The organism is Psychrobacter sanguinis (genome assembly GCF_020736705.1).
Classification (GTDB): Bacteria; Pseudomonadota; Gammaproteobacteria; order Pseudomonadales; family Moraxellaceae; genus Psychrobacter; species Psychrobacter sanguinis.
This window is the reverse complement of the sequence record NZ_CP085990.1, coordinates 1-57671: the sequence shown is the minus strand read 5'-3', so window position 1 is coordinate 57671 and position 57671 is coordinate 1. Positions and strand designations below refer to the sequence as shown.

Below are 57671 nucleotides of genomic sequence, written 5' to 3'. Positions count from 1 at the left end.
GTCAAAGCAACAATGGCTTCTTTATTATCTGAAATTAAAGCTTTAGTGGCTATTTGTTCTGCTTCAGGAAGTTGTTCTAACTCAGGAAAAGCGTTTAGTTCTTCTATTAACGGAATACGACTGTTTGGCGCTGCACCGTGTTTCAGGAAATCTGAGGGTGCTATATTGTCTGTTATCGGAGTTTCTGCTGTCGGAGTGTCTGCTGTCGGTCGATTGATGCCTAGAGATTTAGGTCGAACTCTTAATTCACCATATTGATATTTCTGATGACGAATATCGAAAGACTCAGTATAAGCGTTGGTCTTAATTAAACAGTTGTCACAAGTTGACGTGGAGCATAACTCTCTTAATGCACTACTATGGATGGCAATAGCATCTTGATTGTCCAACAAATCATTTTTAAGGCATAGCGTAAACTCTAAGTCCGGAATAATTTTTCCGAAATCAGCAATTAAACGATTGAGCTCAACTATACTTACCTGACTGGTAGTGAGATATTTAGCAAAATCATAAAGCAAAGCCAGTACTTGATTGGCTTGAGTCAAATGAGCAGTCTTGGATTGTACTTCATTTTCTAGATAGAGATGGTTTTTCTCAATGGTGCTAACCATGTCATTGAAAAAAAGTCCTAGCTCTTCAAATTCACTGTAACCTTTAATAGCCACACGGGTGTCGAGCTGACCTGATTTAAAACTTTCTTTAGCCTTAACAAGGTTCTGAATAGGTGCTAAGGCTTTCTTACGAAGTTCGGCGATTACCGCTAACATAATCAAAACCATCAAGCCTAGGAAAAATAGCTGAAATAGCTGCTGTTGGCTTTGACGTCTTTCATTTCTATATTGTAGCTGCGATACCACCGCATCTACTTGCTGGACATAAGGCAGAGAAGCCTTATACCAATTCCAAAAAATAAGGTACAATATAACCAACTCAACAACATAATAGAATCACATGCCGAAAAAAACCCCTAGAAATCATAAACTCACAGACCACGATTTTCTGCAATTATCTAAAACAGAAGGCAATGCCAGAGCACGAATCAGACTACTCATGCTGCATCAACTGAGTCAAGGTCATCCTATAGCGACCGTAGCAGAGAACTTTGGCTATAACCCTAGAAGCGTCTATACCATAAGAAGGAAATACTGGTTGCATGGTATCACTAGTGTCTATGACGCAGCTGGCAGAGGCAGAAAGAGTCTTTTAGCAGAAAAAGACATAGAACCATTCAAACAAGCGATAGTAGAAGCTCAGCAGCAAAGAGGTGGTGGTAGGCTCACGGCAAAAGACATCGCACAAATCGCCAAGGAGCAATTTAACGCCAACTATACCCCTAAAGCGATCTATCCTCTCATGAAACGTATTGGTATGAGCTGGGTATCTGCGCGTAGTCGGCATCCTAAGGCAGATCCTAAAGTCATGGAGGCATATAAAAAAACTTCCTTGAGCAGATAAAGCAAGTTCTACCTGATGGTGTTGATATCAAGCAAGTTGATATATGGTTTCAGGATGAAACACGTATTGGCCAACAAGGCTCTATCACAAGGGTTTGGCACTATAAAGGACAAAGACCTCGAGTAGTCAGGCAGCAGCAGTTTGAATCAACTTATCTATTTGGTGCCTTTAATCCGGCGACAGGTGAGAGTGTTGGACTTGTTCTACCTTATGTGAATAAGCAAGCTATGGCATTGCATATGGAGGAAATCAGTAAAGCTGTTCCCGAAGGTCGGCATGCCGTGGTGGTTATGGATGGGGCGCTATGGCACCAACCAAGTTTGGATCAAGACAATGTGACCATGCTTAAATTGCCTCCCTACTCACCTGAGCTTAACCCTGCTGAACAGGTATGGCAGTACCTTAAACAGCATTGGTTATCTAATCGCTGTTTTGAGAGTTATGATGCGATTGTCGATGCGGCATGTGACGCTTGGAATGCATTGTGTAATCAGACTAACTTAATTAGGTCTATCACTCAGCGGGAGTGGTGCGACTTGAGTGTTATTTTTTAGAATTGGTATTATAAAACCCTTGAGCATCATTGTTAAGCAACAAAGGCAATAGCTCATTTTGCCACCGTTGCTCGATTCTTTTAATTTGACGGTCTATACGCTCATTTCGATTGGCAAGTTGATTCTGATATTGGTGCAGTAATTGGTGCCGACGATTCATGTCGTTAATCAGAGTATTAAGCCTTTGCTCTTTGTCTGCCGCAGTTGGACCAGTAGGGTCTGCAACGCTACCAGCTTTAGCACCAAGACTATCTTTAAAATCAAGACGGTCTTTATCACTAGGATTCGCTTGTAGACCAAGATTTGAAGGATCAAAATCTGATGCCAATAAGAAATTAAAACGGTAGGTAGCCATTCTAATCGAGCCAGCGATGTTAATTGCTTTGGCATCATTTTGGGCCGCCCATGCCAAAAAGCCGCTAGTCAATGAAGACCCTAAAAATAATAAGATCACAGTGATAGTAGCAACTTGAGCACGAACAGTCAGTTTGTTGGGAATCAGATTAGATAGCCACATAGTTATCAATTTTAACAATATAAAGGGTAGAAAAGTGATCTTTAATTTATGAGCTTAACGTAAATTATGAGAAATGCCGAGAAGGAGAGGTAAATTAGCACTTACTACCAAAGCTTTGACATACCTCTAAAGTAGTAGTCACTTAGCTCTACAGCAAGTTACCCACATAAGCCACCGTATTAAACCCTTATAGCCATACTAAATTATAAATAGGTGCAGTAACTTTACTTATGCAATAAATATAGGTGAGTGTTACTAACTAACATCACTATTAAGTGAGGTGAGTATGAGTGTTAAAAAAGAGGAATTAAAAGGTGGCAAGGTTATTACCGATTGGCGTCCAGAAATGGAAGACTTTTGGGAAAACGGTGGTAAACAAGTCGCCAGTCGTAACTTATGGGTCTCTATTCCTGCCTTGCTATTGGCATTTTCGGTATGGATGGTATGGAGTGCGGTCATCGTCAACCTGCCTGAGATTGGCTTTGATTTTGACGATGGTCAGTTATTTTGGTTAGCGGCTCTTCCTGGATTGTCTGGGGCTACGCTACGTATTTTTTACTCATTTATGGTCCCTATATTTGGGGGCAGACGTTGGACAGCCATCTCTACAGCGTCTTTATTAATCCCAGCAGTATGGATGGGTTTAGCAGTTCAAGATCCCAGTACGCCCTTTAGTGTATTTATTATAATCGCACTGCTTTGTGGTCTCGGCGGTGGTAACTTTGCGTCTTCGATGTCAAACATCTCATTCTTTTATCCCGCAAATAAACAGGGCACAGCATTGGGTTTAAATGCAGGTTTGGGCAACTTGGGCGTCTCTGTCATGCAGTTTGTGGTGCCTTTAGTGATTGGTGCTGGTATCTTTGGTGCCTTGGGGGGCGCTCCGCAAATTACGGCTAGCGGCAAAGCGTTGTACTTGCAAAACGCGGGCTTTATTTGGGTACCTTTTATTGCCTTAATCTCGATTGCCGCTTGGTTTTTGATGAATGATATCGCTTCTGCTAAAGCATCTTTTAAAGAGCAGTCAGTTATTTTTAAACGCAAACATAACTGGATTATGTGTGTGCTTTATATGGCTACTTTCGGCTCTTTTATCGGCTTCTCAGCTGCATTCCCTATGTTGATTAAGAATGCATTTCCTGATGTTAATGCACTACAATTTGCCTTTTTAGGTCCTTTAGTCGGTGCTTTATTCCGTCCAGCGGGCGGTTGGATTGCCGATAAGCTAGGCGGTGCAAGGGTTACTTTCTGGAACTATATCATCATGATATTGGCGGTGGGTGCTGTCATATACTTTTTACCCAGTGAAACCCGTGAAGGTAGTTTTATCGGTTATTTAATCTCCTTTATGGTGTTATTTATTACCACAGGTATTGGTAATGGCTCAACTTTCCGCATGATTCCAATAATCTTTAAGACTGTTTTAGAACGTCAACATCCAGATAGGGTAGGCACAGAACCTCTATTTGCTGAAATACGTAAAGAGTCAGCGGCAGTGGTGGGCTTTACCTCAGCGATTGCTGCTTATGGTGCTTTCTTTATTCCAAAAATGTTTGGCTCAGGGCTGGGTGTCTATGGAACATTCATTGCGCTGATAGTTTATTACCTAGTCTGTATTGTACTAACTTGGTGGTACTACAGCCGAGGGAATGCTGAGTATCCTTGCTAGATTTACTGACTGCTAAAAACTAAAATTGATCGTTACCAAAACACCGCCCTAAAAAGCGGTGTTTTTTTATGAGAAAAACTAAATTGGTTACAAAAAAGTAGGCTGTGCTAAATCGTAAGGCAATCAAATCACGGTGTATTTTCTCTTTTTCTGACTACTCCCAAAGTAGTAGAGCACTGCCTATCTAAGATTATATTCGAATGGTTTGTTACATCCTAGAATAGCAATCATCTAATGATATCTATTGCTCACGTACTGACAGCACAAGCCTAGACGCTGCTGTTTTGAGCTTTTTGTACATCGAAGTTATAACCTAGAGGATAGCAATATGAGCCATTTACTCGACCAGTTCCGTTTTTTTAAACGCAAAAAAGCTGAGTTCGCCGACGGCCATGGTGAAGTACGGGACGAGTCCCGTGGGTGGGAAGACGGTTATCGCAATCGTTGGCAATATGACAAGATAGTGCGCTCTACGCATGGTGTGAACTGTACTGGATCGTGCTCTTGGAAAATTTATGTCAAAAATGGCTTGGTGACTTGGGAAACTCAGCAAACGGATTATCCGCGTACCCGTCCAGATCTTCCCAATCACGAGCCTCGCGGCTGTCCTCGTGGGGCAAGCTATAGCTGGTATATGTACTCTGCCAACCGCGTGAAATATCCTAAAGTACGTAAGCCGCTTTTGAAGTTATGGCGTGCGGCCAAAGCGCAACATCCTGACCCTGTCGATGCTTGGGCAAGTATCGTTGAAGACCCGACCAAAACCGTGGAATACAAATCTAAGCGTGGTTTGGGTGGTTTTATTCGTTCGACCTGGGCTGAAGTCAATGAAATCATTGCAGCCAGTAACGTTTATACCGCCAAGACTTACGGCCCAGATCGTATTATCGGTTTCTCTCCAATCCCTGCCATGTCTATGGTCAGCTATGCGGCCGGTAGCCGTTACTTATCACTAATAGGCGGTGCTTGCTTGTCATTTTATGACTGGTATTGCGACTTGCCTCCTGCTTCGCCCATGACTTGGGGTGAGCAGACAGACGTCCCTGAATCAGCTGATTGGTATAACTCTGACTATATCATCGCTTGGGGGTCGAACGTACCGCAGACCCGTACCCCAGATGCTCACTTTTTTACTGAAGTACGCTACAAAGGCACTAAAACCGTTTCAATTACCCCTGACTATGCAGAAATCTCTAAATTAACAGACCTCTGGTTGAATCCAAAGCAGGGTACTGATGCCGCTGTGGCTCAAGCTTTCTGTCACGTGATTATCAAGGAGTTTTACTTAAAGCAGCCCAGTGATTATTTCTTGGATTACGCCAAGCGCTACACTGATATGCCTATATTGGTCATGTTGGAAGAAGATGAGCCGGGCCGCCGTCGTCCAGGCCGTTATCTACGCGCCTCTGACCTAGTCGATGGCTTGGGTGAAGAGAATAATCCTGAGTGGAAAACCATTGGCTTAAACAATAATGGTGAGTTGGTCTCTCCGCTAGGATCTATCGGCTATCGTTGGGGCGAGAAGGGCAAATGGAATCTTGAGCAAAAAAGTGGCTCTACCGGTGAAGATATCGACTTAACCTTGTCGTTAAAATCTGATTCAGCGGAGCAAGAAGTATGTGAGGTGGCGTTCGATTATTTCGGTCACACTGAGCACCCTTATTTTACCGCGGTACCTGGTGATGCATTACCAGTGAAACGAGTCCCTTGCAAAACCATTACTTTAGCCGATGGTAGCATCGCCAAAGTGGCGACTGTGTTTGATTTAACCGTGGCCAACTTAGGCGTCGATAATGGCCTTGGCGGCGACCACGTCACAGATGACTACAACGATGCTAGTGTTCCAGGCACGCCAGCTTGGCAGGAAATAATCACTGGATTGTCTCGTGAAAAAGTAATTCAGGTGGGCCGCGAGTTTGCTGAAAATGCTCATAAAACCCATGGCAAATCGATGATTATCATCGGGGCAGGCATGAACCACTGGTATCACTTAGATATGAACTACCGCGGCGTGATTAACATGTTGATGTTGTGTGGTTGTATTGGTAAGTCAGGTGGTGGTTGGGCGCACTATGTGGGTCAGGAAAAACTACGTCCACAGACCGGTTGGTTGCCTCTAGCATTTGCGCTTGATTGGCACCGTCCGCCGCGTCATATGAACGGCACCAGTTTCTTTTATAACCACAGTTCACAGTGGCGCCATGAGACGATATCAGCACACGAAATCTTATCACCTCGTGTGAACAAGAAATTCTTCCCTGAGCACATGCTTGATTACAACATTCAGGCTGAACGTGCAGGTTGGTTACCTTCCGCACCACAGCTAAACCGTAACCCGTTAACTATTGCGGCAGCGGCAAGGGCTCAGGGTAAAGACATTGAACAGTATGTAGTAGATTCACTTCATGAGGGGAGCTTACGTTTTGCTTGTGAGTCCCCTGATAACCCTCAAAACTTTCCACGCAATATGTTTATTTGGCGCTCAAACTTATTGGGCTCCTCCGGTAAAGGCCATGAATACATGCTTGAGTACTTCTTAGGCACCAAAAACGGCCTAATGAGTGAAGAGAACTTACCAGATGGTCTGCGTCCAAAAGAAGTCGATTATGTGGAGGATGGTCCCAAAGGGAAACTGGATTTAGTCGTTACTCTAGACTTCCGTATGTCTTCGACCTGCCTATATTCAGATATCGTATTGCCTACGGCTACTTGGTATGAAAAAGACGATATGAATACTTCGGATATGCATCCGTTTATTCACCCCTTAACCGCAGCTACCGATCCTGCGTGGGAGTCTAAAACAGACTGGGAAATCTATAAAGATATTGCCAAGTACTTTTCAGAGATTTCTAAAGGCCATCTAGGGGTGGAAACCGATGTGGTAACACTACCCATGCAACATGATAGCCCAGGCGAATTGGCACAGCCCTTTGGCGGAACCGACTGGAAAACGGCTGGCGAGAAACCCGTACCCGGTAAAAACTGCCCGATGATTAAAATTGTTGAGCGTGATTATCCCAATACGTATGCCAAGTTTACCTCACTAGGTCCTGCGCTAGAGAAGCTAGGCAATGGCTCTAAAGGCTTGAACTGGGATATGACCAAAGCGGTAAAAGATTTGGGTGATTTAAATCACCGAGTGACTACTCCTGGTGTCTCTGAAGGTCGTCCACAGATTTTCACAGCGATTGATGCCTCAGAAACCATCTTAATGTTAGCCCCTGAAACCAATGGCGAAGTAGCTGTCAAAGGTTGGAAGGCATTGGAAGAATTTACGGGTCGTGAACATGCTCATTTAGCAGCGTCAAGCGAACATGAAAAGATTCGCTTTAGAGACATTGTGGCTCAGCCGCGTAAGATTATCTCAAGTCCCACTTGGTCAGGTCTAGAATCAGATTCAGTCAGTTATAACGCTGGCTATACCAACGTTCATGAGCTAATCCCTTGGCGTACCATTACTGGCCGTCAGCAGTTTTATCAAGATCATCCTTGGATGCAAGCCTTTGGTGAACAAATGCAGCAGTATCGTCCACCCGTCGATACTAAGACCACTGACATAATGAAAGATGCTAAGCCCAACGGTAATAAAGAAATTGTTCTGAACTTTTTAACACCGCACCAAAAGTGGGGTATCCACAGTACTTATTCCGAAAACTTACTGATGTTAACGCTTAACCGTGGTGGTCCAGTGGTTTGGATATCTGAAAATGACGCTAAGTCGGCGGGTATTGAAGACAACGACTGGATTGAAGTTTTTAACGTTAACGGTGCTATTACCGCCCGTGCGGTCGTCAGTCAACGTGTGAAAGATGGTATGACCATGATGTACCACGCTCAAGAAAAGCTGGTCAATATTCCAGGCTCTGAGCAGACAGGAACCCGAGGAGGTATCCATAACTCAGTGACCCGCACCATCTTGAAGCCCACACACATGATTGGGAGCTATGCGCAGCAATCTTATGGCTTTAACTACTATGGAACGGTCGGATGTAACCGTGATGAATTTGTCGTGGTTCGTAAGATGTCGAACATAGATTGGTTGGAGGACAAACCAGATGATTCACTGCCTCAGGCTTTACCTACCACTTTAGAAGGTTAAGACAACCTTAAAAAATTTAATTTGGAGCACACACCCATGAAAATTAGATCGCAAGTAGGCATGGTGCTTAACCTCGATAAATGTATCGGTTGTCACACCTGCTCAATCACCTGTAAAAATGTTTGGACCAGTCGCGAAGGTATGGAGTATGCATGGTTTAACAACGTAGAGTCTAAACCTGGTATTGGTTATCCCAAAGAATGGGAAAATCAAAATAAATGGAATGGCGGCTGGATTCGCAATGCAAATGGGACTATCAATCCTCGTATTGGCGGTAAATTCAGAGTGTTGGCTAATATCTTTGCCAACCCAGATTTACCAGAGATTGATGATTACTATGAGCCTTATGATTTTGATTACCAACACCTACATACTGCACCGATTAGTAATCATCAGCCGATTGCCCGTCCTCGCTCAGCAATTACTGGCAAGCGTATGCAAAAAATAGAATGGGGTCCTAACTGGGAAGAGATCTTAGGGTCAGAGTTTGAAAAGCGTCGCCGTGATAAAAACTTCGACAACGTACAGGCTGATATCTATGGTGAGTATGAAAACACCTTCATGATGTATCTGCCACGTTTGTGCGAACATTGCTTAAACCCAACTTGTGTGGCTTCTTGCCCGAGTGGCGCGATTTATAAGCGTGAAGAAGACGGTATTGTCTTAATTGACCAGGACAAATGCCGCGGCTGGCGTATGTGTATCTCAGGATGCCCTTATAAGAAGATTTACTATAACTGGAAGTCGGGTAAATCTGAAAAATGTATCTTCTGTTATCCGCGCATTGAAGCGGGCATGCCAACCGTTTGTTCTGAAACTTGTGTGGGCCGTATTCGCTACCTTGGTGTGCTTTTATATGATGCCGACAAGATTGCTGAGGCGGCTTCTACACCAAACGAGCAAGACTTATACCAAGCGCAATTGGATGTGTTTTTAGACCCTAATGACCCAGAAGTTATTGCGCAAGCCTTAAAAGATGGTGTACCTCAGTCTGTTATCGATGCGGCACAGAAATCTCCAGTTTATAAGCTGGCAATGGATTGGAAACTAGCACTACCTCTACATCCAGAATATCGCACATTACCAATGGTTTGGTATGTACCGCCTTTATCACCCATTCAAAATGCAGCAGAGGCGGGCAAGGTAGGTATGGACGGTCTTATTCCAGATGTGGACAGTTTACGTATTCCATTACGTTATCTTGCCAATATGCTAACGGCGGGTGATGAAGAGCCGGTACGGTTAGCACTCAAACGCCTATTAGCCATGCGTAGCTACAAGCGTATGCAGCTAGTTGAGAAGCAAGAGGTACAAAGTATTTTAGACGATGTCGGTTTAACCAAATTGCAAGTCGAAGAAATGTACCGCTATTTAGCCATCGCTAACTATGAGGACCGCTTCGTGATTCCAACGGCACATCGCGAGGAAGCCATGAGCGATGCGTTTGCTGAACGTAATGGTTGTGGGTTCACCTTCGGTGAAGGTTGTTCTGGTAGTAATGACGTCAGTATGTTTGGTCAGAAGAAAGCCACTCGCCGCGACTTTATCGATACTGTTCAAAAGTGGGAGGTATAGGATGACAACACTAACTCAAGCAGAGATGTCACAACACACCGCAGAAATGCCGACAAGTGGCAACTCAGACATGAAAATTTTAAAAGTATTGAGCTTGTTAATTGACTATCCCACCAATGAGCTATTTGAAGGTGAGACTCTAACACTATCTAAACAGATTGTTAGCAAATCACCGTTAATCAGTCCTGAAGTGCGTCAGCAGATTATAGACTTAATCGATGACATGATTGAGATTGGCTCTTTAGAAGCTCAAGCAAGATATGATGGTCTGTTTGAACGAGGCCGTTCTTTATCGCTATGGCTATTCGAGCATGTACACGGGGAGTCTCGTGACCGTGGTCAAGCCATGGTCGACCTGATGGATCAATATCAGCAAGCAGGCTTTGAGATTGGTCTAAAAGAGCTGCCTGATTATCTACCCATGTATTTGGAATTTTTAGCATATCAATCGGCCGTAACAGGCGATGATATTCAAATTCGTATAGATATTGCCGATGTCAGTCACATTATTGCGTTATTGGCCGCCCGTTTAAAGGATAGAGGTAGTCTGTATGAAGGCTGCTTCAATGCACTACTGCAGATAGCGGGTAAGCCGCTTGTGGTAGTAGAAGAACTCCAACAGCAAGTCAAAAAAGAGCAACGTGATGATACTAAAGAGGCATTAGACGAAGAGTGGGAGGAAGAGGTTGTCGATTTCTTAGGGGCTCAGCAAGAAGAACGCTGTCCCTCGAGCACTCAACAGCTTGCCAAAGGGATCGCTATTGATAGATCAGTAATGCCCCCAAAACAAGTCGATGCCCCTGTGCATTGGGTGGATTTCGATCAGTCGAAATCTGTTAAACAGTCTTAAGGAGAGAGGACATGAATATTGCAGATCCTAGTGTACAGTCTTTAGCCAACTTAAGCTGGCTACAAATATTTCTATTTGGTATTTACCCTTATATTGCACTGGTAGTGGCTATCTTAGGCACTTGGGCTCGTTTTGATTTATCACAGTATTCTTGGAAAGCACATTCTTCACAAATGCTGCGTAAGAAGAACATGCGTTTGGCCAGTAATTTATTCCATGTCGGGATTATTGTGGTATTGCTCGGTCACCTTTTTGGAATGCTAACGCCACATTTTATTTACGAAACCTTTATCAGCGCTGCCCATAAACAGATATTGGCGGTGGTTGTTGGGGGTATCGCTGGGATGGTGTGTTGGGTGGGTATGGTCATGCTGATGTGGCGCCGCTTTACCGATGATCGTATCTCTAACACCTCCTCTTTTTCCGATAAATTGGTGTTGGTTCTATTATTTATTCAGCTTAATTTAGGTCTTATCTCAATCTTTACTTCAATGAAGCATCTTGACGGTTTGACTATGATGAATCTAGCCGGTTGGGCTCAGGACATCACCATCTTAAGACCTTGGCAAGCGGCGGCTCGTATTGAACAGGCTAGCCTGATATATCAGCTGCATATGGCGTTAGGTATTACCTTAATTATGATCTTCCCATTCACTCGTTTGATTCACATTATTAGTGCCCCAGTCTGGTATTTAGGACGTCGCTATCAGATTGTTAGACAGAAACAGTCTCAATAGAATACGTCACAATTGTGATACAGCATTTGGAAAAATACAGCGTTACCATAGCCATAAGATTCATTTCAAATGAATCTTATAGTAAAATAACCTCCTTCAGTTCATCCATGCATTCACACTCTAAGGAAATACTATGGTCTCACCAGAAACATTAGCAATCGTTAAATCAACCGTTCCTGTTCTTGAAAAACATGGCACCGACATTACCACGGTTTTCTATAAAAATATGTTTGCAGAACATCCTGAGCTGTTGGATATTTTTAATGAAACCAACCAAAAACTCGGACGTCAGCAGACTGCTTTGGCGACGACGGTGCTTGCGGCTGCTAAGCATCTAGAAAACTTAGCGGTATTGCTACCTCAAGTGACCCAAATTAGCCATAAGCATCGTGCCCTAGAGATTCATCCTGAGCATTACCCAATCGTTGGTAAACATTTATTAGGCGGTATTAAAGAAGTACTGGGTGATGCTGCCACAGATGAAATTATCGAAGCGTGGGCAGAGGCTTATAATGAAATAGCCAATGTGTTTATAAGTATTGAAAAAGACATGTACCAAAAGGCAATGTGGTCAGGTTTCGTAGAATTTAAAGTGGTCAAAAAAGAAATTACTGGGACCGATATTGCTGCATTTACCGTACAACCGGTAGACAGTAATGCGGTAAATTTAAATGAGATAACGCTAACACCCGGTCAGTACATTACGGTCAAAACAGATCCTGAAGACAGTGATCATATTGCTTTAAGACACTATTCATTATGTTCGACAGAAACTGAAAGTGGTATTCAGTTTGCAGTACGACGTGATAATCGTAATGCGCACCGTGGTCTAGTATCCAATCATTTGCACGACAATGTTGAAGTTGGAGACACTATTTTATTGTCAGCACCGGCAGGCGATTTCGCGTTACAGCAAGATTTGATAGATCAAAACCAAGTGCCTTTAGTATTAATCAGTGCTGGTGTGGGTGTGACGCCTATACTGTCTATGTTTGAAGCCCAAGTAAAACAGAATCCTGAACGTCCTATCATCTGGATGTATGCGTGTCAGAACCAGGCACATCATGCATTTAAATTTAGAGTAGATGCCTTACTTGAGCGTGCCAATAACGTAGAAAAACATATTTTCTACTTTGAAGACGGTCAGCTATTAAATGATTCTGTGTTACGAACTTTACCAAATCCTGCGGATGTTTATGTCTGTGGCTCAATGGCATTTATGGACAGCATGATTAATGGTCTTATCGCTTTAGAGCATAGTGGGGATAGCATCCATTACGAACCATTTGGTCCAAAAATGAGTTTAGTTATCGAATAACTTTTATAATATTTAATCAATTAAAGGATTGCTTGCTATTCTCTTTTATTTAGCCGTTGATGACTTTTATTGATTCATCACTGAATAGTAGGCAGCCTTTAATGTGGAGCAATTTATGACGGCAACAACTTATGATCCCAGACAAGCTGCTGAAGATAATATTCGTATTATGCCAACGTCGGATGATCTGAAAAAACCACATTCTGACCAAGAATTTATCGAAAAAGCATTGGCCGAAGAGCGTAGTAATCATAAGAACTTGATTGCTTCTAGTCGCGAAGAATTGCCCAACGTTTATGTCAACGGGGTGATGATTGATAAAACCGCTATTGCTCAAGAACTTCAGTATCATCCTGCCGCCAGTAAAGAGGATGCTTTGTTTTTAGCCACACAGGCGTTAGTGGTTCGTGAACTACTAAAGCTTGCGGTAATTGAAGACGCACAGCTGGGTCAAGCGGCTTGGGATGCCAATGAAGAGCAGGCAATTTCTGATCTCATTGAGAAAAACGTCATTGCAACGACTCCAGATGCGTCTACCTGTGAACGTTACTATGAGCAAAATAAAACAGAATACAAAACGGCACCTATCATGTCGGTGCGCCATATCTTATTGGCCAGTTTGCCAGAAGATGGTGAGGAACGCTTAGAACTAAAAAATAAGGCCTATAAGCTAATTGAACAAATCAAAGACAGCGCTAATCCTGACGCAGAGTTTATTGAGTTGGCGCGTCAATATTCCGCTTGTCCCTCAAAAGAGCAGGGCGGAGAGCTGGGGATATTAACGGCTGGTCAAACAGTTCCTGAGTTTGAAAGTGTGGTATTTGCTATGGAGAAAGGGTTGGCACCTAGTCCGATAGAGAGCCGTTATGGCTTCCACATTGTAGACATTCTCGATAAGCAACCTGGGTTGCAGCTCGATTATCTTCAAGCCAAGCCAGCCATTGCCAATAAGTTAGCCCAGCAAGCCTTTCATCATGGGTTATGTGATTACTTATATACTTTGGCTGAAAATGCTGAAATCGATGGTATTCAAATGGAACTTGATCAGGAAAACATTTTTAGAGGTTAATGTTGTAAAGAGACTCGACAAAAACAACTTGATAAAGACACTTGGTATTTTACTTACTTAATGTTTTTTACCTGCTTAATAAGGATGTACTATGAAACGTGCCGATCAACTTCAGCCCTTATCACGAGAGCATCACTTAGGCTTGGTAATCTCTAGGCATGCCAAAGAGTGTGCCAACGATGTTGAAGAAATTGCCAAACATTGGACTGCTTTGACAGACTATATTAATCAAAACATGACTCATCATTTTAAGGTGGAAGATGATTTGTTATTGGCAAAGTTAGAGCCGTATCAGCACAGCCATCCGAAAGTGGCGGAAGTCATTGAGCAAATAACTGAACAGCATCATAAGCTGTATCAACTGGTTGATTTGCCAAGTCTTAGTGCGGCTAAAGTGCAAGAGCTTGCTACTACCTTATACGATCATATTAGATTTGAAGAGCGTGAACTGTTCCCACTGGCACAGCGAATATTGTCTGAACAAGAATTGGATGCTATTTATAAAGCCAGTGCCAAAAATGTTAAACGCGAAGATGAAAATCGATAATTTAGTAGTAAGTCTTTAGACCCCGTTATGGCAGTAGTGGTGACAATAGCTATTGACAATAAAAGCAACAACAATAGAGACGAAAACAAGGAGAGAGTTATGAGCCCTATAGTGATTCCAAGTCATTGGAGAGTGAAGCGCTCCACACCATTCTTTACCAAAGACAATGTACCGCCTGCTTTATTGACCCATCACAATACCGCCGCAGGTATTTATGGACAGATTTGCGTAATGCAAGGTACGGTAACCTTCTATGGCTTTGCGGATGAACAAGCCACTGAAGCTGAGCAAAAAATAGTCATAGAAGCAGGGCAGTTCGCGGTAAGTCCACCGCAATACTGGCATCGTGTCGAGTTAAGTGATGATGCTCAATTTAATATTAACTTTTGGTCTGAAAAAGAGCACGAAGGCAGCAAGCTTATGCAACAGTCCAAAGTTCATAATCAACCGATTGATTTGCTAGATGAGTCTGGTCAATAAGCAGGTGATAAGAAAAAGGCGTATCAATAAAGCGAAAATGCTCAGGATAGCATTTGCTTAAGTGAGTCACATTTTATATGCTTGGCTCACTAATTTGCTTTGTTTCACGCTCTTTTCTGTAGCCCTTACTTTTAGATGAATCAATAGGACTTAACGATGACCTCTACTATCTTTCATAACCCAAAATGCAGCACGTCGCGCAACGCTTTGGCCCTTATGCAGGCTTCAGATGAAACTTTTGAGGTAGTTGAATATTTAAAAACCCCGCCTAGCCGTGAGTATTTGGTTGAGCTGTTAGCTAAGATGCAAATGTCTCCGCGTGAGCTTATGCGTAGTAAGGAAGCGGTATTTACTGAGCTGGGATTAGACAATCCTAACGTAACAGACGATCAACTTATTGATGCGATGGTAGAGCATCCTATTTTAATTAATCGTCCTATTGTGATTACTGACAAGGGGGCGGTATTGTGCCGACCTTTAGAAAATATCTTTGACGTATTGGCCGCGCCGGTTAAAGTATTCACCAAAGAAAATGGCGACGTCATTGTGAATCCCAATGCTTAACTAAGCCATAGTGAGTTCACGATATTAGTCTGAATAATATGGAAGGCTTAGTCCTTATAAGCTAATATTAAGGTTCAAAGCCTTCAGCTATTTACTGAAGGCTTTTTTATTCTGTTTTTTTTAAAATAGCTAAAAGAATTAGCTTGTTAGCCAAAAAAACTAGGCATATAATAGCTGTAAATGCTAAGTATTCTTATTTACATTCACTTTTAACTTAAATGCACTTTAACCGACAGGCAAATGTATGGAACAAGCAATGTTCGTTTCTAACACAGCAGTTTCTGAAGCGTCTAAAACTATGGCGAATTGCCAAGCATATGCTTTGCTTGAGTTTGATAAGAACCAGCCGGTGGTTATTGAAGAAATCATAGAAAATCCGCGTTTTGGCGACATCGATAAGGTAGTAGAACAACGTTTAAAAGACTTAGGGTTTCTGCCAAATACAGCCCTACGTATCGTAGCCAAAGGGCTGTTTGGAAAACCTCCTTATGCGGTGCAATTGGCATCTGGGGTACAGTTTAGTCTGCGGATGGATGAACTGAAGAAAATTCGCTGTCGGGCGCTTTAATTTATCTCTAATCGTGTTTAGTGCTTGCTGCTCTTACCTGTGCCTATCTGTTCCTACTTGGCCCTTCTTTGATTTGGCTTCTTATTAAGTGATTACCGTATATGCCCAATCCTGTTATTGCTGCTCCAGCGGATACTGCTACCTCCTCTAAAAATCATATTACCCTTGCCTTAGTAGGCGCTCCCAATTGTGGTAAGACCGCCTTGTTTAATGTATTAACTGGCTCAAAAGCCAAAGTGGCCAACTACTCAGGGGTGACAGTTGATAAGCGGTCAGCACCTTTCATTCATGATGACACAGTTAAGATACTGGACTTACCAGGTACTTATGGCTTGGCGACTACCAGTCCTGACGAGGAGGTAACCCGCAAAGTATTGATGGGAGAGATGCCCAATGAACCGGTGCCTGACGGTATTATCGTTGTTGCTGATGCCACCAATTTACGTATGTCATTGAGGATGATTCTTGAGTTAAAAAGCTTAGGGCTGCCAATGATGGTCGCTTTGAATCTAAATGATGTGGCAGTCAGTCGTGGTATGGATGTTGATGAAGTGGCTCTATCCAAAGAGATAGGCTTGCCAGTGGTAAAAACGGTCGCCATTAAACGTAATGGCAATAAACAGCTACTGTCGTTAATTACTGAATTTTCAGCAACCCATAAAGGGCAGACACGTCCAGTGCGCTTTTCGCAAACGGCGCCCGATTCGCAGCAGCTCTATCAACAGGCCGATGATATTATCAGTCGTACGGTCTCTATTCCACATAGTTTGCCTAAATGGCATGAACGCCTTGATTACTGGGCTCTGCATCCTGTAGTGGGCGTGATTTTATTGTTTCTAATCTTGTTTGTGATATTTCAAGCGGTATACGCCTGGGCGACTCCGATGATGGATGGCTTAGAAGCATTAGTGACTACAATTGGCAGCGTAATAGCAAATTGGTTGCCTGAAGGTGTCTTAAAGAGCTTAATCGTGGATGGCATCATCGCTGGTGTCGGTAGCGTGATCGTGTTTGTGCCGCAGATTGCGCTGCTATTTTTGTTCTTATTGATACTTGAGGACTCAGGCTATCTGCCTCGGGCTGCTTTCTTGTTAGATAATTTGCTCTCAAAGGTAGGGCTATCAGGCCGCTCTTTTATCCCATTATTATCAGGCTTTGCTTGCGCTGTTCCAGCGATTATGTCGACCCGAACTATTCCCAATCCTAGAGAACGGATGGTGGCGATATCGGTCTTACCCATGCTGACCTGTTCGGCAAGATTGCCGATTTATGCGTTAATCATTGCAGCGGTGGTGCCCAATAGATCAGTAATGGGTATTTTTAATTTGCAAGGGATGACCTTATTTATCTTATATACCGCCGGCATCGCCTCAGCAGCCTTTATCTCTTGGCTCCTTACTCGCTTTCGCCGTGGCAAAATCGAGCAGGTCAGCTTTCCATTACTGATGGAACTTCCGACCTATCGTATGCCCAACATCAAACACATTGTCACCGAGCTTTGGAGTAAAGTACGGGCATTCTTGGTACAAGCAGGGACCGTGATTTTTGCACTGAGCGTGTTGTTATGGTTTCTAGTCAGTTTCCCAGCACCGCCCATGGGCGCTACAGGCCCAGCAATTGAATACAGTTTTGCTGGCAGGTTGGGCGCTATTATCGAGCCAATCTTCCATCCCATTGGCTTTACTTGGCAGATGTGTATCGCTTTAATTCCAGGCTTAGCAGCAAGAGAGGTAGTGGTAGCCGCATTAGGCACAGTATATGCTGTGGGCGGGGCTGGCGATGACACGGCTAGCCAAACCTTGATACCTATTATTCATACTGAATGGGGCTTGGCGACTGCTTTTGCCTTTTTGGTATTCTATATTTATGCGCCTATGTGTTTGGCGACTTTGGCAGTTATCCGCCGTGAGACCAAATCAATGAAACAGACAGTGGCTATTACCGCTTATTTGTTCGTCTTGGCGTATGTCATGGCTTGGATTACCTATCGTATTGCAGGTTCAATTTTTGGTTTTGGAGCATAGGGTTATGAATTCATTTTTAGAGTACGCCATTGTATTTCTTATCATTGCGGTATCGGTTTACTATGTGTGGACGCGAGTGTTGTTCAAGAAGTCATCTAAGTGTTCTACCGGCTGTGGTAAGTGTGGCTCATAGTTAGCCCAATGTTAGCCCAATTAAAATTGCCTTATTTCGCTATTCACGTATCATTGCAGGCATTAGGCTTTAAAACGTCAACCTAAACCCATTGTCTTTGATTGAACTTTGAATACTTATGTCCACCTTGCCGTGTCTTTACTCTTTTCGCCGCTGTCCTTATGCCATGCGTGCTCGTTTAGGTCTGTTGTTTGCTGAACAACAGGTCGAGCTGCGTGAGGTCGTCCTGAAAAACAAACCTCCACAAATGTTGGACATTAGCCCTAAAGGTACAGTCCCAGTATTGCAATTAATCGATGGTACTGTGATTGAGCAAAGTCGGGAGATTATGCTTTGGGCACTTGAGCAAAATGACCCTGAAAACCTGTTAGATAAGACAGTCATTAATGAAGCCAATGCGCTTATTGATCAAAATGATAATGAGTTTAAATACTGGCTCGATCGTTACAAATACGCGGATCGTCATTTAGAGATGACCCCAGAAGAGTATCGTCAGCAGGGAGAGGTATTTTTACAACGGTTAGAAAAGCAACTTGAAAAGCATGCTTATTTATTGGGTGATAAGGTGACTGTCACTGATATTGGTATTATGCCTTTTGTGCGGCAGTTTGCACATGTCGATCGTGAGGCTTTCTACGGTTTGCCTTACCCTAATTTACAGCGTTGGCACCAAGATTGGCTTCAGCATCCACTGTTTTTGCAAGCAATGACTAAATTTAAGCCTTGGGAAGAGGGTGATGAGTTGGTGGTTTTTGGGGATTAAAAAAAAGAAGTTTCTTTCTTTTATATAATTTGATATTAAAGGCCGCAATATTTTTATTGCGGCCTTTTTTTAATAAAGTGGGTTGTCTAACTTTCTATCTAGTAGACCTGTATCTAGTAAATCTGCTACATAATAAAGTGAGCTGGGAAACGAGTCGTTGTTTCAGCTGGCTGCGTATAGAGCTTATCGCCAAGATCAGCCAAAAATTGTTTCGAAGCCTCTGATAAGTTTGATAAAGGATTTTCTCTAACATCGAGAAGCTTTAACGCTTTTAAGTTAGTAATACTGTTAGGCAGATCATTTAGATTATTTGCATAGAGACCAAGAAGTTTTAATTGAGTTAAGTTACCAATACTTTCGGGTAAAGTTGTGAGATTAGAAGCTCGAATTTCTAAAACCTTAAGAGTGGTTAGCTTTCCGATGCTATCAGGCAAGGCTTTTAATTTCTTATTAGCAGCAAGCTGAAAAACTTCTAAATTCGTTAGATTGCCAATAGATTGTGGCAAATACTCAATTTGGGAGCCTCTCATATCAAAAGTAGTTAGTGAAGATAAATTCCCGAATTCATCAGGAAGCGTCTCTAAGCTTTTGCATAAAATATTCAATGATTTAAGGTTTTTCAGTCCACATAGTGCTTTTGGGAACTGTTTAAAAGAGCATCTTAAGCAAACTAAGGTTTCTAAATTATCTAATTCAGCTATCTCTTTTGGTAATTCATCAAAGCCAATAATTCTTAAATATTTTAACTTTTTTAAATTACCGATAGCGGCTGGTAAGGGTTTAGTAGACTCTCGTATGATTTCACCGACTACTTCATTATTCTCCATGATGCCTTTAATTGATTTACCATAGGACAAGTCAAGGCTTTCAAGTTCAAGTAGTTGTTTCGGATCATAGGGAATAGAGTTATTGGAAATATCATGGTTATCCACCCAATCCCAAATCTCTAGCATCCACTCTTCAAACAAAGGATGGTTGCAATATTCAGCGTACTTAGTATTTATAGACATAAAAAATCTCCTATTGCTCTGTCTGTGCCAAAAAGAAACGACACAGTCACCTTACAGAGCAAAAGGAGTTGTGCGTTTTACCAGTCTTTGTTTTTCATCGCGCTGGAAGTAGCCATAAACCCACGATGTTTTTTTATAGTAGCAACTCATATAAAATTTGTCAAATTTTGATTATCATGAATTATATTCAGGTTTTATTAAGTAATATATGCAACAGCTTTTAGTTATTTATGGCGCTAATTTTAAAAACTATAAAAAATAGTTTGCTGAGTTAATTAAATTTTAAGTTAGACTTATATCTTCAATCGGGTATGATAAAAAAATAGTTTTCAAATACTCTTAAATCTGCATATGACAGGACAGGCGTATTTGTAGAATATTATATAAATAAACTCAATTTGGTTATAAGCCTCAACACGATGAAAACACTGGTTCTTTTGCAAGGGAGATGATATATGGAAACTATCTTAACAAGCCCAATCACTGATAAATGCGCGTGGAAAGGTGAAGATATCGCCGATAAAGATGATTGGATTATAAGGTTAGACCAGCATTTAATATCCGTTTTAGATAACGCACTTAAAACCATTCAAGCTAAAAATCTACAAGCCCCCAATTTTGAAAAAAGTGATATACCTATTGATGATGCTGCCTTTTTGACACTGGTAAATGAGGTGTCTGAGGAATTAGAAAATGGCTATGGCTTTATTGTGATTAGAGGCCTTGATGCTTCTGTTTACAGCGAACAAGATTTAATTGATATTTTTTATATTTTAGGTCTGTATTTAGGTGTCCCTGTTGTTCAAGACAAAGGAGGTCAGCTGTTAGGCTTGGTAGAGAATGTTGGTGATGTCAATGATAAACAGACTCGAGTTTATCAAACCAATGAAAACCTACCTTTTCATGCCGACTTATCAGATGTTGTGGGACTGCTTTGTATACGCAAAGCAATGATAGGTGGTGAGAGTAGTTTGGTTAGTTTTTCTGCTGTTTATAACACTATTTTGGAAGAATATCCTCAATACCTAGGCTACTACTATCATCCCGCTTATTTAAATCATTTAGGCAAAGAGGGGCCTGGACTAACGCCAATGTTTAGTTATTGGGAAGGAAAGCTGGCTTGTCGCTATCTAAGAAAGTACATTGAAACGGGTCATGAGTTGATGAATGTTCCCCTGTCTCGTGTTCAGATAGAGGCTTTAGATGTATTTGATGAAATAAGCCATCGTCCGGAGTATAGACTCGATATGATGCTTGAGCCTGGGGATATCCAGCTATGTAATAACTATGTGGTTATGCATTCAAGACAATCTTTTGAGGACTATCCTGAAGCCGATAAACGCCGGAAGCTAGTAAGATTATGGCTTAAAATGGCAAATGCTAGAACGCTTGCTCCTGATTTTCCTGGTAAGAATGGATACCTCTTATAGTCATTTATAGAATGAGTATGATGAAGAAGCGATCAACCAACAATTACAGGATCAACGCCATAGCAGCTCGGCAGGCAGCGCTAAGTTTGCCGAGATTACAAATTATTTAGCTTTAAAGCCGGGTCAAAAGTGGACTTGGGAGCAATTGGCTGCTCTGCCAAATGTACAGGAATGGCGAAACAAAACTCCTCAAAAAAATGGATATATGCCTAGTGATGCTAATTATTCAATTAATGCAGGTTTAACTGAAACTGGCTCTATGATGGCTTATGGGAACAAGCAGCAACCAAAGCTTGTTGTTCTCAGTTCAGGTCAAGGAGTTATGGAAGACGAAGGGCTTAACGGTGTCTATAAGCTTAATGACTATTTTGATCAAAAAGATTTAACAAATATCCATTCTAACTGTGATGTAGAGGGGATGTTTGATCAGAAATTCTATAAATGGCAGAAAAAGTGTGCTAAGCCACTTTATATATATCAAGCTATTATGTCAGGCAATGCCGGCACTACTGCAGAATATGGTATTGCAGAAAGTTTAGATGAGTTTTTTAAACCTCAGTATCAATATGCTGACTTACAACTTCAAAGTATTGATCAGGATAATAATGATGTGGTCTGTACTTTTGGTAAGTAGTTAGTATTCCAGCGTAGTATTAAAAAATAAGAAGCGCACGGGACGATTAATGACCCCGTGCGTTTCTTATTTTAGCATCTTGCTAATTTAAGCCGATGTTTTAGAGCAGTTCTTTACGCAGCTGAGCAGGGGACTTAGGCGACAATAAACTTGGGGCGACATCAAGTACAGTTTTCGCACCTGTTTCACCCGCTACATTCATCTTATAGGCGGCACGAGCATAAGCCACTAGTACACTAGAGGTAAACTCAGGATTACTGCCTAAATTTAATGAGAACTCCAATACTTGGTTGTGTTGCTCATTATCGATACCACTTACACCACTGCGAATGACGAAACCACCATGCGGCATTTTACGGTGCTCACGCTCAAAGGTTTGTTGGTCAATAAAATGTACCGTGGTGTCATAGTCCGCAAAGTAATCTGGCATAGTTACGATAGCCTCGCGTACTGTGTGCGCATCCGCTCCTTCTTCTAATACCACGTAGCATTCACGCGTGTGTTTCTCACGTGTGCTGAGTGCAGGCTGTTCACCACTACGTACCCGTGCCATCGCCGTTTCTGAAGGAAGAGTATATTGCACACCCGATTTAACGCCCGCCACGCGGCGTACCGCATCTGAATGCCCCTGACTTAAGCCTTTACCCCAGAAAGTATAGGTCTCGCCAACCGGCAGAATGGCTTCACCGTATAAACGGTTGATAGAAAATAAGCCTGGGTCCCAGCCCACAGATAGCATGGCTATTTTGCCTGCTTTCTTTGCAGGGGCATCAAGAGCTGCAAAGTACTCAGGAATTTTGGCATGAGTATCGAAGCTATCTACGATATTAAATAGCCCCGCCAATACAGGACCTTGCTCCGGTAAATCAGACTTAGAGCCACCACACAAGATCAAAACATCTACGTCATCTTTGTATTTTTCGATATCGTCCATGCTATAAACGGGGACACTATCGTCAATCAAGGTGACAGAAGCAGGATCTCGGCGACTAAACACACCGACTAAATGCATGTCTGGACTTTGTTTGATGGCGGCTTGGGCTCCGCGACCAAGATTGCCATAACCGGCAATGGCGACTCTAATTACTGATGTCATTATGATTAGCCTTACGTTGTTATAATAGACTGGCAATGACTGCTGGTCTGATATGTATTAAGTAATACATAGGGTGTAATAAGGATGTGCATTATGCACGGCGATAAGTTTATTATTTAAGCATTCTTGATTATAGCAGAGGTCATTGTGATAGAGCCAGGAGGGGGTATTTCGATATTAAACAGCTGCCTAAAATAGCCTTACGTTTTAAACTTGATATTACAGACGCAAAAAAACCATATGACTAACTAATAATAGTAGTCATATGGCTTTAAAAAACACTAACTTATACGCTATCTAAATTTTATAATTCATTTAAATTGCGAGCAATTTAAGGCATTGACGACTTGATTTGTTCAGCCATTTTCAAGTGCATGGCCACTGCAGAACGAGTCTCTACTAGCATGTTGCGTAATTCAGGATTTTTAGCATTAGGTAGAAGCTGAGTATCGATGGTTTGTAGTACTTTACTGTGTACCATGATTTGACTCATCATATAATCTTTATCTAATGCAGAATTGGCTTGGCTAATTTTAGTCACAATCTGGTTACTATCAGCTTGTAAGGCATTGCTAGTGTGGCTTACCTGAGGAACCAATTGCAGACGGTTGCCCAATGCTTGTCCTTTTTGTTCATTAGCACCATGTTGTTTAATCATGCCTTGAGCAAAGCTACGTACCTGTGGATTTTGCAATTTAGGCAAAGCTGCATTTGCTTGCATAATCTCACCCATATTGGCGGTGCTTAAAACTTTAAGGATCTGACCATCGGTTAAACGCTCTACATTTTGCTGCCCCGGCATCGTTTTGCCATTATGAGCCGTATGATTTGGATTCATAGACATATTCTGACACGCAGTCAGACCGATTACACTACTTAGTACAACGCCGCCTAATACAGATTTTGATAATAATTTCATTATAATGTTTCCATAGTTAAAATTTAAAAGTAAAAAAGGTTTGAAGAATAAATAAATTACCTTGTTGCGATGATTTTTTATTTATCGCTTATTAATCTAGAGCTTACTTATCTAAATTGCTTAAATAAAAATAAATTAAAGATTTTTTTGCTAGCTACTTTAGCGTTTAGCGATAATCATTATTTAAGATAATCTCGTTAAAGCAGCTATGACTTAACTCTTAAATATTAAAAGTTAAGGGTAAATTTGAAAAATTAAGGGGTTAAAATGACTTTACGACATTCTTCTTCATGCTTTTCGAAAATTTCATAACCTTTGGCAGCGTCAGACAGATTCATACGGTGAGTAATAATAGCTTCAGGTGATAAATCACCATTTTCAATATATTCTAATAATTGTGGTAAATACTTGTGTACATGGGTTTGACCCATTTTGAAAGTAAGTCCTTTATCAAAAGCATCACCAAATAAGAAACCATGAATGGGTCCTGCATATACACCCGGAACACTAACGACCCCGCCACGACGTACAGCTGCAATACATTGACGTAAAGCTGCACCACTTGACCCTTCAATTTTTAAATTGGTCATTATTGTTTCTAGCATACTGCCTTTGGCTTCAAAGCCAATCGCATCAATAACGCCGTCAACGCCGCGATGTCCTTTGGTCTGTTCAATAATAAATTCAGCAGCATCTACCTTATCGAAATTAACCGGAATAGCACCATAGGTATCTTTGGCATATTGCAAACGGTAGTCATTATGATCTACCACGAAAATCTGCTCAGCGCCCAACATTTTGGCACAAGCTGCTGATAATAACCCCACAGGACCCGCACCATAAATAGCTACGGTTGAACCTTTAGTAATATTGGCATTAGTCACGGCCTGCCAAGCAGTCGGTAAAATATCTGATAAAAATAAAACCTTCTCATCTGACAGTGAGCCAGGTACTTTGAACGGATTAAAATTGCCTTTAGGAACTCGTACAAATTCTGCTTGCCCACCAGGAATACCACCATACAAGTGGCTAAAACCAAATAAAGCAGCCGGTGGCGGAATTATTTTTTTATTAATAGCAGCGCCTGGGCCTGTATTTGTTGTCTCACAAGCAGACATTAGGTCATGCTGACAGAAAAAGCAGTTACCGCATGCGATAACAAAAGGAATAACGACTCTGTCGCCTTTCTTAACAGCAGTGACTTCAGGGCCTACTTCTTCTACCACACCCATAAACTCATGACCGAAAATATCGCCTTCCTCGGTTGCTGGCATTTTTCCACGATACAAGTGTAAATCTGAGCCACAAATTGCAGTCGCAGTCACACGTAAAATAACATCATCTTTTTCTTGCAGTTTAGGCTCTGGAACATTGTCCACTCGCACATCTTTAGCACCGTGGTAGGTTAAAGCACGCATAATTTCTCCAATTAAGTAAAGATTGCAAAATCTAGATAAACAATAAGCTGTGATAATACAAGATGAAAATTATTAGAATCAGTGGTTTATGTTATCTAAGTTAAGTATTACTCAATTATATTAGCACCTTGAAAATCGAGATTTATAATTAACGTGTGTTAAAAAGGTTGCGTGTTGTAAGTAAAAAATGTAATCGTGTAAATACAGATGAAGGGATAATACTTTTGAAATTGTAGTTATAGAAAGTGAGTTAACTAGAGTGAGTAATACATAAAAAATACCCCATAAGTCGTGTCCAACTTATGAGGTTTAATTTGTGATTCAATTTCTAATAACTAGAAGATATTACAGTTTTAATCCATTGATAAAGTAGATTCGTATAATCTGTCTTCATTAACAATGTGCTTAGTAAACCAGTCGGCAGCATCTTTGAGTTCTTTTTCAGTAACTGTTTTTCCTTCTGCTTGAAGCTCACGACAATCTGCAACAAATTTCGCATGAGATGCTTTATGCTTCTCTAATCCATTAAAGCCTTTTCTTAACATTTGATGTTCTTCAGATTGAAAATGTATGGTTACATAATCAATCAAATCCGCTAAAAGCGATTTTGCTTTGTTTTGATCGCTTTTGCCAACAGCATCATTTGTTCTATTCACTAAATCAAAAATTGTTTTATGCTCATTATCTGCGAATAAAACACCAGTTCCAAAATCTTCTTTAGTCCATGTTAATAACGACATTCTGTACACCTTAATTTAATTTGAGTTTCCAAATAACGGTACGATAATCTGTACGTCATTTAGTTGAGAAATCTCTGAGTTAAAAGGACACAAAATTAGAGTCAAAACTCTTTTTCTGCAATGGATCTGCAATACCACAATCACAATATGGTTTTAAAAATATAACATATATTTTTAATGATTCTTTTTGATTCTATGACTGTCTCAGTATTCTTTATTGGTATATTTTTATTAAGTTAAGGAGTACTGTTTAAGTATTTTTAAATATAAAATGTAATTTAAATTTATTTTCTGAATGCTTTCTTTCTAATACTATATTTGGAAACTAATTCAAGTGGCAGGATCAAATTGGTCAAAATCGGTACATTATCGAAATTAGAACAGAGAAAATGCAAATGTTAGGAAATGACAGTTAAATATTAGAGCCACCTAAGACTAAACTAGTAGATTTTCCAGTCCCCATAGTAATAAACATGACATCTGCAGGTATGTATAAACCAGATATTAATGATGATATAGGGATATTGAGAGTATAAGTATAAAAAGATACAGTTAAGGATTAATAAGCAATAAATAGAGTAATCACTTAAATTCAAATGGTAAAATCAGCGACAGTTACTGTCGCATAAAGTTAAAAGATGGTTTTTTTAAAAGTTGATTTAGGATATATTGTTATTTAGATTTGATACACAGATGTATAAGATGGATTATATTTACTAATTATGAGATCTGCTTTTATTTCAAATCTTTGTTTTACTAATTTAAATATTACTGATTAGGTCTAGCGATAATCTAAGTTTCTAATTAAATTTCTAATAAAGGGATGTTATGAAAAAATACCTATTATCAGCGCTGTTTTTATTACCAGCTTTAAGTTTAGCAGCCAATATTCCTGCTGAGTTTGATACTCGTCCAGTTATACCCACAGTTAATCAATTGCGCAATATTAACTGGACCTGGAGTAATCTGGCTAAGTTACCAAATATTACTAAGCTAGAACGTGATGATCAAAATAAGGGTCGTTATAAAATGGTTCAAACTATAAGTGAGGAAAACCCAAATACTACCATCGCGTTTTATGGCTCTAAGCAGAGTCCTGAAGTCGCTTTAATAGAATCACGTACTTGGGGCGCAGCCAATACGGAGGATTCACTTTTTGTCAGACTAGATAAACTGAAAGGAAATGTTCCCTTAAAGAGTAATTGTAATTTCAAAGAGGTTTCAGTTAGCGAAACTGATAAAAATAGTGGTGGTTATAGTTATGAATCTGGAGCGACCCTAGACTTTCAGAAGGCTTATGTCTTACCGAAAAATATTAGTTCTTTAGCTGCTGCTAAAAACGATTTATATGTGGCGAGTTCACAAGTTGAAACTTATGTGATTACAAGCGTATATCAAACTCAGGCTTATACTTTATCTATTATTACTCCACAGAAATCCAAGTTAGGTCAGTTAATAAACCAGTATGGCTGGGAAGTTAATAATAAGGGTAAGAAAGTTAAATGTAGTGTCAGCTAGTTAGTAGAAACGATCTAAAATTGATTCAATTATTTTTAACTTTATAAACTCAACTGTCTTAAACTTCTTAATAAGGAAAAATTATGTCGTCAAGCAATAAACTGTTTATTAGCCCATCAGTAGTAATAGAGTCCATGCGTGATAATGGATACAAAAATACCGCGTATGCAGTTGCGGAGCTTATTGATAATAGTATCCAAGCGAACGCAACGGAAGTGTATTTCGTTGTTTATGAAAAGAAAATACAAAATTCTGATGGATATAAAGGAGGCAAGCAAATTGACAAGATTGCTATTATTGACAACGGTATGGGTATGCCTCCAGAAATTCTTCATGCAGCTTTAGAATTTGGAGCATCTGAAAACAGAAAAAATCTAAAAGGTATGGGTAAGTTTGGTATGGGATTACCAAATTCTAGTATATCGCAATGTCGTAGAACAGATGTTTATAGCTGGCAAGATAATCAAACACCGTACACTACTTACTTAGATATTGATAAGATTCAGCAAGAGAAAGAAGAGCATATTGTTTATCCAGTGCAACAAGAATTACCAGACTTTTTGTCCTTGCCATTTGAAGGTAATGTGCCACAGTCAGGTACTGCAGTAGTTTGGCAAGACCTAGATAAACTCCATTGGAAGACATCGTCTGCTATTTTACGCAATACGCAAGAGATTATTGGACGTATGTATCGTCGTATGATTAACAACCTCTACCATGTCAAGGTAGGCCCACGAATTTTTCATTAAATTATGTGATATGTATATTAACCTACATCCATTGATATGTAAAGGATACAGCGACTCAGAAAAAATCACTCAGTCTAAGTATATTAACGTCTATTAAAAAATTAGGGCACTGGTTGGGCACTGCTGAATGACAGTGTTTTTGACCGCTACCCTAACAAGTCCTATTTACTATTTTCAGTGCTGTTTTGCTACTAATCTTGTTAGAAGTACAGATTTTTTGCAAAAAATACGACGCAGGCATGCATGATTTTTGACAGTACTACTCCTCATATACTTACTCGATTCTGTAAGTCGATGGCACGGTAAAGCATAAATACCATCGGTCATAACAAAGTTAACAATAGGGTTTTTTCAAGACGTTCGGAGAACATCTAAGTAATTTAGCCTTGGTTAGTTTACAACGCGCCTCATAACATGATTAACTAACTATTCTTATTCAAAGAACTCATCAGAGCGGATACGACAGAGTTATTGTATCTTTAAGCAATAAAGCCACCTCATCATAATGCAAGGGCAGCTCATCAATAGGTTTTTCACAATCTTCCCTTGCGGTTAATCCTCATATTCACGGGAAACAGAACCCCAAGCAGATTATTAACAAAAGCATCGCCACCCCAGAGCTGCTTGCACACATCCTTATTAGCAAATATGCAGACCATCAGCCGCTATATCGGCAGAATATTATCTATCAGCGAAGTGGGGTAAATATCCCCGATGCTACTATGGCAGACTGGGTAGGACGCTGCGGCGTCGCCCTTGAGCCTTTAGTCAGTCGCTTGCATGAACTATTACTGTCTGAGCCTATCTTACATGCCGATGAAACCCCGGTATCTATCATGAAGAAACATGTAAAGGTAGGTGGTAAATCATTAAAAAAAGGCTATGTCTGGGCGTATCTTACGCCATAGCACAACTCATTAAAGGCGGTGGTCTATGACTTTGCCGAAAGCCGTCGTAATGAGCACCCTAAAGCCTTTTTAGATAAGTGGCGCGGTAAGCTGGTTTGCGATGATTACAGCGGCTATAAGTTCTTATTTCATCAAGGTGTGACTAAAATCGGTTGTCTGGCCCATGCACGGCGTAAATTTCATGAACTGCATATCACTGGGCAAAGTATCGTGAGTATTGAGGCATTAACGTTATTTAGGCAGTTGTATGCTGTTGAACGTGAGATTGATGAGCGATTTGAAAAAAATACACCCCCAATACCAAGAGATCCCCAAGTAGTTCGGCAAATCAGGCAAGAAAAAGCCAAACCAATTGCCGATAAGCTGCACCAATGGTTACAAGAAAAAAGACAGTTAACCACTAAAAATGCCAGTATTAGTAAGGCGATGGATTATTGCCTGAAACGTTGGCAGGCGCTGACTCAGTATCTAGATGATGGCAGGCTGCCGATTGATAATAATTGGGCGGAGAATCAGATGCGTCCATGGGCACTTGGGCGTAAAAACTGGTTGTTTGCCGGTTCGCTGCGAAGTGGGCAGCGGGCTGCGAATATTATGTCAATCATTCAATCAGCTCGCTTAAATGGTTTGGATGTGTCTGCTTATTTGACAGACGTGCTAAGACGCCTGCCTACTCAAGAGGATCTGGATGAGTTGTTACCTCATCGCTGGGTGCCACCGCGATAGGGGGTGGTCGGATGCTTACGACCTACGTTTTAAACTTGATATCACAGACGTAAAAAAGCCATATGACTGACCAATGGTAGTAGTCATATGGCTTTAAAAAACACTAGGGCGTGTCCTCAATTTAACTTACAGTGAATAATAGTACAAGCTAGGTAAAGCATAGATTTAAAATTGCATGCTAACTTTTCATAGCGTGTTGCTATACTGCGAAAATGCTTTAATCGAGCGAACATATTTTCAACTAGATGGCGTAATTTATAAAGGTAACTGTCAAACTCTGGGTTAGGTTGTTTGGTATTTTTTCTTCTAGGAATAACCGCTTTCATGCCATGTTCTATCGCTTTATCTCTGATTTTCTGCGAATCGTATCCTTTGTCAGCTATAAAGTATTCTGCCTATTCAATCACTTCTATTAGGTCGTTTGCAACTTGACTGTCGTGCACTTCACCCCCAGTGATTTTAAAATCGATCGGATTTCCATGCGCGTCCACACATAAGTGTATTTTTGTCGTGTTTCCGCCACGACTGAGTCCAATTGCTCGCTCTTCACCACGCCGAGCTCCACTTGCATGTTGATGACACCGTACATAACTTCCGTCAATGAATACCCATTCTTTATCAGTTTGTGTTCGTAGGTCAAAAAAAAATTCTGCCATAGCCCTTTTTTAGACCATCGATTAAAGCGGTTATAAGCGGTTTTCCATGAACCTAGTTCGGTAGGTATGTCTCGCCATGGAGCACCTGTTCTTAGTTTCCAAAGTATGGCTTCCATTACGGTGCGGTCATTCTTCCATTGATGGCAACCGTGAGCCTTCATTGTTGTTTGTAGTTGTTCCCATATGTTGTCAGTTATTACTGTTCTCGCCATCGTGTGAGTTTCCCTATATTTTGTTGATATATAGGATTAAAATAAGGCTTTATCTGTACTTTTCAAATTAGGGACACGCCCTAACTCATACGCTATTTAAATTTTATAATTCATTTAAATTGCGAACAATTTAACGCATTGATGACTTGATTTGTTCAGCCATTTTTAAGTGCATTGCCACAGCAGAGCGAGTCTCTACTAGCATGTTGCGTAATTCAGGATTTTTAGCATTAGGTAGAAGCTGAGTGTCGATGGTTTGTAGTACTTTACTGTGTACCATGATTTGACTCATCATATAATCTTTATCTACTGCAGAATTAGCTTGGCTAATTTTAGTCACAATCTGGTTACTATCAGCCTGTAAGGCATTGCTAGTGTGGCTGACCTGAGGAACTAATTGCAGACGGTTGCCCAATGCTTGTCCTTTTTGTTCATTAGCACCATGTTGTTTAATCATGCCTTGAGCAAAGCTACGTACCTGTGGATTTTGCAATTTAGGTAAAGCTGCATTTGCTTGCATAATCTCACCCATATTGGCAGTGCTTAAAACTTTAAGAATCTGACCATCGGTTAAACGCTCTACATTTTGCTGACCCTGCATCGTCTTGCCGTTATGAGCCGTATGATTCGGATTCATAGACATATTCTGACACGCAGTCAGACCGATTACACTACTTAGTACAACGCCGCCTAATACAGATTTTGATAATAATTTCATTATAATGTTTCCTTCTGTACACGACAAAAATGCTCAAAGTCTCAAAGGTCGTGGACTAGGAGACAAATAACTTATTAGAACCTCAAACACACATCGATTATCAGCAAAGAAATACTCACGCAAACCATCAATCAAAACATCCAAACCAATAGCAAACAAACTTTGCTGGGGTCGACCATGTTTCTTAAGCTTTCGTCTTTTAGGGTGCTGCTGTACAGTTTTAATTCTAATGCGATATGACCAACAAAATGCTAGCGCACAAACCGGCACTAACTTACTCACCCGATCCAACTGTGTAAGATGCGTATCTTCAAGATTAAACCCTCGTCCTTTAAAACAAGAAAACAAGGTTTCAATCTCCCAGCGTCTGCTATAAAGAGCCATAGCATCCGTATGATCTAAATTGTTGGTCGCTATGATGACATAATCGTTGTCAGCATCACGCTTTGCAAATAGACGAACTTTAACGCCATATACGGGAACAGCTCTGGCTAACATAAACGTTTCATGAGGGGATAGATGACGTAACAATGTCTTTATTTGTACCAATTTACCCTGATGATTGGCTACTAGGGTGTTGTGTTTGATGCGAATGCAAAACTTTATTTGCTCTTTATTTAGCCATTGAAACCACTCTTTGCCAACAAACTCTCTATCGGCTAATACATACTGTATTTTGTCTGCGCCAAAGGTGTTGATGAACTTTTGTATGAGCTCACATCTCTCATTACTATTGCTGTTACCTTTTTTATCAAGTAGTGTCCAGTATAAGGGAGTAGCAATTCCTTGATGAACAACGCTGAGCAAAAAGATGTTATAGTCATAGCCCTTAAAAACAGTCACACAGCCAAAGAAAATAGAAGAATAACGTATCGATACAATCTATTCCCCAATCTTGACGCTTTTTCTTAACCCAAGCCCAAGTTTGCTCAATAGGGTTTAAGTCAGGACTATAAGGCGGTAACCATAGAATAGTGTGTCCTGAATCTTCAATGGTTTTTTGAATATCAAGGCCCTTATGGAAAGTTGCATTATCCATAACGATCACACTATTAAGGGGAAGTTGTGGTAATAACAGTTGCTGAGCCCAGCTATGGAATACATCACTATTAACACTACAGTCGTAAAGACCTACTGCGAATAACTGATTATTGTAAATAGCACCTATAGCATTGGTTTGGTTTTTTAGTTGCCAGTTATGCTCGCCAAAGCACTTCTCACCTTTTTTGGCATAGCCGTAAGGTCTGTAATCATGTGCCTTGAAGCCACTTTCATCTAAGTAAACGACAGGACGGTTATCTTTTTCATACCAGGCTAACTGCTCAGCGAATAACTGACGTTTTTCTTCATCTGATTTAGGATGATGCAGTGTCTTTTTTTTGAGTAATACCAAGTCGCTTCAGTGCACGACTGATGCTTCTTTGGCTACAGTTAAGACGTCTTGCTCGTTCTATTTGATAAGCATCTGGATAAAGCTCAACATCTGCTTTAAGACTATCGCTATCCACCTTGTAAACAGTATAGACGTAAACTTTACGCTCAATGTTCTTTTTCCAACGCTGAATTGTCGTTGTACTGATTTGATATTCTTCGGCAAGCTCTCGATAACTGTAACCTTCGTCAAGCTTATCTAATATCATTTGTCTGTAGTCTTTTGAATATGCCATCTTATCAGTGTATCTTATTTATGGGGCTATGACTATAATGTTCTTTTTACCCCATTTCCAGTTGGTTCTGTCTATGCTGATGATGACTTCGTCTAAGTCAAAGAGTTGATAGATGAATTTGGCTAGCTGGTCCTGGTCTATGTCAACTTGTGCAAAGAAGCGTTGTAGCCGTCTGTAATTACTGTTTGTCCTACCTTTGACAAATCCTCTTGCTATTTGTTTGAGGTTGCTACTTTGTACTTGTATTATCGCTAGAGTAATTAAGGCTAAACACGTCAATCTTGTCTTGTTCATGGTTAGGTTTTGCGATAATATATTTATGAGCTGATTAAGGTTTGGCATAGTGTGGTTCGTAAGAAAAATTACTATTATGCCTTGTCCTTAGTCAGCTTTTTTGTTTTTTGTCGTGTACAGAGATTTTAAACATAATTAAAAAAAAATAAAGCATTATTATCGGTGCTTATCAATATTGAACCGCCCCGGGATTGTCGGAGACTCAATGCTCCAAGAGAATACGACAATGAAAACACGAAACTATGCCCCTGAAATGAAAGAGCGAGCCGTCCGTATGCTAATTGAAGCTAAAGACGATTACCCATCTACCTGGTCAGCCATCAAAGCCATAGCGCCAAAGATAGGTTGCACGCCTGAGACCCAACGATCATGGCATAAAAAGCACATTGATAAAACCATTCCTACGAATATTCAAGCTCAAAGCCAAGCCGAGCGTATCAAAGAGCTTGAACGTGAGAACAGAGAGTTAAAGCAAGCCAATGAGATTATAAAGAAAGCGGCAGGTCTTGAAGCCCAGGCAGAGTTCGACCGCAAACCCAAGTAATGGTTGATTTTATTGACGATCACAAACAACAATATGGAGTCGAGCCAATCTGTAGAGTATTACTGATTGCTCCATCCACATACTATCGTGCTAAAGAGCTAGGAGAGACGCCTGAAAAACGTTCACAGCGTAGCCAGCATGACGAACTTCTATCTTAATGAGATTAAATGTATCTGGCAGGACAGCAAATGCCGATACGGTGCTCGTAAAGTCTGGAAACAGTTGAAATCTAAAGGTGTACATCCTGCACGTTGCACTGTAGAGCGGTTAATGCGTCAGCATGGTATGCAGGGTATTTGGCGAGGTAAAGGTAAGATAACCACTAAGTCTCGTGATGATCAAAAGCGTGCTGATGATTTAGTTAATCGTAACTTTAATGCCCATCGCCCTAACCAGCTATGGGTTGCTGACTTTACTTACGTTAAAACATTGAGTGGTTGGGTCTATACTGCCTTTATCATTGATGTGTTTGCTCGCGCTATCGTTGGTTGGAAAGTATCAGATCGAATGAACACGGATATGGTGATGGCAGCGTTAAATCAAGCCATTGCAGACAGAAACCATCCTAAAGATGTCATTCATCATAGTGATCGCGGCGTTCAGTACTTATCCATTCGCTATACGGATAAGATGGCTGATTCTGGCGTTATTGCATCTGTTGGTACAACCGGTGATTCATACGATAATGCGTTAGCTGAAACGGTTAACGGGCTTTATAAAACAGAGGTGATTGAATATTTAAAACCGCAGTGGCGGGATGCGTATGATGTTGAATTAGCAACCCTTGAATGGGTCGATTGGTTTAACAAAACTCGCATTCATAGTACGATTGGTTATGTGTCGCCTTTTGAGTTTGAGAGACGATACTATGATAGCCTTAATGAGTCAGACAAAGCTGCCTGACTCAAGCAATCCACTCTCCGATATAGTCGGGGCGGTTCAGTCTAGGCAGTGTCGTTATCTCGTTGTCTTTACTATTTACTTGCGTTTGTGCTAATACCAATTTAGTTTCACTGGCAAAGGCAGTGAATAAATGAATAGAGTCTGTATCTTTAAAGCCACCTTGGAGAAATTTACCATCAATGGCTATGTGTGTATGGTCTTTAACACTTTCGGTCATCCAATGAGCAAAGCATAGGGCAAAGTGATCTTTGTCTATCATTTTCATGACATTTCCAAAGGTGTCATGCGAGGGTATACCATAAGGCATATTCAGAACCTTCTCAAACCATGACCTGTTCTCTTTGGCAAAGTCTTCGACACTCACCCAGTCGTTATAGCCGCAGATAAAAGCGGTTAGCGCAATAAATATGACATTCTCTAGTGGATGATAGAGGTTTTTGTTTTGGCGTCTTGGGTCATTGAGTTTGGCAAAAAACTCTCTTGGACCATTGAGCATAATAGCTCCCTCTTATGGATCGGTTGCTATATTTTACTCCTTCTTTGACTTTTTGTAGTGCGATTGCCCTGGAACGACCCTATTGTATTCACTTTAAATTTCGAATGAGGATTATAATAGTAATGAGAAATATTCGCAATTAAATATTAAGCTCAAAAAAAGGCTCCAATCATAAAGATTAGGGCCTTTTTTTGTGCTAACTCTAACCTGAGTTCGGGATAAGCAGGTCAAAAAAGGCAAAAAAAAGAAGTCCAAAATTGTTAAAGTCAATGTACTAATAAAAACTCAACAAAAAGGACTTCTTACATGGACAACCTAACCGAATTATACTGCCACATTGACGACTTTTACCAAGCATTCAAACCAGAATTTGAACGTCAGCTGATCGAAAATGGGACAAAGCGATTAAGAGCATGCAAGATAAGTGTACCAGAGATAATGACTATATTGGTACTGTTTCATCAATTACGTTATCGTCAATTTAAAGGGTTTTACTATCATCATATGCTAGGCATGATGAAAAAAGATTTTCCGGACCTACCAAGCTACTCACGTTTTATTGAATTAGTACCCCGTGCTCTTGTGCCTTTGTGTGCTTATCTTAAAAGCTTGATGGGAAGTTGCACAGGTATTAGCTTTGTGGATGCCACCAAACTATCTGTATGCCATAACCGGCGGATTAAGCGTCATAAGGTCTTTGAGGGGATTGCTCAAAGAGGTAAGACAAGTATGGGTTGGTTTTACGGATTTAAACTGCACGCCATTATCAATCATCACGGTGAGTTATTATCGATTAGAGTCACTCCGGGAAATATAGATGATAGAGAGCCGCTAAGACAGGGCCTAGCAAATGATATATTCGGTAAACTGTTTGGTGATCGAGGGTATGTCAGTCAAGATTTAAAAGATAAACTGTTTAATGACTTCAATATCGATTTTATAACCAAGCTTCGAAGGAATATGAAACAGCAGATTCTTAAACCTATTGATGAGGCGTTACTTAACGGACGCTCGTTAATTGAAACTGTTTTTGATGAGCTTAAAAACTTTTGTCAGATTGAACACTCAAGGCATCGAAGCTTCACAGGTTTCGCTGCTAATCTTTTAGCAGGACTCATTGCTTACTGTTGGTTTCCCTTTAAGCCGACACTCAAAAACGTGTCGGCTTATGGACAAGCTGCAAAAAAATAAGCTGTTTCAATGATTTAGGCAAGCTCTTATCCCGAACTCAGGTTAACTCTAGGGAATCGTGACAGGCAGTTTATTCATTCTGACCAAGGTTCCAAAACGTTTTACCACTTCAATATGTTGAATCCGTTGATTGTCTGGATACTTCTCCGCATAGGACACTACTCTATTTTGTCTCAGCTCATTCGGAACGATAAAAATATGCTCGAGCTCATTCAGAACTGCCTTTTGGGTTTTATTGGCAATAGCATATTTAGGGATTGTTTTATCGTTGACAAAAGTATAAGTTGCCTTGAAACCAGGAACTTGTATCGTTTTAGGGATACTCTGCTCCGGTTTAATGTCGATATATATAAATATTAAATTCTCCATATTCCAACATAATTTTATCTCTCATCTGCGTTTACACGATTACATTTTTTACTTACAATACGCAACCTTTTTAACACACGTTAATTATAAATCTCGATTTTCAAGGTGCTAATATAATTGAGTAATACTTAACATTAGATAACATAAACCACTGATTCTAATAATTTTCATCTTGTATTATCACAGATTATTATTTATCTAGATTTTGCAATCTTTACTTAATTGGAGAAATTATGCGTGCTTTAACTTACCACGGTGCTAAAGATGTACGAGTGGACAATGTCCCAGAGCCTGAACTGCAAGAAAAAGATGATGTTATTTTACGTGTGACTGCGACTGCAATTTGTGGCTCAGATTTACACTTGTATCGTGGCAAAATGCCTGCAACCGAGGAAGGCGATATCTTCGGTCATGAGTTTATGGGTGTGGTTGAAGAAGTAGGCTCTGAAGTCACAGCTGTTAAGAAAGGCGATAGAGTCGTTATTCCTTTTGTTATTGCATGTGGTAACTGCTTTTTCTGTCAACATGACCTAATGTCCGCTTGTGAGACTACAAATACAGGCCCAGGCGCTGCTATTAATAAAAAAATAATTCCGCCACCGGCTGCTTTATTTGGTTTTAGCCATTTGTATGGTGGTATTCCTGGTGGGCAAGCAGAATTTGTACGGGTTCCTAAAGGTAATTTTGGTCCGTTCAAGGTACCTGGCTCACTGTCAGATGAGAAGGTTTTATTTTTATCCGATATTTTACCGACTGCTTGGCAGGCCGTGACTAATGCCAATATTACTAAAGGTTCAACCGTAGCTATTTATGGTGCGGGTCCTGTGGGGTTATTATCAGCAGCTTGTGCCAAAATGTTAGGTGCTGAGCAGATTTTCGTGGTAGATCATAATGACTACCGTTTGCAGTATGCCAAAGATACCTACGGTGCTATTCCGGTTAATTTCGATAAGGTGGATGCTGCTGAATTTATTATTGAACAGACCAAAGGACATCGTGGCGTTGACGGCGTTATTGATGCGATTGGCTTTGAAGCCAAAGGCAGTATACTAGAAACAATAATGACCAATTTGAAAATTGAAGGGTCAAGTGGTGCAGCACTACGTCAATGTATTGCAGCTGTGCGTCGTGGTGGGATCGTTAGTGTTCCGGGTGTGTATGCAGGACCTATTCATGGTTTCTTATTTGGTGACGCTTTTGATAAGGGGCTTACTTTCAAAATGGGCCAAACCCATGTACACAAGTATTTACCACAATTATTAGAGTATATTGAAAATGGTGATTTATCACCTGAAGCTATTATTACTCACCGTATGAATTTGTCTGACGCTGCTAAAGGTTATGAAATTTTTGAAAAGCGTGAAGAAGAATGTCGTAAAGTCATTTTAACCCCTTAATTTTTCAAATTTACCCTTAACATTTAAGAGTTAAGTCATAGCTGCTTTAAAGGGATTATCTTTAATAACAATTATCACTAAAACAGCTAGCAAAAAAATCTTTAACTTATTTTTATTTAAGCAAATAAGTTATTTAGATAAGCAAGCTCTAGATTAATAAGCGATAAATAAAAAATCATCGCAACAAGGTAATTTATTTATTCTTCAAACCTTTTTTACTTTTAAATTTTAACTATGGAAACATTCTCTGTAAACGACAAAAACAAAAAAGCTGACTAAGGACAAGGCATAATAGTAATTTTTCTTACGAACCACACTATGCCAAACCTTAATCAGCTCATAAATATATTATCGCAAAACCTAACTATGAACAAGGCAAGATTGACGTGTTTAGGCTTAATTACTCTAGCGATAATACAAGTACAAAGTAGCAACCTCAAACAAATAGCAAGAGGATTTGTCAAAGGTAGGACAAACAGTAATTACAGACGGCTACAACGCTTCTTTGCACAAGTTGACATAGACCAAGACCAGCTAGCCAAATTCATCTATCAACTCTTTGACTTAGACGAAGTCATCATCAGTATAGACAGGACCAACTGGAAATGGGGTAAAAAGAACATTAACATCTTTTTGCTCAGCGTTGTTCATCAAGGAATCGCTATTCCCTTATACTGGACACTACTGGATAAAAAAGGTAACAGCAATAGTAATGAGAGATGTGAGCTCATACAAAAGTTCATCAACACCTTTGGCGCAGACAAAATACAGTATGTATTAGCCGATAGAGAGTTTGTTGGCAAAGAGTGGTTTCAATGGCTAAATAAAGAGCAAATAAAGTTTTGCATTCGCATCAAACACAACACCCTAGTAGCCAATCATCAGGGTAAATTGGTACAAATAAAGACATTGTTACGTCATCTATCCCCTCATGAAACGTTTATGTTAGCCAGAGCTGTTCCCGTATATGGCGTTAAAGTTCGTCTATTTGCAAAGCGTGATGCTGACAACGATTATGTCATCATAGCGAGCAACAATTTAGATCATACGGATGCTATGGCTCTTTATAGCAGACGCTGGGAGATTGAAACCTTGTTTTCTTGTTTTAAAGGACGAGGGTTTAATCTTGAAGATACGCATCTTACACAGTTGGATCGGGTAAGTAAGTTAGTGGCGGTTTGTGCGCTAGCATTTTGTTGGTCATATCGCATTGGGATTAAAACTGTACAGCATCACCCTAAAAGACGAAAGCTTAAGAAACATGGTCGACCCCAGCAAAGTCTGTTTGCTATTGGTTTGGATGTTTTGATTGATGGTTTGCGTGAGTATTTCTTTGCTGGCAATCGACGTGTGTTTGAGGTTCTAATAAGTTATTTGTCTCCTAGTCCACGACCTTTGAGACTTTGAGCATTTTTGTCGTGTACAGAGGTTTAAAATATAAAAATATAAAATGTCGTTAATTGTAAGTCGTATTTTGCTAGGTAATATTTACTTCTTTATGCTTTGACTCTCTACATAAAATTAGGATTCTAATATATGAAAACGAAAAAATTATTTACTACACTAGCTTTGTTAACGTCAAGTTTATTAGCTATAGAGTCACAAGCAGTTAATATTTTGAATGAAAGTAACTCTAAAGCAGTAGGTAATGTAAGATGGCATCTACAATCAGATACTAAACCTGAAGATTTAATTAAAAAACCAATACCTAAAGATAATGTCAGTATCTTTTTTATTAGACCATTAAATAATGATCCCGAACAGACGAGTGCCAATATTGCCATTAATGACCGCTATCAAGTAAGCCTTCAGCCGGGTAGCTTTACTCAGGTTTACTCATGTGTAGGGGTTAACCGTTTAAGTACTGAGGTGACTGGACAAAAAACAAATGACCTGTTAGCGAATAGTATCGACTTCAATCTAGCCCCAAACAACCACTATTTTTTCTATGTAGACATAGACAGCAAAGGTAACTCAACTATACAGCCAATAGAAAGTGACAAAGCACTCAACTATCTAGAAGGTAAGCGTTATCAGGCGCACCAGATTACACGAGTCGTTCCGAACTGTCCAATTATAAAGCCTAGTGCATCAGTTATAACATCACCCGTACCGGCACCGGTACTTGAAAAAGAAGTCAGCATAGAGCTTGAAGTATTGTTTGACAACGATAAGGCTATCGTTAAGCAGGAGTACTTTAATGAAGTTCAAGAGCTAGCAGAATTTATGCAGAAATACAGCAATACCTCAGCAATAATTGAAGGTCATACAGATAGCAATGCTAGTGACGATTATAACCAAAAGCTATCAGAGAGACGCGCTAACGCTATTAAACAGATCCTAATTAGTAAATTTAATATTTCACCTGACCGACTATCAGCTATAGGCTATGGTGAGCAGCGTCCGAGAGCGACTAATAAAACCGCAGAAGGTCGTCAACTAAACCGCCGTACCATCGCTGTTATCAAGGAGCGAGTACGAGTGGATCAAGAAGGCAACCAAATATTAAAGTAAAAGCCCTAAACAAATTTATTTGAAAATTAATATTATAAGCTAGAGTAAAAATCATGAAAACTGTTATCGTAAAAGCTCACAACAGCAAACAGACCATACAAGAAATTCAAGCTGTTACTAAAGATGGCCAACCCAATATCATCAAAGCTGTTAAGAACGTCAACTATGAGTTTTTTGACGAGTCAATTGGACGTGCACCAAACCACGTTATTACCAAGCGGATAGATAATAATCTACACGTTTCATTTGAGCGTGAAGGTAAAGAAACTGATTTGATAATTGAGGGCTTTTATAAGTCTACTAAAAAACAAAATGAAGCTAACCATATCGATGAAGAAGCAAGTAATGATCAAGCACTAATTGGTATGGCTGAAGATGGCAACTATTACTACTATATACCAGATACAGGTCAAGTATATGACTATGTTACGCAGCTAGAAGTTGGCGCAACAGAAGGTCAAGCGTTAGGTGGTGATGAAATGCTTGCACCATGGTGGGTTACTGCGCCTGTAGGATTTCCTTGGTGGTTAGGTTTAGGTCTGATTCCTATTGTAGCTATAGGTAAAAATGATAATGATAAAGGGCCTGTAAAAAATCCTCCTGTGGCAAATGATGACACCGTAGTAGGTGAAACCAATAAGCCTGTGATAATAGATGTCATTAATAATGATACGGATGCTAATAATAATCTTGACCCAACGACGGTTAAACTTATTGATCCAGATACGGTTAATCAAACCACGGAAGTTATAGTGGCAGGCGAAGGGGTATGGAAGGTTGATACGATAACGGGTGACGTAACCTTCCAACCAGATCTAGGCTTTATTAGTGATCCAACACCAATAAAATATGTAGTAGCTGACACCACTGGTCTACAGTCAAACGAGGCAACGATTACTATTGCCTATCCGCCAACGGTGAGCATTAGTGCCACTGATAATCAGGCGATTGAGGGGATTGATAACACGTTAGTGTTTACTGTCTCACAAACCAAGATCAGTAACTTTGACACCACGGTAACCGTAAGTTTAGGGGCAAGTGATATTGATGCCTCAGACATCGCTTCGATCACTTACACTAATGCTAATGGAGAGGCCGTTACTCTATCGACTCAAGCCCAAATCCAAAACTTCTTTGAAAAAGGCGATAAAGTTACTATCCCAGCGGGTAGTACCCAGGCGTCTGCGATTATCATAACTGTCGTTGATGATACAGTTTATGAGAAGTCAGAGGATATGGTGCTTGAGATTAGCCGTCCTGTAAATGCGGTATTAGGTCAAGCTTCTGATAAAGCGACAATCTTAGATGAAGATGCTACGGATGGTACACCAAACGATGGCGACAAGCCGACAGTAACCGTAAGTGGCGCCAGTGCTGTTGAGGGTGACATCTTAGTTCATAAGGTTACCCTAAGCCATACGACTCAGACTGAGGTGAGCTATCCATTTGAATTAAAAGATGGCAGTGCCAAAGCGGGTGAGGACTACAGCAACACGCCTACACCTACGTTTAGCAATGGCGTGACCTATGATCCGGTAGCAGGCACCATCACCGTACCAGCGGGAGTTACTGAGTTTACAGTGAGCTATCCGACAACAGCTGATAACATTGATGAGAGCGATGAAACCACCGGTCTGACGATTGATGGTGTTACTGGCACAGGTACGATCTTAGATAACAATGCCACGCCTGTGCTTAACATTAAAGCTGAGCCAAATACAGCGATTGAAGGCAGCGACGACCCTATTGTGTTTAACATCGAGCAATCAGGTCTAAGTGATAAAGCTACTAGCGTTACTGTTAAGCTTGATCTACAAGACGTGGATGCCTCAGACATTGACAGCATTGTATTGACCAATACAGATGGCAGCACCCAGACTATCACTGTGGCAGATGCTATTGCGGGTATTAAGGTGAGCATACCTGCTGGTACAGCCGCTGGCGATATGCCAAGCATTGCGATCACGCCTAAGCAAGATGATATCTATGAGCAGCTTGAGACACTGGGCATGAACCTATCAAGCCCTGTGAACGCTACGATTGGTACAGGCACAGCGACCGGTGATATCTTAGATGAATCAGACAACAGTGAAGATCCGTTTGATGGCAGCAACACTGAAGGCGATAAGCCAGTAGTGAGCATTAGTGCCACTGATAATCAGGCGATTGAGGGGGTGGACTCTGTTCTGAAGTATGTTGTTTCTCAAGACACTGTCAGCAACTTTGATACCACAATTAGCGTTAAAGTCGATTTAACACACACCGATGTTGATGCCTCAGACATTGAATCAATTAGTTATACCAATGCAGCAGGTAAGGTTGTTACGGTTACGGGTAGTGGTGCTATCCAAGCTATCTTAGATGGTGATACCACACTTGAGGTAAAAGTACCTGGAGGTCGCACAGCTGCACCTGAAATCACAGTGATTATCAAAGATGATGCTGTGTATGAAGCAGATGAGCGCCTGAGCTTTGTTATTGATAGTGCAGATAATGCAGCGGTAGATACCAAAGAAGCAACTGGCACAATCTTAGACACACCAAAAGATGGCGACAAGCCGACAGTAACCGTAAGTGGCGCCAGTGCTGTTGAGGGTGACATCTTAGTTCATAAGGTTACCCTAAGCCATACGACTCAGACTGAGGTGAGCTATCCATTTGAATTAAAAGATGGCAGTGCCAAAGCGGGTGAGGACTACAGCAACCCGCCTACGTTTAGCAATGGCGTGACCTATGATGCGGTAACAGGCACCATTACTGTTCCAGCGGGTGTTACTGAGTTTACAGTGAGCTATCCGACGACAGCTGACAACATTGATGAGAGTGATGAAACCACCGGTCTGACGATTGATGGTGTTACTGGCACAGGTACGATCTTAGATAATAATGCCACGCCTGTGCTTAACATTAAAGCTGAGCCAAATACAGCGATTGAAGGCAGCGACGACCCTATTGTGTTTAACATCGAGCAATCAGGTCTAAGTGATAAAGCTACTAGCGTTACTGTTAAGCTTGACCTACAAGACGTGGATGCCTCAGACATTGACAGCATTGTATTGACCAATACAGATGGCAGCACCCAGACTATCACTGTGGCAGATGCTATTGCGGGTATTAAGGTGAGCATACCTGCTGGTACAGCCGCTGGCGATATGCCAAGCATTGCGATCACGCCTAAGCAAGATGATATCTATGAGCAGCTTGAGACACTGGGCATGAACCTATCAAGCCCTGTGAATGCCACTATTGGAACAGGCACAGCGACCGGTGACATCTTAGATGAATCAGACAACAGTGAAGATCCGTTTGATGGCAGCAACACTGAAGGCGATAAGCCAGTAGTGAGCATTAGTGCCACTGATAATCAGGCGATTGAGGGGATTGATAACACGTTAGTGTTTACTGTCTCACAAACCAAGATCAGTAACTTTGACACCACGGTAACCGTAAGTTTAGGGGCAAGTGATATTGATGCCTCAGACATCGCTTCGATCACTTACACTAATGCTAATGGAGAGGCCGTTACTCTATCGACTCAAGCCCAAATCCAAAACTTCTTTGAAAAAGGCGATAAAGTTACTATCCCAGCGGGTAGTACCCAGGCGTCTGCGATTATCATAACTGTCGTTGATGATACAGTTTATGAGAAGTCAGAGGATATGGTGCTTGAGATTAGCCGTCCTGTAAATGCGGTATTAGGTCAAGCTTCTGATAAAGCGACAATCTTAGATGAAGATGCTACGGATGGTACACCAAACGATGGCGACAAGCCGACAGTAACCGTAAGTGGCGCCAGTGCTGTTGAGGGTGACATCTTAGTTCATAAGGTTACCCTAAGCCATACGACTCAGACTGAGGTGAGCTATCCATTTGAATTAAAAGATGGCAGTGCCAAAGCGGGTGAGGACTACAGCAACACGCCTACACCTACGTTTAGCAATGGCGTGACCTATGATCCGGTAGCAGGCACTATCACCGTACCAGCGGGAGTTACTGAGTTTACAGTGAGCTATCCGACAACAGCTGATAACATTGATGAGAGCGATGAAACCACCGGTCTGACGATTGATGGTGTTACTGGCACAGGTACGATCTTAGATAACAATGCCACGCCTGTGCTTAACATTAAAGCTGAGCCAAATACAGCGATTGAAGGCAGCGACGACCCTATTGTGTTTAACATCGAGCAATCAGGTCTAAGTGATAAAGCTACTAGCGTTACTGTTAAGCTTGATCTACAAGACGTGGATGCCTCAGACATTGACAGCATTGTATTGACCAATACAGATGGTAGCACCCAGACTATCACTGTGGCAGATGCTATTGCGGGTATTAAGGTGAGCATACCTGCTGGTACAGCCGCTGACGATATGCCAAGCATTGCGATCACGCCTAAGCAAGATGATATCTATGAGCAGCTTGAGACACTGGGCATGAACCTATCAAGCCCTGTGAACGCTACGATTGGTACAGGCACAGCGACCGGTGATATCTTAGATGAATCAGACAACAGTGAAGATCCGTTTGATGGCAGCAACACTGAAGGCGATAAGCCAGTAGTGAGCATTAGTGCCACTGATAATCAGGCGATTGAGGGGTGGACTCTGTTCTGAAGTATGTTGTTTCTCAAGACACTGTCAGCAACTTTGATACCACAATTAGCGTTAAAGTCGATTTAACACACACCGATGTTGATGCCTCAGACATTGAATCAATTAGTTATACCAATGCAGCAGGTAAGGTTGTTACGGTTACGGGTAGTGGTGCTATCCAAGCTATCTTAGATGGTGATACCACACTTGAGGTAAAAGTACCTGGAGGTCGCACAGCTGCACCTGAAATCACAGTGATTATCAAAGATGATGCTGTGTATGAAGCAGATGAGCGCCTGAGCTTTGTTATTGATAGTGCAGATAATGCAGCGGTAGATACCAAAGAAGCAACTGGCACAATCTTAGACACACCAAAAGATGGCGACAAGCCGACAGTAACCGTAAGCGGCGCCAGTGCTGTTGAGGGTGACACCTTAGTTCATAAGGTTACCCTAAGCCATACGACTCAGACTGAAGTGAGCTATCCATTTGAATTAAAAGATGGCAGTGCCAAAGCCGGTGAAGGACTACAGCAACCCGCCTACGTTTAGCAATGGCGTGACCTATGATGCGGTAACAGGCACCATTACTGTTCCAGCGGGTGTTACTGAGTTTACAGTGAGCTATCCGACGACAGCTGACAACATTGATGAGAGTGATGAAACCACGGTCTGACGATTGATGGTGTTACTGGCACAGGTACGATCTTAGATAATAATGCCACGCCTGTGCTTAACATTAAAGCTGAGGCCAAATACAGCGATTGAAGGCAGCGACGACCCTATTGTGTTTAACATCGAGCAATCAGGTCTAAGTGATAAAGCTACTAGCGTTACTGTTAAGCTTGATCTACAAGACGTGGATGCCTCAGACATTGACAGCATTGTATTGACCAATACAGATGGTAGCACCCAGACTATCACTGTGGCAGATGCTATTGCGGGTATTAAGGTGAGCATACCTGCTGGTACAGCCGCTGGCGATATGCCAAGCATTGCGATCACGCCTAAGCAAGATGATATCTATGAGCAGCTTGAGACACTGGGCATGAACCTATCAAGCCCTGTGAATGCCACTATTGGAACAGGCACAGCGACCGGTGATATCTTAGATGAATCAGACAACAGTGAAGATCCGTTTGATGGCAGCAACACTGAAGGCGATAAGCCAGTAGTGAGCATTAGTGCCACTGATAATCAGGCGATTGAGGGGATTGATAACACGTTAGTGTTTACTGTCTCACAAACCAAGATCAGTAACTTTGACACCACGGTAACCGTAAGTTTAGGGGCAAGTGATATTGATGCCTCAGACATCGCTTCGATCACTTACACTAATGCTAATGGAGAGGCCGTTACTCTATCGACTCAAGCCCAAATCCAAAACTTCTTTGAAAAAGGCGATAAAGTTACTATCCCAGCGGGTAGTACCCAGGCGTCTGCGATTATCATAACTGTCGTTGATGATACAGTTTATGAGAAGTCAGAGGATATGGTGCTTGAGATTAGCCGTCCTGTAAATGCGGTATTAGGTCAAGCTTCTGATAAAGCGACAATCTTAGATGAAGATGCTACGGATGGTACAACCAAACGATGGCGACAAGCCGACAGTAACCGTAAGTGGCGCCAGTGCTGTTGAGGGTGACATCTTAGTTCATAAGGTTACCCTAAGCCATACGACTCAGACTGAGGTGAGCTATCCATTTGAATTAAAAGATGGCAGTGCCAAAGCGGGTGAGGACTACAGCAACACGCCTACACCTACGTTTAGCAATGGCGTGACCTATGATCCGGTAGCAGGCACTATCACCGTACCAGCGGGAGTTACTGAGTTTACAGTGAGCTATCCGACAACAGCTGATAACATTGATGAGAGCGATGAAACCACCGGTCTGACGATGGATGGTGTTACTGGCAACAGGTACGATCTTAGATAACAATGCCACGCCTGTGCTTAACATTAAAGCTGAGCCAAATACAGCGATTGAAGGCAGCGACGACCCTATTGTGTTTAACATCGAGCAATCAGGTCTAAGTGATAAAGCTACTAGCGTTACTGTTAAGCTTGATCTACAAGACGTGGATGCCTCAGACATTGACAGCATTGTATTGACCAATACAGATGGTAGCACCCAGACTATCACTGTGGCAGATGCTATTGCGGGTATTAAGGTGAGCATACCTGCTGTACAGCCGCTGACGATATGCCAAGCATTGCGATCACGCCTAAGCAAGATGATATCTATGAGCAGCTTGAGACACTGGGCATGAACCTATCAAGCCCTGTGAACGCTACGATTGGTACAGGCACAGCGACCGGTGATATCTTAGATGAATCAGACAACAGTGAAGATCCGTTTGATGGCAGCAACACTGAAGGCGATAAGCCAGTAGTGAGCATTAGTGCCACTGATAATCAGGCGATTGAGGGGGTGGACTCTGTTCTGAAGTATGTTGTTTCTCAAGACACTGTCAGCAACTTTGATACCACAATTAGCGTTAAAGTCGATTTAACACACACCGATGTTGATGCCTCAGACATTGAATCAATTAGTTATACCAATGCAGCAGGTAAGGTGTTACGGTTACGGGTAGTGGTGCTATCCAAGCTATCTTAGATGGTGATACCACACTTGAGGTAAAAGTACCTGGAGGTCGCACAGCTGCACCTGAAATCACAGTGATTATCAAAGATGATGCTGTGTATGAAGCAGATGAGCGCCTGAGCTTTGTTATTGATAGTGCAGATAATGCAGCGGTAGATACCAAAGAAGCAACTGGCACAATCTTAGACACACCAAAAGATGGCGACAAGCCGACAGTAACCGTAAGCGGCGCCAGTGCTGTTGAGGGTGACACCTTAGTTTCATAAGGTTACCCTAAGCCATACGACTCAGACTGAGTGAGCTATCCATTTGAATTAAAAGATGGCAGTGCCAAAGCCGGTGAAGACTACAGCAACCCGCCTACGTTTAGCAATGGCGTGACCTATGATGCGGTAACAGGCACCATTACTGTTCCAGCGGGTGTTACTGAGTTTACAGTGAGCTATCCGACGACAGCTGACAACATTGATGAGAGTGATGAAACCCACCGGTCTGACGATTGATGGTGTTACTGGCACAGGTACGATCTTAGATAATAATGCCACGCCTGTGCTTAACATTAAAGCTGAGCCAAATACAGCGATTGAAGGCAGCGACGACCCTATTGTGTTAACATCGAGCAATCAGGTCTAAGTGATAAAGCTACTAGCGTTACTGTTAAGCTTGATCTACAAGACGTGGATGCCTCAGACATTGACAGCATTGTATTGACCAATACAGATGGCAGCACCCAGACTATCACTGTGGCAGATGCTATTGCGGGTATTAAGGTGAGCATACCTGCTGGTACAGCCGCTGGCGATATGCCAAGCATTGCGATCACGCCTAAGCAAGATGATATCTATGAGCAGCTTGAGACACTGGGCATGAACCTATCAAGCCCTGTGAATGCCACTATTGGAACAGGCACAGCGACCGGTGACATCTTAGATGAATCAGACAACAGTGAAGATCCGTTTGATGGCAGCAACACTGAAGGCGATAAGCCAGTAGTGAGCATTAGTGCCACTGATAATCAGGCGATTGAGGGGATTGATAACACGTTAGTGTTTACCTGTCTCACAAACCAGAGATCAGTAACTTTGACACCACGGTAACCGTAAGTTTAGGGGCAAGTGATATTGATGCTCAGACATCGCTTCGAATCACTTACACTAATGCTAATGGAGAGGCCGTTACTCTATCGACTCAAGCCCAGAATCCAAAACTTCTTTGAAAAAGGCGATAAAGTTTACTATCCCAGCGGGTAGTACCCAGGCGTCTGCGATATCATAACTGTCGTTGATGATACAGTTTATGAGAAGTCAGAGGATATGGTGCTTGAGATTAGCCGTCCTGTAAATGCGGTATTAGGTCAAGCTTCTGATAAAGCGACAATCTTAGATGAAGATGCTACGGATGGTACACCAAACGATGCGACAAGCCGACAGTAACCGTAAGTGGCGCCAGTGCTGTTGAGGTGACATCTTAGTTCATAGGTTACCCTAGACCATACGACTCAGACTGAGGTGAGCTATCCATTTGAATTAAAAGATGGCAGTGCCAAAGCGGGTGAGGACTACAGCAACACGCCTACACCTACGTTTAGCAATGGCGTGACCTATGATCCGTAGCAGGCACTATCACCGTACCAGCGGGAGTGTACTGAGTTTACAGTGAGCTATCCGACAACAAGCTGATAACATTGATGAGAGCGATGAAACCACCGTCTGACGATTGATGGTGTTACTCGGCACAGGTACGATCTTAGATAACAATGCCACGCCTGTGCTTAACATTAAAGCTGAGCCAAATACAGCGAGTGAAGGCAGCGACGACCCTATTGTGTTTAACATCGAGCAATCAGGTCTAAGTGATAAAGCTACTAGCGTTACTGTTAAGCTTGATCTACAAGACGTGGATGCCTCAGACATTGACAGCATTGTATTGACCAATACAGATGGTAGCACCCAGACTATCACTGTGGCAGATGCTATTGCGGGTATTAAGGTGAGCATACCTGCTGGTACAGCCGCTGACGATATGCCAAGCATTGCGATCACGCCTAAGCAAGATGATATCTATGAGCAGCTTGAGACACTGGGCATGAACCTATCAAGCCCTGTGAACGCTACGATTGGTACAGGCACAGCGACCGGTGATATCTTAGATGAATCAGACAACAGTGAAGATCCGTTTGATGGCAGCAACACTGAAGGCGATAAGGCCAGTAGTGAGCATTAGTGCCACTGATAATCAGGCGATTGAGGGGGTGGACTCTGTTTCTGAAGTATGTTGTTTCTCAAGACACTGTCAGCAACTTGGATACCACAATTAGCGTTAAAGTCGATTTAACACACACCGATGTTGATGCCTCAGACATTGAATCAATTAGTTATACCAATGCAGCAGGTAAGGTTGTTACGGTTACGGGTAGTGGTGCTATCCAAGCTATCTTAGATGGTGATACCACACTTGAGGTAAAAGTAACCTGGAGGTCGCACAGCTGCACCTGAAATCACAGTGATTATCAAAGATGATGCTGTGTATGAAGCAGATGAGCGCCTGAGCTTTGTTATTGATAGTGCAGATAATGCAGCGGTAGATACCAAGAAGCAACTGGCACAATCTTAGACACACCAAAAGATGGCGACAAGCCGACAGTAACCGTAAGCGGCGCCAGTGCTGTTGAGGGTGACACCTTAGTTCATAAGGTTACCCTAAGCCATACGACTCAGACTGAAGTGAGCTATCCATTTGAATTAAAAGATGGCAGTGCCAAAGCCGGTGAAGACTACAGCAACCCGCCTACGTTTAGCAATGGCGTGACCTATGATGCGGTAACAGGCACCATTACTGTTCCAGCGGGTGTTACTGAGTTTACAGTGAGCTATCCGACGACAGCTGACAACATTGATGAGAGTGATGAAACCACCGGTCTGACGATTGATGGTGTTACTGGCACAGGTACGATCTTAGATAATAATGCCACGCCTGTGCTTAATGCATTATAAGCTGAGCCAAATACAGCGATTGAAGGCAGCGACGACCCTATTGTGTTTAACATCGAGCAATCAGGTCTAAGTGATAAAGCTACTAGCGTTACTGTTAAGCTTGATCTACAAGACGTGGATGCCTCAGACATTGACAGCATTGTATTGACCAATACAGATGGTAGCACCCAGACTATCACTGTGGCAGATGCTATTTGCGGGTATTAAGGTGAGCATACCTGCTGTACCGCCGCTGTGCGATATGCCAAGCATTGCGATCACGCCTAAGCAAATGATATCTAGAGCAGCTTGAGACACTGGGCATGAACCTATCAAGCCCTGTGAATGCCACTATTGGAACAGGCACAGCGACCGGTGATATCTTAGATGAATCAGACAACAGTGAAGATCCGTTTGATGGCAAGCAACACTGAAGGCGATAAGCCAGTAGTGAGCATTAGGTGCCACTGATAATCAGGCGATTGAGGGGATTGATAAACACGTTAGTGTTTACTGTCTCACAAAACAAGATCAGTAACTTTGACACCACGGTAACCGTAAGTTTAGGGGCAAGTGATATTGATGCCTCAGACATCGCTTCGATCACTTACACTAATGCTAATGGAGAGGCCGTTACTCTATCGACTCAAGCCCAAATCCAAAACTTCTTTGAAAAGGCGATAAAGTTACTATCCCAGCGGGTAGTACCCAGGCGTCTGCGATTATCATAACTGTCGTTGATGATCAGTTTATGAGAAGTCAGAGATATGGTGCTTGAGATTAGCCGTCCTGTAAATGCGGTATTAGGTCAAGCTTCTGATAAAGCGACAATCTTAGATGAAGATGCTACGGATGGTACACCAAACGATGGCGACAAGCCGACAGTAACCGTAAGTGGCGCCAGTGCTGTTGAGGGTGACATCTTAGTTCATAAGGTTACCCTAAGCCATACGACTCAGACTGAGGTGAGCTATCCATTTGAATTAAAGATGGCAGTGCAAAAGCGGGTGAGGACTACCAGCAACACGCCTACACCTACGTTTAGCAATGGCGTGACCTATGATCCGGTAGCAGGCACTATCACCGTACCAGCGGGAGTTACTGAGTTTACAGTGAGCTATCCGACAACAGCTGATAACATTGTGAGAGCGATGAAACCACCGGTCCTGACGATTGATGGTGTTACTGGCACAGGTACGATCTTAGATAACAATGCCACGCCTGTGCTTAACATAAAGCTGAGCCAAATACAGCGATTGAAGGCAGCGACGACCCTATTGTGTTTAACATCGAGCAATCAGGTCTAAGTGATAAAGCTACTAGCGTTACTGTTAAGCTTGATCTACAAGACGTGGATGCCTCAGACATTGACAGCATTGTATTGACGCAATACAGATGGTAGCACCCAGACTATCACTGTGGCAGATGCTATTGCGGGTATTAAGGTGAGCATACCTGCTGGTACAAGCCGCTGACGATATGCCAAGCATTGCGATCACGCCTAAGCAAGATGATATCTATGAGCAGCTTGAGACACTGGGCATGAACCTATCAAGCCCTGTGAACGCTACGATTGGTACAGGCACAGCGACCGGTGATATCTTAGATGAATCAGACAACAGTGAAGATCCGTTGATGGCAGCAACACTGAAGGCGATAAGCCAGTAGTGAGCATTAGTGCCACTGATAATCAGGCGATTGAGGGGGTGGACTCTGTTCTGAAGTATGTTGTTTCTCAAGACACTGTCAGCAACTTTGATACCACAATTAGCGTTAAAGTCGATTTAACACACACCGATGTTGATGCCTCAGACATTGAATCAATTAGTTATACCAATGCAGCAGGTAAGGATTGGTTACGGTTACGGGTAGTGGTGCTATCCAAGCTATCTTAGATGGTGATACCACACTTGAGGTAAAAGTACCTGGAGGTCGCACAGCTGCACCTGAAATCACAGTGATTATCAAAGATGATGCTGTGTATGAAGCAGATGAGCGCCTGAGCTTTGTTATTGATAGTGCAGATAATGCAGCGGTAGATACCAAAGAAGCAACTGGCACAATCTTAGACACACCAAAAGATGGCGACAAGCCGACAGTAACCGTAAGCGGGCGCCAGTGCTGTTGAGGGTGACACCTTAGTTCATAAGGTTACCCTAAGCCATACGACTCAGACTGAAGTGAGCTATCCATTTGAATTAAAAGATGGCAGTGCCAAAGCCGGTGAAGACTACAGCAACCCGCCTACGTTTAGCAATGGCGTGACCTATGATGCGGTAACAGGCACCATTACTGTTCCAGCGGGTGTTACTGAGTTTACAGTGAGCTATCCGACGACAGCTGACAACATTGATGAGAGTGATGAAACCACCGGTCTGACGATTGATGGTGTTTACTGGCACAGGTACGATCTTAGATAATAATGCCACGCCTGTGCTTAACATTAAAGCTGAGCCAAATACAGCGATTGAAGGCGCGACGACCCTATTGTGTTTAACATCGAGCAATCAGGTCTAAGTGATAAAGCTACTAGCGTTACTGTTAAGCTTGATCTACAAGACGTGGATGCCTCAGACATTGACAGCATTGTATTGACCAATACAGATGGTAGCACCCAGACTATCACTGTGGCAGATGCTATTGCGGGTATTAAGGTGAGGCATACCTGCTGGTACAGCCGCTGGCGATATGCCAAGCATTGCGATCACGCCTAAGCAAGATGATATCTATGAGCAGCTTGAGACACTGGGCATGAACCTATCAAGCCCTGTGAATGCCACTATTGGAACAGGCACAGCGGACCGGTGATATCTTAGATGAATCAGACAACAGTGAAGATCCGTTTGATGGCAGCAACACTGAAGGCGATAAGCCAGTAGTGGAGCATTAGTGCCACTGATAATCAGGCGATTGAGGGGATTGATAACACGTTAGTGTTTACTGTCTCACAAACCAAGATCAGTAACTTTGACACCACGGTAACCGTAAGTTTAGGGGCAAGTGATATTGATGCCTCAGACATCGCTTTCGATCACTTACACTAATGCTAAATGGAGAGGCCGTTACTCTATCGACTCAAGCCCAAATCCAAAACTTCTTTGAAAAAAGGCGATAAAGTTACTATCCCAGCGGGTAGTACCCAGGCGTCTGCGATTATCATAACTGTCGTTGATGATACAGTTTATGAGAAGTCAGAGGATATGGTGCTTGAGATTAGCCGTCCTGTAAATGCGGTATTAGTCAAGCTTCTGATAAAGCGACAATCTTAGATGAAGATGCTACGGATGGTACACCAAACGATGGCGACAAGCCGACAGTAACCGTAAGTGGCGCCAGTGCTGTTGAGGGTGACATCTTAGTTCATAAGGTTACCCTAAGCCATACGACTCAGACTGAGGTGAGCTATCCATTTGAATTAAAAGATGGCAGTGCCAAAGCGGGTGAGGACTACAGCACACGCCTACACCTACGTTTAGCAATGGCGTGACCTATGATCCGGTAGCAGGCACTAATCACCGTACCAGCGGGAGTTACTGAGTTTACAGTGAGCTATCCGACAACAGCTGATAACATTGATGAGAGCGATGAAACCACCGGTCCTGACGATTGATGGTGTTACTGGCACAGGTACGATCTTAGATAACAATGCCACGCCTGTGCTTAAACATTAAAGCTGAAAGCCAAATACAGCGATTGAAGGCAGCGACGACCTATTGTGTTTAACATCGAGCAATCAGGTCTAAGTGATAAAGCTACTAGCGTTACTGTTTAAGCTTGATCTACAAGACGTGGATGCCTCAGACATTGGACAGCATTGTATTGACAATACAGATGGTAGCACCCAGACTATCACTGTGGCAGATGCTATTGCGGGTATTAAGGTGAGCATACCTGCTGTACAGCCGCTGACGATATGCCAAGCATTGCGATCACGCCTAAGCAAGATGATATCTATGAGCAGCTTGAGACACTGGGCATGAACCTATCAAGCCCTGTGAAACGCTATACGATTGGTACAGGCACAGCGACCGGTGATATCTTAGATGAATCAGACAACAGTGAAGATCCGTTTGTGATGGCAGCAACACTGAAGGCGATAAGCCAGTAGTGGAGCATTAGGCAGCACTGATATATCAGGCGATTCGAGGGGGTGGGACTCTGTTCTTGAAGTATGTTGTTTCTCAAGACACTGTCAGCAGACATCTGATACCCACAATCTAGCGTTAAAGTCGATTTAAAACACACAACCGATGTTGATGCCTCATGGACATTGAAATCAATTAGTTATCCAATGCAGTGCAGGGTAAGGTTGTTTACGGTTAACGGGTAGTGGTGCTATCCAAGCTATCTAGATGGGTGGATACCCCACACTTGAAGGTAAACATTACCTGGGCAAGGTCGCACATGCTGCACCTGAACATCACAGTGATTATCAAAGGATGATGCTGTGTATGAAGCAGATGAAGCGCGACTGAAGCTTTGTTATTGATAGTGCAGATAATGCAGCGGTAGATACCAAGAAGCAACTGGCACAATCTTAGACCACACCAAAAGATGGCGGACAAGCCGACAGTAACCGTAAGCGGCGCCAGTGCTGTTGAGGGTGACACCTTAGTTCATAAGGTTACCCTAAGCCATACGACTCAGACTAGAAGTGAGCTATCCATTTGAATTAAAAAGATGGCACAGTGCCAAAGCCGGGTGAAGACTACAGCAACCACCGCCTACGTTTAAGCAATGGCGTGACCTATGATGCGGTAAACAGGCACCCATTACTGTTCCAGCGGGTGTTACTGCGTTTACAGTGAGCTATCCGACGACAGCTGACAAACATTGATGAGAGGGATGATGGAAACCACCGGTCCTGACGATGATGGTGTTACTGGCACAGGTACGATCTTAGATAATAATGCCACGCTGTGCTTAACATTAAAGCTGAGCCAAAATACAGCGATTGGAAGGCAGCGACAGACCCTATTGTGTTTAACATCGAGCAATCAGGTCTAAGTGATAAAGCTACTAGCGTTACTGTTAAGCTTGATCTACAAGACGTGGATGCCTCAGACATTGACAGCATTGTATTGACCAATACAGATGGTAGCACCCAGACTATCACTGTGGCAGATGCTATTGCGGGTATTAAGGTGAGCATACCTGCTGGTACAGCCGCTGGCGATATGCCAAGCATTGCGATCACGCCTAAGCAAGATGATATCTATGAGCAGCTTGAGACACTGGGCATGAACCTATCAAGCCCTGTGAATGCCACTATTGGAACAGGCACAGCGACCGGTGATATCTTAGATGAATCAGACAACAGTGAAGATCCGTTTGATGGCAGCAACACTGAAGGCGATAAGCCAGTAGTGAGCATTAGTGCCACTGATAATCAGGCGATTGAGGGGATTGATAACACGTTAGTGTTTACTGTCTCACAAACCAAGATCAGTAACTTTGACACCACGGTAACCGTAAGTTTAGGGGCAAGTGATATTGATGCCTCAGACATCGCTTCGATCACTTACACTAATGCTAATGGAGAGGCCGTTACTCTATCGACTCAAGCCCAAATCCAAAACTTCTTTGAAAAAGGCGATAAAGTTACTATCCCAGCGGGTAGTACCCAGGCGTCTGCGATTATCATAACTGTCGTTGATGATACAGTTTATGAGAAGTCAGAGGATATGGTGCTTGAGATTAGCCGTCCTGTAAATGCGGTATTAGGTCAAGCTTCTGATAAAGCGACAATCTTAGATGAAGATGCTACGGATGGTACACCAAACGATGGCGACAAGCCGACAGTAACCGTAAGTGGCGCCAGTGCTGTTGAGGGTGACATCTTAGTTCATAAGGTTACCCTAAGCCATACGACTCAGACTGAGGTGAGCTATCCATTTGAATTAAAAGATGGCAGTGCCAAAGCGGGTGAGGACTACAGCAACACGCCTACACCTACGTTTAGCAATGGCGTGACCTATGATCCGGTAGCAGGCACTATCACCGTACCAGCGGGAGTTACTGAGTTTACAGTGAGCTATCCGACAACAGCTGATAACATTGATGAGAGCGATGAAACCACCGGTCTGACGATTGATGGTGTTACTGGCACAGGTACGATCTTAGATAACAATGCCACGCCTGTGCTTAACATTAAAGCTGAGCCAAATACAGCGATTGAAGGCAGCGACGACCCTATTGTGTTTAACATCGAGCAATCAGGTCTAAGTGATAAAGCTACTAGCGTTACTGTTAAGCTTGATCTACAAGACGTGGATGCCTCAGACATTGACAGCATTGTATTGACCAATACAGATGGTAGCACCCAGACTATCACTGTGGCAGATGCTATTGCGGGTATTAAGGTGAGCATACCTGCTGGTACAGCCGCTGACGATATGCCAAGCATTGCGATCACGCCTAAGCAAGATGATATCTATGAGCAGCTTGAGACACTGGGCATGAACCTATCAA

General features: G+C 42.0%; 63 protein-coding genes, 5 pseudogenes and 1 other annotated feature (1 of these 69 running past the window's edge). Of the genes and pseudogenes, 53 read left to right on the top strand and 15 right to left on the bottom strand.

Annotated features, from left to right (window positions below; all coding sequences use genetic code 11):
- Positions 1-920 carry the 5' portion of a histidine kinase gene (locus LK453_RS00330; protein ID WP_227674443.1) on the bottom strand. 700 nt of this gene lie to the left of the window's left edge, so only the first 920 of its 1620 coding nucleotides appear in the window; it begins with the start codon at positions 918-920; its stop codon lies beyond the left edge, outside the window.
- A gap of 31 nt (positions 921-951) precedes the next feature.
- Here LK453_RS00330 and LK453_RS00325 point away from each other — a divergent pair, with 31 nt between their 5' ends.
- Positions 952-1455, top strand: a complete 504-nt coding sequence (locus tag LK453_RS00325; protein ID WP_201534378.1) for a winged helix-turn-helix domain-containing protein — start codon at positions 952-954, stop codon at positions 1453-1455.
- Positions 1452-2009 (top strand): IS630 family transposase, encoded by a 558-nt coding sequence (locus LK453_RS00320; RefSeq protein WP_201534484.1) that lies wholly within the window; start codon positions 1452-1454, stop codon positions 2007-2009. Before LK453_RS00325 ends, LK453_RS00320 begins: the two co-directional genes overlap by 4 nt.
- Here the strand turns inward: LK453_RS00320 and LK453_RS00315 are convergent.
- The gene (locus LK453_RS00315; protein ID WP_227674452.1) at positions 1999-2526 is read right to left on the bottom strand and encodes a type IV pili methyl-accepting chemotaxis transducer N-terminal domain-containing protein; all 528 of its coding nucleotides are present in this window, start codon (positions 2524-2526) and stop codon (positions 1999-2001) included. The genes LK453_RS00320 and LK453_RS00315 overlap by 11 nt on opposite strands.
- A 286-nt stretch (positions 2527-2812) precedes the next feature.
- Here LK453_RS00315 and LK453_RS00310 point away from each other — a divergent pair, with 286 nt between their 5' ends.
- The 14 genes from LK453_RS00310 to LK453_RS00245 all read left to right on the top strand — a co-directional run bounded on the left by LK453_RS00310 (position 2813) and on the right by LK453_RS00245 (position 18922).
- The gene (locus LK453_RS00310) at positions 2813-4195 is read left to right on the top strand and encodes a NarK family nitrate/nitrite MFS transporter (protein ID WP_201536861.1); all 1383 of its coding nucleotides are present in this window, start codon (positions 2813-2815) and stop codon (positions 4193-4195) included.
- A 328-nt stretch (positions 4196-4523) separates the two neighbouring features.
- Complete coding sequence (locus LK453_RS00305; protein WP_201536858.1) at positions 4524-8294, top strand: nitrate reductase subunit alpha; 3771 nt, start codon at positions 4524-4526, stop codon at positions 8292-8294.
- A gap of 36 nt (positions 8295-8330) precedes the next feature.
- On the top strand, positions 8331-9869 hold the full coding sequence (gene narH / locus LK453_RS00300; RefSeq protein WP_201541998.1) for a nitrate reductase subunit beta: 1539 nt from the start codon (positions 8331-8333) through the stop codon (positions 9867-9869).
- 25 nt (positions 9870-9894) lie between these two features.
- Complete coding sequence (narJ, locus tag LK453_RS00295) at positions 9895-10719, top strand: nitrate reductase molybdenum cofactor assembly chaperone (RefSeq protein WP_379652707.1); 825 nt, start codon at positions 9895-9897, stop codon at positions 10717-10719.
- Between the two features lie 11 nt (positions 10720-10730).
- Positions 10731-11456 carry a respiratory nitrate reductase subunit gamma gene (gene narI / locus LK453_RS00290; RefSeq protein WP_201536852.1) on the top strand — a complete coding sequence of 242 codons (726 nt, stop codon included), beginning with the start codon at positions 10731-10733 and terminating at the stop codon, positions 11454-11456.
- A 133-nt stretch (positions 11457-11589) separates the two neighbouring features.
- Complete coding sequence (locus LK453_RS00285; protein ID WP_201536849.1) at positions 11590-12774, top strand: globin domain-containing protein; 1185 nt, start codon at positions 11590-11592, stop codon at positions 12772-12774.
- Between the two features lie 115 nt (positions 12775-12889).
- On the top strand, positions 12890-13843 hold the full coding sequence (locus LK453_RS00280) for a peptidylprolyl isomerase (RefSeq protein WP_201536846.1): 954 nt from the start codon (positions 12890-12892) through the stop codon (positions 13841-13843).
- A gap of 91 nt (positions 13844-13934) precedes the next feature.
- Positions 13935-14390 carry a hemerythrin domain-containing protein gene (locus LK453_RS00275; RefSeq protein WP_201536842.1) on the top strand — a complete coding sequence of 152 codons (456 nt, stop codon included), beginning with the start codon at positions 13935-13937 and terminating at the stop codon, positions 14388-14390.
- Positions 14391-14489: 99 nt separating this feature from the next.
- Positions 14490-14870: a DUF1971 domain-containing protein gene (locus LK453_RS00270; protein ID WP_201536832.1), complete on the top strand. Its 381-nt coding sequence runs from the start codon at positions 14490-14492 to the stop codon at positions 14868-14870.
- A gap of 156 nt (positions 14871-15026) precedes the next feature.
- The gene (arsC, locus tag LK453_RS00265) at positions 15027-15434 is read left to right on the top strand and encodes an arsenate reductase (glutaredoxin) (RefSeq protein WP_201536829.1); all 408 of its coding nucleotides are present in this window, start codon (positions 15027-15029) and stop codon (positions 15432-15434) included.
- 256 nt (positions 15435-15690) lie between these two features.
- Positions 15691-16002: a FeoA family protein gene (locus LK453_RS00260; protein WP_201536827.1), complete on the top strand. Its 312-nt coding sequence runs from the start codon at positions 15691-15693 to the stop codon at positions 16000-16002.
- A gap of 101 nt (positions 16003-16103) precedes the next feature.
- Positions 16104-18026 (top strand): ferrous iron transporter B, encoded by a 1923-nt coding sequence (gene feoB / locus LK453_RS00255; protein WP_201536824.1) that lies wholly within the window; start codon positions 16104-16106, stop codon positions 18024-18026.
- Between the two features lie 4 nt (positions 18027-18030).
- Positions 18031-18159: a FeoB-associated Cys-rich membrane protein gene (locus LK453_RS00250; protein WP_201530253.1), complete on the top strand. Its 129-nt coding sequence runs from the start codon at positions 18031-18033 to the stop codon at positions 18157-18159.
- Positions 18160-18277: 118 nt separating this feature from the next.
- Positions 18278-18922: a glutathione S-transferase gene (locus LK453_RS00245; RefSeq protein WP_201536822.1), complete on the top strand. Its 645-nt coding sequence runs from the start codon at positions 18278-18280 to the stop codon at positions 18920-18922.
- Positions 18923-19047: 125 nt separating this feature from the next.
- On the opposite strand, the gene LK453_RS00240 is transcribed toward LK453_RS00245, so the two are convergent.
- Entirely contained in the window at positions 19048-19932 is an 885-nt protein-coding gene (locus LK453_RS00240) for a leucine-rich repeat domain-containing protein (protein WP_201536820.1), read from the bottom strand.
- 455 nt (positions 19933-20387) lie between these two features.
- Here LK453_RS00240 and LK453_RS00235 point away from each other — a divergent pair, with 455 nt between their 5' ends.
- On the top strand, positions 20388-21362 hold the full coding sequence (locus LK453_RS00235) for a TauD/TfdA family dioxygenase (protein ID WP_201536818.1): 975 nt from the start codon (positions 20388-20390) through the stop codon (positions 21360-21362).
- A gap of 145 nt (positions 21363-21507) precedes the next feature.
- Entirely contained in the window at positions 21508-21996 is a 489-nt protein-coding gene (locus LK453_RS00230; RefSeq protein ID WP_201536816.1) for a hypothetical protein, read from the top strand.
- A 100-nt stretch (positions 21997-22096) separates the two neighbouring features.
- On the opposite strand, the gene LK453_RS00225 is transcribed toward LK453_RS00230, so the two are convergent.
- The 4 genes from LK453_RS00225 to LK453_RS00210 all read right to left on the bottom strand — a co-directional run bounded on the left by LK453_RS00225 (position 22097) and on the right by LK453_RS00210 (position 26169).
- Complete coding sequence (locus LK453_RS00225) at positions 22097-23092, bottom strand: diaminopimelate dehydrogenase (protein ID WP_201536814.1); 996 nt, start codon at positions 23090-23092, stop codon at positions 22097-22099.
- A 331-nt stretch (positions 23093-23423) separates the two neighbouring features.
- Positions 23424-24011 (bottom strand): DUF4142 domain-containing protein, encoded by a 588-nt coding sequence (locus LK453_RS00220; protein ID WP_265335043.1) that lies wholly within the window; start codon positions 24009-24011, stop codon positions 23424-23426.
- 254 nt (positions 24012-24265) lie between these two features.
- Positions 24266-25429, bottom strand: a complete 1164-nt coding sequence (locus tag LK453_RS00215) for a zinc-dependent alcohol dehydrogenase (protein ID WP_201536812.1) — start codon at positions 25427-25429, stop codon at positions 24266-24268.
- 353 nt (positions 25430-25782) lie between these two features.
- A complete protein-coding gene (locus tag LK453_RS00210) occupies positions 25783-26169 on the bottom strand; it encodes a bacteriohemerythrin (protein ID WP_201536809.1) in 387 nt (128 codons plus the stop codon).
- Between the two features lie 828 nt (positions 26170-26997).
- On the opposite strand from LK453_RS00210, the gene LK453_RS00205 reads away from it, so the two are divergent.
- The 3 genes and pseudogenes from LK453_RS00205 to tnpC all read left to right on the top strand — a co-directional run.
- Positions 26998-27687: a hypothetical protein gene (locus tag LK453_RS00205; RefSeq protein ID WP_201536806.1), complete on the top strand. Its 690-nt coding sequence runs from the start codon at positions 26998-27000 to the stop codon at positions 27685-27687.
- Positions 27688-27770: 83 nt separating this feature from the next.
- On the top strand, positions 27771-28436 hold the full coding sequence (locus LK453_RS00200) for an ATP-binding protein (protein ID WP_201542309.1): 666 nt from the start codon (positions 27771-27773) through the stop codon (positions 28434-28436).
- Positions 28437-29011: 575 nt separating this feature from the next.
- Positions 29012-30070, top strand: a pseudogene (gene tnpC / locus LK453_RS00195) (IS66 family transposase); the annotation flags it as partial.
- 116 nt (positions 30071-30186) lie between these two features.
- Here tnpC and LK453_RS00190 read toward each other — a convergent pair.
- From LK453_RS00190 to LK453_RS00165, 6 genes and pseudogenes are all read right to left on the bottom strand, one after another.
- A pseudogene (locus LK453_RS00190) lies at positions 30187-30938 on the bottom strand (IS5 family transposase).
- A 130-nt stretch (positions 30939-31068) separates the two neighbouring features.
- Positions 31069-31656: a DUF4142 domain-containing protein gene (locus tag LK453_RS00185; protein ID WP_379652694.1), complete on the bottom strand. Its 588-nt coding sequence runs from the start codon at positions 31654-31656 to the stop codon at positions 31069-31071.
- 33 nt (positions 31657-31689) lie between these two features.
- Positions 31690-32499: an IS4 family transposase gene (locus LK453_RS00180; protein ID WP_227954041.1), complete on the bottom strand. Its 810-nt coding sequence runs from the start codon at positions 32497-32499 to the stop codon at positions 31690-31692.
- Positions 32486-33049 (bottom strand): IS630 family transposase, encoded by a 564-nt coding sequence (locus LK453_RS00175; protein WP_007396008.1) that lies wholly within the window; start codon positions 33047-33049, stop codon positions 32486-32488. The genes LK453_RS00180 and LK453_RS00175 overlap by 14 nt, the downstream gene beginning before the upstream one ends.
- Entirely contained in the window at positions 33012-33323 is a 312-nt protein-coding gene (locus tag LK453_RS00170) for an IS630 transposase-related protein (RefSeq protein ID WP_227954040.1), read from the bottom strand. Before LK453_RS00170 ends, LK453_RS00175 begins: the two co-directional genes overlap by 38 nt.
- Positions 33324-33341: 18 nt before the next feature.
- A complete protein-coding gene (locus LK453_RS00165) occupies positions 33342-33665 on the bottom strand; it encodes a hypothetical protein (RefSeq protein WP_227954039.1) in 324 nt (107 codons plus the stop codon).
- Between the two features lie 178 nt (positions 33666-33843).
- Here LK453_RS00165 and LK453_RS00160 point away from each other — a divergent pair.
- Positions 33844-35064 (top strand): annotated as a pseudogene (locus tag LK453_RS00160) (IS3 family transposase).
- Positions 34119-34235: a sequence feature (AL1L pseudoknot), on the top strand. It overlaps the preceding pseudogene by 117 nt.
- A gap of 1 nt (position 35065) precedes the next feature.
- Here the strand turns inward: LK453_RS00160 and LK453_RS00155 are convergent.
- Positions 35066-35560: an ISAs1 family transposase gene (locus LK453_RS00155; protein ID WP_201542301.1), complete on the bottom strand. Its 495-nt coding sequence runs from the start codon at positions 35558-35560 to the stop codon at positions 35066-35068.
- Between the two features lie 306 nt (positions 35561-35866).
- On the opposite strand from LK453_RS00155, the gene LK453_RS00150 reads away from it, so the two are divergent.
- The gene (locus LK453_RS00150; protein WP_201542303.1) at positions 35867-36751 is read left to right on the top strand and encodes an IS982-like element IS1592 family transposase; all 885 of its coding nucleotides are present in this window, start codon (positions 35867-35869) and stop codon (positions 36749-36751) included.
- 48 nt (positions 36752-36799) lie between these two features.
- Here LK453_RS00150 and LK453_RS00145 read toward each other — a convergent pair whose 3' ends face one another.
- The gene (locus tag LK453_RS00145) at positions 36800-37120 is read right to left on the bottom strand and encodes a hypothetical protein (protein WP_201542305.1); all 321 of its coding nucleotides are present in this window, start codon (positions 37118-37120) and stop codon (positions 36800-36802) included.
- A 233-nt stretch (positions 37121-37353) separates the two neighbouring features.
- On the opposite strand from LK453_RS00145, the gene LK453_RS00140 reads away from it, so the two are divergent.
- The 30 genes and pseudogenes from LK453_RS00140 to LK453_RS14380 all read left to right on the top strand — a co-directional run.
- On the top strand, positions 37354-38517 hold the full coding sequence (locus LK453_RS00140) for a zinc-dependent alcohol dehydrogenase (protein ID WP_227954013.1): 1164 nt from the start codon (positions 37354-37356) through the stop codon (positions 38515-38517).
- A 318-nt stretch (positions 38518-38835) separates the two neighbouring features.
- Positions 38836-39924: an IS4 family transposase gene (locus tag LK453_RS00135; protein WP_227954038.1), complete on the top strand. Its 1089-nt coding sequence runs from the start codon at positions 38836-38838 to the stop codon at positions 39922-39924.
- Positions 39925-40053: 129 nt separating this feature from the next.
- Positions 40054-41031, top strand: coding sequence for an OmpA family protein (locus LK453_RS00130; protein ID WP_201542314.1), 978 nt, complete (start codon positions 40054-40056; stop codon positions 41029-41031).
- A 53-nt stretch (positions 41032-41084) separates the two neighbouring features.
- The gene (locus LK453_RS00125; protein WP_227954037.1) at positions 41085-45644 is read left to right on the top strand and encodes a Calx-beta domain-containing protein; all 4560 of its coding nucleotides are present in this window, start codon (positions 41085-41087) and stop codon (positions 45642-45644) included.
- A complete protein-coding gene (locus LK453_RS00120; protein ID WP_227954036.1) occupies positions 45629-46174 on the top strand; it encodes a hypothetical protein in 546 nt (181 codons plus the stop codon). The genes LK453_RS00125 and LK453_RS00120 overlap by 16 nt, the downstream gene beginning before the upstream one ends.
- Complete coding sequence (locus tag LK453_RS00115) at positions 46131-46298, top strand: hypothetical protein (RefSeq protein ID WP_227954035.1); 168 nt, start codon at positions 46131-46133, stop codon at positions 46296-46298. The genes LK453_RS00120 and LK453_RS00115 overlap by 44 nt, the downstream gene beginning before the upstream one ends.
- A gap of 42 nt (positions 46299-46340) precedes the next feature.
- The gene (locus LK453_RS00110; RefSeq protein ID WP_227954034.1) at positions 46341-47261 is read left to right on the top strand and encodes a Calx-beta domain-containing protein; all 921 of its coding nucleotides are present in this window, start codon (positions 46341-46343) and stop codon (positions 47259-47261) included.
- Positions 47200-47559: a Calx-beta domain-containing protein gene (locus LK453_RS00105; RefSeq protein ID WP_227954033.1), complete on the top strand. Its 360-nt coding sequence runs from the start codon at positions 47200-47202 to the stop codon at positions 47557-47559. Before LK453_RS00110 ends, LK453_RS00105 begins: the two co-directional genes overlap by 62 nt.
- Positions 47525-47893: a hypothetical protein gene (locus LK453_RS00100; protein ID WP_227954032.1), complete on the top strand. Its 369-nt coding sequence runs from the start codon at positions 47525-47527 to the stop codon at positions 47891-47893. Before LK453_RS00105 ends, LK453_RS00100 begins: the two co-directional genes overlap by 35 nt.
- A complete protein-coding gene (locus LK453_RS00095; protein ID WP_227954031.1) occupies positions 47827-48240 on the top strand; it encodes a hypothetical protein in 414 nt (137 codons plus the stop codon). The genes LK453_RS00100 and LK453_RS00095 overlap by 67 nt, the downstream gene beginning before the upstream one ends.
- Positions 48241-48302: 62 nt before the next feature.
- On the top strand, positions 48303-48494 hold the full coding sequence (locus LK453_RS00090; RefSeq protein ID WP_227954030.1) for a hypothetical protein: 192 nt from the start codon (positions 48303-48305) through the stop codon (positions 48492-48494).
- Between the two features lie 30 nt (positions 48495-48524).
- The gene (locus tag LK453_RS00085) at positions 48525-48731 is read left to right on the top strand and encodes a hypothetical protein (RefSeq protein WP_227954029.1); all 207 of its coding nucleotides are present in this window, start codon (positions 48525-48527) and stop codon (positions 48729-48731) included.
- The gene (locus LK453_RS00080; RefSeq protein WP_227954028.1) at positions 48706-48861 is read left to right on the top strand and encodes a hypothetical protein; all 156 of its coding nucleotides are present in this window, start codon (positions 48706-48708) and stop codon (positions 48859-48861) included. Before LK453_RS00085 ends, LK453_RS00080 begins: the two co-directional genes overlap by 26 nt.
- Before the next feature lie 44 nt (positions 48862-48905).
- Positions 48906-49325 (top strand): hypothetical protein, encoded by a 420-nt coding sequence (locus tag LK453_RS00075; protein ID WP_227954027.1) that lies wholly within the window; start codon positions 48906-48908, stop codon positions 49323-49325.
- Between the two features lie 622 nt (positions 49326-49947).
- Positions 49948-50451, top strand: coding sequence for a hypothetical protein (locus LK453_RS00070; protein WP_227954026.1), 504 nt, complete (start codon positions 49948-49950; stop codon positions 50449-50451).
- A complete protein-coding gene (locus LK453_RS00065; RefSeq protein WP_227954025.1) occupies positions 50451-50723 on the top strand; it encodes a hypothetical protein in 273 nt (90 codons plus the stop codon). Before LK453_RS00070 ends, LK453_RS00065 begins: the two co-directional genes overlap by 1 nt.
- Before the next feature lie 111 nt (positions 50724-50834).
- Positions 50835-51221, top strand: coding sequence for a Calx-beta domain-containing protein (locus LK453_RS00060; RefSeq protein ID WP_227954079.1), 387 nt, complete (start codon positions 50835-50837; stop codon positions 51219-51221).
- Between the two features lie 42 nt (positions 51222-51263).
- Positions 51264-51428, top strand: a complete 165-nt coding sequence (locus LK453_RS00055; protein ID WP_227954024.1) for a hypothetical protein — start codon at positions 51264-51266, stop codon at positions 51426-51428.
- 263 nt (positions 51429-51691) lie between these two features.
- Complete coding sequence (locus tag LK453_RS00050) at positions 51692-51931, top strand: hypothetical protein (RefSeq protein WP_227954023.1); 240 nt, start codon at positions 51692-51694, stop codon at positions 51929-51931.
- 36 nt (positions 51932-51967) lie between these two features.
- The gene (locus tag LK453_RS00045; RefSeq protein WP_227954022.1) at positions 51968-52507 is read left to right on the top strand and encodes a hypothetical protein; all 540 of its coding nucleotides are present in this window, start codon (positions 51968-51970) and stop codon (positions 52505-52507) included.
- On the top strand, positions 52480-52602 hold the full coding sequence (locus LK453_RS14290) for a hypothetical protein (RefSeq protein WP_265578860.1): 123 nt from the start codon (positions 52480-52482) through the stop codon (positions 52600-52602). The genes LK453_RS00045 and LK453_RS14290 overlap by 28 nt, the downstream gene beginning before the upstream one ends.
- A gap of 77 nt (positions 52603-52679) precedes the next feature.
- On the top strand, positions 52680-52868 hold the full coding sequence (locus LK453_RS00040; protein WP_227954021.1) for a hypothetical protein: 189 nt from the start codon (positions 52680-52682) through the stop codon (positions 52866-52868).
- Entirely contained in the window at positions 52868-53095 is a 228-nt protein-coding gene (locus LK453_RS00035; RefSeq protein ID WP_227954020.1) for a hypothetical protein, read from the top strand. The genes LK453_RS00040 and LK453_RS00035 overlap by 1 nt, the downstream gene beginning before the upstream one ends.
- On the top strand, positions 53053-53328 hold the full coding sequence (locus LK453_RS00030) for a hypothetical protein (protein ID WP_227954019.1): 276 nt from the start codon (positions 53053-53055) through the stop codon (positions 53326-53328). The genes LK453_RS00035 and LK453_RS00030 overlap by 43 nt, the downstream gene beginning before the upstream one ends.
- A gap of 13 nt (positions 53329-53341) precedes the next feature.
- A pseudogene (locus tag LK453_RS00025) lies at positions 53342-53620 on the top strand (Calx-beta domain-containing protein); the annotation flags it as partial.
- 69 nt (positions 53621-53689) lie between these two features.
- Positions 53690-53914 (top strand): hypothetical protein, encoded by a 225-nt coding sequence (locus LK453_RS00020; RefSeq protein WP_227954018.1) that lies wholly within the window; start codon positions 53690-53692, stop codon positions 53912-53914.
- A 336-nt stretch (positions 53915-54250) separates the two neighbouring features.
- A complete protein-coding gene (locus tag LK453_RS00015; protein ID WP_227954017.1) occupies positions 54251-54469 on the top strand; it encodes a hypothetical protein in 219 nt (72 codons plus the stop codon).
- A gap of 474 nt (positions 54470-54943) precedes the next feature.
- A complete protein-coding gene (locus LK453_RS00010; protein ID WP_227954016.1) occupies positions 54944-55180 on the top strand; it encodes a hypothetical protein in 237 nt (78 codons plus the stop codon).
- Entirely contained in the window at positions 55177-55308 is a 132-nt protein-coding gene (locus LK453_RS14285; protein ID WP_265578859.1) for a hypothetical protein, read from the top strand. Before LK453_RS00010 ends, LK453_RS14285 begins: the two co-directional genes overlap by 4 nt.
- 1069 nt (positions 55309-56377) lie before the next feature.
- Positions 56378-57106, top strand: a pseudogene (locus tag LK453_RS14380) (Calx-beta domain-containing protein); the annotation flags it as partial.
- Positions 57107-57671 lie beyond the last annotated feature (565 nt).

Coding starts and splice junctions, on each gene's coding strand:
- LK453_RS00325 (WP_201534378.1), top strand. CDS start 952: ATGCCGAAAAAAACCCCTAGAAATCATAAACTCACAGACCACGATTTT.
- LK453_RS00315 (WP_227674452.1), bottom strand. CDS start 2,526: ATGTGGCTATCTAATCTGATTCCCAACAAACTGACTGTTCGTGCTCAA.
- LK453_RS00310 (WP_201536861.1), top strand. CDS start 2,813: ATGAGTGTTAAAAAAGAGGAATTAAAAGGTGGCAAGGTTATTACCGAT.
- LK453_RS00305 (WP_201536858.1), top strand. CDS start 4,524: ATGAGCCATTTACTCGACCAGTTCCGTTTTTTTAAACGCAAAAAAGCT.
- narH (WP_201541998.1), top strand. CDS start 8,331: ATGAAAATTAGATCGCAAGTAGGCATGGTGCTTAACCTCGATAAATGT.
- narJ (WP_379652707.1), top strand. CDS start 9,895: ATGTCACAACACACCGCAGAAATGCCGACAAGTGGCAACTCAGACATG.
- narI (WP_201536852.1), top strand. CDS start 10,731: ATGAATATTGCAGATCCTAGTGTACAGTCTTTAGCCAACTTAAGCTGG.
- LK453_RS00285 (WP_201536849.1), top strand. CDS start 11,590: ATGGTCTCACCAGAAACATTAGCAATCGTTAAATCAACCGTTCCTGTT.
- LK453_RS00280 (WP_201536846.1), top strand. CDS start 12,890: ATGACGGCAACAACTTATGATCCCAGACAAGCTGCTGAAGATAATATT.
- LK453_RS00275 (WP_201536842.1), top strand. CDS start 13,935: ATGAAACGTGCCGATCAACTTCAGCCCTTATCACGAGAGCATCACTTA.
- LK453_RS00270 (WP_201536832.1), top strand. CDS start 14,490: ATGAGCCCTATAGTGATTCCAAGTCATTGGAGAGTGAAGCGCTCCACA.
- arsC (WP_201536829.1), top strand. CDS start 15,027: ATGACCTCTACTATCTTTCATAACCCAAAATGCAGCACGTCGCGCAAC.
- LK453_RS00260 (WP_201536827.1), top strand. CDS start 15,691: ATGTTCGTTTCTAACACAGCAGTTTCTGAAGCGTCTAAAACTATGGCG.
- feoB (WP_201536824.1), top strand. CDS start 16,104: ATGCCCAATCCTGTTATTGCTGCTCCAGCGGATACTGCTACCTCCTCT.
- LK453_RS00250 (WP_201530253.1), top strand. CDS start 18,031: ATGAATTCATTTTTAGAGTACGCCATTGTATTTCTTATCATTGCGGTA.
- LK453_RS00245 (WP_201536822.1), top strand. CDS start 18,278: ATGTCCACCTTGCCGTGTCTTTACTCTTTTCGCCGCTGTCCTTATGCC.
- LK453_RS00240 (WP_201536820.1), bottom strand. CDS start 19,932: ATGTCTATAAATACTAAGTACGCTGAATATTGCAACCATCCTTTGTTT.
- LK453_RS00235 (WP_201536818.1), top strand. CDS start 20,388: ATGGAAACTATCTTAACAAGCCCAATCACTGATAAATGCGCGTGGAAA.
- LK453_RS00225 (WP_201536814.1), bottom strand. CDS start 23,092: ATGACATCAGTAATTAGAGTCGCCATTGCCGGTTATGGCAATCTTGGT.
- LK453_RS00220 (WP_265335043.1), bottom strand. CDS start 24,011: ATGAAATTATTATCAAAATCTGTATTAGGCGGCGTTGTACTAAGTAGT.
- LK453_RS00215 (WP_201536812.1), bottom strand. CDS start 25,429: ATGCGTGCTTTAACCTACCACGGTGCTAAAGATGTGCGAGTGGACAAT.
- LK453_RS00210 (WP_201536809.1), bottom strand. CDS start 26,169: ATGTCGTTATTAACATGGACTAAAGAAGATTTTGGAACTGGTGTTTTA.
- LK453_RS00205 (WP_201536806.1), top strand. CDS start 26,998: ATGAAAAAATACCTATTATCAGCGCTGTTTTTATTACCAGCTTTAAGT.
- LK453_RS00200 (WP_201542309.1), top strand. CDS start 27,771: ATGTCGTCAAGCAATAAACTGTTTATTAGCCCATCAGTAGTAATAGAG.
- LK453_RS00185 (WP_379652694.1), bottom strand. CDS start 31,656: ATGAAATTATTATCAAAATCTGTATTAGGCGGCGTTGTACTAAGTAGT.
- LK453_RS00170 (WP_227954040.1), bottom strand. CDS start 33,323: ATGGCATATTCAAAAGACTACAGACAAATGATATTAGATAAGCTTGAC.
- LK453_RS00165 (WP_227954039.1), bottom strand. CDS start 33,665: ATGCCAAACCTTAATCAGCTCATAAATATATTATCGCAAAACCTAACC.
- LK453_RS00155 (WP_201542301.1), bottom strand. CDS start 35,560: ATGCTCAATGGTCCAAGAGAGTTTTTTGCCAAACTCAATGACCCAAGA.
- LK453_RS00150 (WP_201542303.1), top strand. CDS start 35,867: ATGGACAACCTAACCGAATTATACTGCCACATTGACGACTTTTACCAA.
- LK453_RS00145 (WP_201542305.1), bottom strand. CDS start 37,120: ATGGAGAATTTAATATTTATATATATCGACATTAAACCGGAGCAGAGT.
- LK453_RS00140 (WP_227954013.1), top strand. CDS start 37,354: ATGCGTGCTTTAACTTACCACGGTGCTAAAGATGTACGAGTGGACAAT.
- LK453_RS00135 (WP_227954038.1), top strand. CDS start 38,836: ATGCCAAACCTTAATCAGCTCATAAATATATTATCGCAAAACCTAACT.
- LK453_RS00130 (WP_201542314.1), top strand. CDS start 40,054: ATGAAAACGAAAAAATTATTTACTACACTAGCTTTGTTAACGTCAAGT.
- LK453_RS00125 (WP_227954037.1), top strand. CDS start 41,085: ATGAAAACTGTTATCGTAAAAGCTCACAACAGCAAACAGACCATACAA.
- LK453_RS00110 (WP_227954034.1), top strand. CDS start 46,341: ATGCCACGCCTGTGCTTAACATTAAAGCTGAGGCCAAATACAGCGATT.
- LK453_RS00105 (WP_227954033.1), top strand. CDS start 47,200: ATGGTACAACCAAACGATGGCGACAAGCCGACAGTAACCGTAAGTGGC.
- LK453_RS00100 (WP_227954032.1), top strand. CDS start 47,525: ATGGTGTTACTGGCAACAGGTACGATCTTAGATAACAATGCCACGCCT.
- LK453_RS00095 (WP_227954031.1), top strand. CDS start 47,827: ATGCCAAGCATTGCGATCACGCCTAAGCAAGATGATATCTATGAGCAG.
- LK453_RS00080 (WP_227954028.1), top strand. CDS start 48,706: ATGAAACCCACCGGTCTGACGATTGATGGTGTTACTGGCACAGGTACG.
- LK453_RS00070 (WP_227954026.1), top strand. CDS start 49,948: ATGGTGTTACTCGGCACAGGTACGATCTTAGATAACAATGCCACGCCT.
- LK453_RS00045 (WP_227954022.1), top strand. CDS start 51,968: ATGGTGCTTGAGATTAGCCGTCCTGTAAATGCGGTATTAGGTCAAGCT.
- LK453_RS00040 (WP_227954021.1), top strand. CDS start 52,680: ATGCCAAGCATTGCGATCACGCCTAAGCAAGATGATATCTATGAGCAG.
- LK453_RS00015 (WP_227954017.1), top strand. CDS start 54,251: ATGGAGAGGCCGTTACTCTATCGACTCAAGCCCAAATCCAAAACTTCT.
- LK453_RS14285 (WP_265578859.1), top strand. CDS start 55,177: ATGAACCTATCAAGCCCTGTGAAACGCTATACGATTGGTACAGGCACA.